The sequence below is a fragment of the Pseudomonas agarici genome (assembly GCF_001543125.1).
Lineage (GTDB): Bacteria > Pseudomonadota > Gammaproteobacteria > Pseudomonadales > Pseudomonadaceae > Aquipseudomonas > Aquipseudomonas agarici.
The window spans coordinates 2,838,912-2,896,582 of the sequence record NZ_CP014135.1 but is presented as its reverse complement, the minus strand read 5'-3'; the positions used below and the strand labels follow the sequence as shown (position 1 = coordinate 2,896,582).

Genomic DNA, 57,671 nt, shown 5'->3' with positions numbered 1-57,671 from the left:
ATGCCGAGTTTGTCGAATTTGTGGCCTCGGCTGAAGCCTTTCCAGTCGCGTTCGACGATAAATGCGGTGATGCCGTGCGCGCCTTTCTCCAGGTCGGTCTTGGCGTAGATCACGTAGGTGTGGGCGTCGGGGCCGTTGGTGATCCAGGTCTTGCTGCCGTTGAGCACATAGTGATCGCCGCGTTTGTCGGCGCGTAACTTCATCGAGACCACGTCGGAGCCGGCGTTGGGTTCGCTCATGGCCAGGGCGCCGATATGTTCGCCACTGATCAGCTTGGGCAGGTAACGGTTTTTCTGCTGGTGATTGCCGTTGCGGTTGATCTGGTTGACGCAGAGATTGGAGTGCGCACCGTAGGAGAGGGCCACCGAGGCAGAGCCGCGACTGATTTCTTCCATCGCCAGCACATGGGCCAGGTAACCGAGGCCGGCGCCGCCATATTCTTCCGGCACAGTGATGCCCAGCAGACCCATGTCGCCGAGCTTGCGCCACATGTCGGCGGGGAACAGGTTGTCCACGTCGATTTGCGCCGCCCGTGGCGCCAGCTCCCGGGCAACGAAGCCCTGCACCTGGTCGCGGAGCATGTCGAGGGTTTCGCCGAGGTCGAAGTTCAGGGTCGGATAGCTCATGGGGCACCTTTTGTTATGGGATGAGCAAGGCAAGGGTATGCGTGATGATTTACCTTTACGTTAACGTAAATACGATGAGGCCCGCTGTCAATTGAACATTTTCCATGGGTCTGTTTGGGCCGCTTCAGGGAGAGACTGCGAGAGCCGGGCAAGCCCGGCTCTCGCGCAAACCGCGTTGTTCACTACTGTGACGCGAAATCAGCTCGTCAGCCCATGCTCCTGCAACGCTTGTGCGGTCAGGCGCACCATTTCGTCGTTGTGCTCACGTCCGATGGCTTCGTAGAGAGCCTGGTATTCAGCGTCGTTCATGGGCCGGGCAAACACCTCCTGCTCGGACTTGCCCAAGGTGCGGGCCGAAGCTTTTATAACGGCTTGTAGCCGGGCCTTTTCCTCCTCGGACAGATTCCCATTGTTGAACCAGCGCTCCTGTGCCGATTGCAGGTCCAGCAGCGCGTCGCTCTTCGTATCGCGCAGCACCTCTTTCTCGCTGAGTTCCTGCAAATACTGGATCTCCAAGTATTCCTTCCAGAACGTTTGCTTGACGAGCTGTACAACTCCATCCAACGGCTGCCGTTCCTGTTCGAGGATGGCCTGGTAAGCGGTCTCTATCTGGGTCGGATCGACCCCGGCAATTCTTCCGTAATGCATCTTGGTGGCCTGCCAAGGCAGTTCCAGGCGCTCCCCCAGACCGACGCGAAAGGCCAGGTAGATTTCCGCTTCATCGGGATTTCGACCCTTGCTCCGGCGTTCATTGATCACGGCCCGGGCCTGGGCGTTGACGCGATCAAGGCGCGACTTACCCTTTGCCAGTTGCAGCAGTTTCAACTCGGTCTTGCTGGCGTCTGGCTCGGTGTAGGCTTCATGCAGCAATACGTCGAGACCCATGTCGCTGAATGCCACGGTGACTCCATCGACACAGGCGTCCGATTGCGGCGCGTTGGCCTTGGCGAAGAGCTTCTCCCGCAGGGCGGTGTCATCGACCGCGGCGTTGACCATGCGCCGGACCTTGTCCATAAGTCCTGGACGCGTGGCCTCCTCGGCATAGTCGGCCGATTCACTCAGGTCGCCGATAACGTGGAAAAACGCTTCGGACTGCTCGACCGGCTCCTCGCCGGCCAGACGCATCCAGGTGTCGCGAAAAGCCTCCTGTTCCTGGCTGTCGAGCCCTTGCAACCAGGCACTTTCATCCCGTGAGGCGGGCTGGCGCGATCCCTGAGGGCTATGCACCGGCGAGTCATCGTCGCTGATGCTGGCGTCCGAATCCGATTCGACGGGTATGTCCAGCCCCAGGTCGATCCCGGTTTCCGCGTGGTAGTCTAAGGCATCATCGAAATAAGCCGTTTCGATGGGGTTGTTGTAGAGGTTGATAGCCCTGGTGATGCGTTGTCCTTCCTCACTGGTGTCCAGGACCGATTCCGGGATCGTGGTTAGCTGGTTCTCGCTCAGGTCCAGCCGGATCAATTCCGGCAGGTCCTGGTAGCCGGTCGGCCACTGGGTAAGCCCGGTGTTGCTCAGCTCGATACGCTTCAGTTCGAGCATCGTGCTGAAGTCGGGCGAACGCCCCAGGGTTCGGTTGTAGGCCAGGTTCAGATCGCTCAGTCGAGTCAGTCCGGAGAGCAGGGTGGCCGTTTCCTCGGTCAGGGCAATACGGTGGCCGCTCAGGTTGAGGTGGGTTAGTCCGGACATCGAGCTCAGCGCCGGCGGGATCTCGGTCAGGGAGCCACCGCTGATCGACAGGCGTTTTAGCTGGGGGAAGCCCTCGAGAAAACTGTTCAGTCCCTGGATGATGTCCGGATGGGACAGGTTCAGGACCAGTTCGCCGACATGGCTGAAGTTGGCCGACAGGGCCGGCAGCCGGGTGCCCTGCTCGAAAATCATGAGGTCGAGTCGGTAACCTTCTTGGGAAGTGCTTTGGACGGGGCCTCGGCGCCAGCATTGCTTGATTCTGCTGGCAATATAGCTCCGGAGAATCACTCCCTCTCGGGGAGCGACTGGGGTATCGATCCAGGCGTCGAGTTCCGAGCACAAGGTGTTGTACTCGATCTCCAGTTCTTCGAGGCGGTGTACTGCGGCGACGTCGTTCAGGCCGCGCATGCCGAGAAATGTCTCGACCTCTCGCCAGGCATGTTCGGGGTAGAGACGTTGCGCCAGTGTGGTGAAGGCCAGCGAGCGGGTCCCCGGGATTCTTTCTGCCGCTTCTGGCCCGGCCACGGCGGTGCTGGGACGACGGGCGGCCAGGCGCATCGGGGGCGTCTCGTTGGGTTTGGTGGGGGGCGCGCCGAGGAGTTTTTCCATCTCCTTGCGCGGTGGCAATGGCTGATCGAGCACGGCCTGCTTCAGGCTGGCCGCCTCATGGGGACTGGGAAAGCCCAAGGCCTTGCGCTCGCTGTCGGGCAGGGCGTGCAAGACGCTGCTGTACAGATTGTCCGGACCATGCAGTTCCTGGCCCAGGACGTCATAGGCCTCGTACTGGCCGTCATTCTTGACCAGTACCTTGCGAATCGGTGCCTGCTCCGTGCCAAGGCTGTCGAGCAGTGATCCGCTGAAATGAGGCTCGCGTATTTCCAGGCGAACCTGGTCCGACCAGCCCGGCAGCTTGCCGATCTGGCTGAGGATCAGCTTGTCGGTATCGGGGTTGTTCGCCGCGTCGAGGTACAGGCCTTCCCGGGTTCGCGCCAGACGCAGATTGCGGCTGTAGTACCGGGCCTCTTCGGCCAGTCGCAGGGGGACGCGTTTAGCGTCGAGCAGGATCCGCCGCTCGGCCGGATTGGCGTTTCGGGACAATTCATCGGCGATTGGCGTAGACAGATCCGCAAACGCCTGGCGGATCACCGCGACGGCGGGGTCGTTGCTCTGGGTGCGGTAGCTGTAGTGGGAGTCGAACAGGGCCGTCCGACGGTTCACGGCTTGGGTCGCGAGTTTCTTCCTGAGGGCGACGGTACGTGCATCCAGGCTGATAGGGCCGGCGCCGAAGTCCTCGCCCAGCAAGTTGCGGATTTCGCTTTCGTCGAGGTTTTCCAGGACCTTTTGCAGCAACTGGTTGGCGTTGAGCCCGGGCCAGCGCAGGTCGATGCGCTGTAAGGCTTGCGCCTGACCGGCGGGATATTCCTTCAGTGCGGCGCCATGGCGGTCCAGCAGGCGTAACACTTTCGAGGATGGCCAGACCGGTTCGCTGGTCAGCAATTGCAGTTCCATGTGCAGTTCGTCCAATGAACTGTTGGCCGCGCCACCGCTTTGCAGGCGTTGGACCAGGTGCTTGAGGTCCTGGTCGAGCTTGAAGCGCGTCAGGTTGTCTTCGAGCAGGGCTGGGACGGGTTCTTGGTCCAGGTGTACTCGGCGCAGGATAGCGTCGTCGACCTCGCTCAGTTGCATGACTTTTTTTGCCGACGCCGAGTCCAGGCTCGCCGCGTCGGGTCCTAGCCGGGTAAATAGCTGCGGTTGTTGCCACTTTAGGGGCTCTTCGAATTCATGGAGCCAGGCACCCTTGCCGTTGTGCTGGACCAGCGGGGCGTAGGCGTTGGGGTTGCTCGGGTGTTGCAGGCGCAAGCGCCTGGAGGATGCGCCGGGGCTGAGCTGGTAATGGCGGCCGTTGAGGCCCAGGTAGGTTTTATTCTGATGGCGATAGAGTCCCGCAGTATCGGCTTTGAGCTGCGGCGTGTCGGGCAGTTTGTGTTCATAGGGTGTCAGGTCAGGTTTCCACAGTGCCGGCTCGCCTTGGGGGGACTTGATCGGCTTGAGTCCCTCGATAAACGCCGCTCCTTCGACATCCCGCGCCAGGGCGGACCCCGCCCCTAGCAGTTCGACGTTCAGCAGCACGCCGATAAAACCGAGCACCGCCTGCATTTTCTCCTCATGGCGCCATTCTTCGATGCCGTTGTAGATCTGCACGATCATTTGCGCGGCGGCCACCGCAAGCATGGCTTCGCCGAGTCCGGGCACCAGGAACAACAGGTTGATGCCCCAGTTCAGCAACGAGTGCAGGCGCGTGGTACGGGTCTTCTTATCTTCGTCGTCGGTGGGTACCGCGCTGACACGAGCGTCGTCGAGTTTCTTGACCGTTTGCAAGGTGCAGAACTCGTTGACCGGGTTATCGCCCAGCGAGCTTTTCTCCAGGTGCAGGTCGGCTTGCGGGGCCGGCTTGCGCCGCCCATCCACCGGGTCGAGCGGGTTCAGGCATGCGTCGAGGGCGTGGAAGCATGCCGGTTGAGTGCGCAAGTGAACATAGCGCTTGAAGAACGCCTGGAAGGTTTTATCCCGAAGCCGTTCACGCAGCTCATCGTGGAATGCGCTGAAGGACGGGTAGCGCTTGACGGCCTGTTGCGGGTCGCCCGACAGGTAGGCCACGCAGGGCAGCTCGCCAGTGCTGGAAGGGACGCTGTGTTCGATCAGCAGCATGCCCTTGAGCAATGCGCCCCAAGCGCCGCTATCGACGTTCGGGAAGTCGAGCAGGGTCAGGGAGTAGCAGTGCGCCGGGCGATTGTCCCAGTGGGGTTCCTGCGTGGTGTCCAGCAGGCTTTGCAGCATCTGGTAGGCCGATTGATCCACATGGCCTTTGATCAGGGCGATTTGCGCCTGCACCGCCAGTTCATCGCGTGCCTGTTGCTCGAAGAGCACCTTGTAGAGGGGGCTTGAATGACCTCGCTGGGTGGGCAGGAGAAAGTGTTCGACGTGTCGCTTGTACTGGCCACCGAGGTCGAGTTGGCGGCAGACGGCGGCGAAGTCTGCGGGCGTGATGGGCTTGTTCAGGACCGCGGTACTTTTACGCAGGATGGCCGAGCCGCTGTCAAAACCGAATCGGCCGGTTTCGCCGCTTTCGAAATTCTGCAGAGCGGCTTGCAGCAGGCTCTGTACGAGGGTGCTCTCCTGGCGTGGGGTGCCAAGGGTGGCGGCGGCCAGGATATGGACGTGGCGAAGTTGGTCGCGATGAATGTCCAGGCCCGTGCCGTAGTGCTCGTCCAGGGCCTTGGACAGTAGCGGGGCGGCAAAGTCCCTGACGCTTTTGAAACCTCGCAGATAGTGCGCCAGGGCGGCTTTGGAGGCTTGGCTGAGCTTGAGTCGTGTGGCGAATACCTGGCGTCGCTCAAGGGACGCCTGGGTTAGCCAGGATGGCAGTTGCCTGAGGATCAGGCGATGGTTGCGGGTCGATTCTACCAGTGCAACGGGGGTGGCAGGTGTGGTTTGCTGGGTACTCATAAAGATCAACTTCTTCCGTGAATAGGACTTTCAGCTTATGCCTAATACGCCTGGGTAAAAGTTGAAAAAGTTGAACTTAATCAGTTAGTTAATATGAACAATTTGAACCTGTAAAATAGCCCGTTATGGCCCTCTGGCAGGCATCTGGTGCTAACGCGCCCTGAGGTATCGAAGCCTTTGAGGCCAGAAGTTTGGCCCTCCAACTGCGCGCCTTGGAGCGAAAGGCACGCCGGTTGGAGATGAAGCGGGTAACTGCGAACTGACTTTTAAAACAAAAACAACGGATTATTTCATGAGTGATAAGAGCTGGCGCGTGCGAAGGCGGTTCGCTCGTTGCCGAAGATCAACTGCTCAGTCCGTGTTCACGTAGCGCTTCCTGGGTTAGCCGATACACCCGTCAGCAAGCGTGCCAGTGCGGTCTTGGAGGTCTGGCTCAGTCTGACCCGCGCGGCGAGTTCCCGGCGCTGTTCGAGAGAGGCCTGGGTCAGCCAGGGAGGCAGTCGGCTGATGATTACACGATCGTTTCTGGTCGATCGCGGCGGTAATGAAGGGGAGTGAAGCGGGCGTTGCTCGGTGCTCATGATGGGTGTTTTTTTCTGTGAATGGGCCCTTCAGCTTAGCCGCGATATCTTCCGATAAAAGCTAAAAAAGTTGAGCTTTATCAAATGGTTGGAATCATCAATTCGAATGTCGAAAACAGCCGGCTATGGACCGCCGGCAGTGTCTTTGTGTTAGCGCCCAGCGGATGTTTGGGCTGGCTCCTGCGCGATCCATCGCTGCAGGCGTTGCTCGGTCAATTGTTCCAGCGTATCGGTGTACTGCCTGGCGATGTCGGCTGACAGACTCAGGTAGGTGCTGTCCGTCAGGGCGCTGGCGAAGACTTCGGTTTCTGTCAGCCCCAGTGTCCGCGCCGACTGCCTGATCGTGGCGGCCAGCTCGGTTTTCTGCTCAGTATCCAGCGCTTTGCCGCCGAACCACTCGCGCTGTGCACTCAGCAAGTCGTCGAGCGCGCCGATCATGTTGTCGCGCTGCTCCCGTGACGCCTTGAGCGGCTCCTCGGCAAAGCGCTTTTCCAGATAGTCCTTCCAGAAAGGCAGCTTGGCCAAACTCCTGGACATCTCACCTGGTTGAGCCTCCTGCTCCAGGATTGCTTGATAGGCTTCGTCCAGTGTTTCGCTCTTCACCCCGGCAATGTCGGCGTGGTTCATTTTCCTGGCTTGCCAGGGCAGCTCGAGCCTCTGCGCCAGGCCGATGCGAAAGGCCAGGTAAACCTCTGCTTCATCCGGGGTCAAACCGCTGGCCTTGCGGGTGTCGATCAGGCGCCGCGCCTGCCGATTCACTTGGTCCAGGCGCGACTTGCCGCGAGCCAGTTGCAGCAGCGGGCCTTCACGTGCGTCGAGGGGCAGGGACCTGGCCTCGTACAGCAGGACATCCAAGCCCATGTCGCTGAAGACCACGGTGATGCCGTCCTCGCAGGCATCGGGCTCTGGGGCGTTGGCGCGGTTGAACAGGCCCTCGCGCAGTTCGGTATTTTCGCTGGCTGCCCTGATCATGCGCCAGACACGCTCGGACAATTCCAGACGATGCTCGAGGCTGCGATAGTCGGCGGAGTACTTGAGGTCTTCCAACACTTTGAAAAAGGCCTCGGAATCCTCGATATCATCGCTGGCCAACCGCAGCCACAGGTCGCGTCGGGCTTGCTGTTCGGACCTGGTCAGCCCTTCGAGCCAGGGTGTGCTGTCGCGCGGGACGGGCGAGGGTGTGCCCCAGCGACTGTGCCGTGAGCTGGCTCGCGATTGCGGGCGCGAACTGCCGCTCCACTCCGACGGCTCGTCGCTCTCCACCAGCACGTCGAGTCCCAGGTCAAGACCGGTCTGTTGCCGGTAGCTTTCCACCCGTTGGCGTAGCGCCGGGGGGATCGGATTGCCTTCCAGATTGATCGCCCGGTTGAGGCGTTGGCGTTGCTCGTCGACGGCGAAGACTTCGTCGGGAATGCTGCTGATCCGATTATCGCTGAGGTCGAAGGTGCGCAGACCAGGCAGTTGCTCGTAACCCCGTGGCCATTGGCGCAGGCCGGTGTTGCGTAGGTGCAAGTGGGACAATCGGGTCAGCGGACTGAGGTCGGGTAACATGGACAGGGTGCTGTTGTTTTCCAGGATGAGGACTTCCAACTGGGTCAGATGGGTCAACGGAGCACCGGTAACGGGCGTGATGACGATCTGGTTGGCCTTGAGGTCCAGGTGCTTGAGCGCCGTCAGCCGTGCCAGGGCGGAGGGCAAGCGAGTCAGGATATTGCGGCTCATGTCCAGGCGTTGCAGACGGGGAAAAGTATCGAGGAAGCTGTCCAGTTCAGCGGAGGGCAGCAGCGCCAGCCCCCGCAGGTGCATTTCGGTGACATGATTGAAGTTGGCCGAGAGCCTTGGCAGGTTTTCCAGCGGATAGCCGGTCAGACTCAGTTGGCGACCGCCGATGGGCAGGCCGCTGGCGTCGGTCGCCAGATCGGTTTCATGGCGCCAGCAGCGTCTGATCTGCAGGGCCAGGCGCAGCCTGCCACGGGCATCGACAGAGGTTTGGGGGTCGCCGACCCAGGCATCGAGTTCATCTTCGAGGGTGGCGTATTCCAGTTCCAGCCTCCGCAGTTTTTCGATACCCGCGCCCAGACTCATGTCTCGCAGGCCGTGCAGGGTTTCCACTTCCGAGAGTCGCAGGGTCGGATACAGCGCCTGGGCGAGACGGTTGAATTCGAACGAACGTACTGCCCGGCCCGCGCCGCGACCGCTGAGTCCATAGGCCAACTGATCATTGGCCAGGCGCATTGGTGAGATGAAGTCCGGCCTGATGGGGGGCATGCCCAAACGCTGACGTAACGTCTCGCGGGGCAGGGGCGGTAGGTCGAGCAGCGCCTGCCTGAACCGTGCACCCTGGCCTACATGGGGCAAGCCCAGAGCCGCCCGCTCGGCGTCCGGCAGCGCATGCAGTAGCGCCGCATATAGGTCGTCCGGGCCATGCAGTTCCTGGCCCAGGGCGTCGCGGGCCGCATAACGGTCGCCCTCCCTGATCAATACCTTGCGCGAAGCGGCCTGCTTGGGGCCGACGCTGTCCAGCAATGGCCCGTTGAAGGCACCGTCGCGGATTTCGATGCGCACGTCGCTCGACCAGCTCGGCAGTCTCTCCAGCATCGGCAGGACGACCCGATAGGCCTCGGCCTGACTGATCGAGTCGAGATAAACCTGTTCATAAGCGCGGGCCAGGCGGATGTTTTGCACGTAGAGGCGAGCTTCCTCGGCTAGCCGCAGCGGCACCGTCCCCGCAGCCAGTCGCTGTAATTCGACATTGTTGGCCTGGCTCACCAATTCCCTGGCCACCAGGCTGGGCAGCGAGGAGAAGTCTCGTTGGATCACCGCCACGGCTGGCGACGGGTCGCCGGAGTGGGTGCGATACTCATAGTGAGAGGCAAACAGGCTTTCGCGCCGCTGGACGGCTTCCCTGGCCAGTATCCGGCGCAGTTGGCCGGTACGCGCCTCCAGGCTGATCGGCCCTTGCCCGAACTCTTCGTCGAGCAGGGTACGGATCTCGCGTTCCGAGAGGCGGGTGAGCACGGTCCTGAGCAGATCATGGGTGCGCAGATCGTCCCAGGTGGCGTCTATGCGCGTCACCTGGGGGGGCAGGTTGGGGGGATATTCGGTCAGTGTGGTTTTTTGTCTGTCCAGCAGGCGCAGTACTTTCGAGGCGGGCCAGACCGGTCGGTGAGTTAACAGTTGCAGTGTCATATGCAATTCATCGCGTGAATACCCCAGCGCTTCTCCGCTCCGCAGGCGGCTGGCAAGGCGGCGGATGTCCTGGTCGAGCCTGAAACGCAGCAGGGTGTCTTGTAGCAGCGCTGGCGGCGGCAGGTGGTTGACATGCAGTTGGCGCAGCACGTCGCCGTTGATTGCGCTGATATGCATGACACGCCGTGCGGAACTCGCATCGAGGGCGGCGGCATCTGGCCCCAGGCGTGAAAATGCGTGCAGGTCGTCCCAGGCCAACGGCTGCTCGAATTCGTGGGCCCAGCCGCCGCTGCCGTTGTGTCTGAAGGTCGGTGTATAGGCATCGGGGTTATGCGGATGCCGGGCACGATAACGCCAGGACGATGGGTCCGGCTTGAGCTCGTAGTATTTGTCGTCGATCGGCAGGTAGGTGCGACCTTGATGGTGATACAGGCCGGTGGCATCGGGTTCCAGCGTCCTGGGCAGAACAATCCTGTGCTCGAAGGGCGCTATATCCGGATTGAACAGGCGTATATCGCCATTGGGCAGCTTCACCGGGCGCAGCCCATCGGCAAAACTGGCGCTGGCGATTGCGGCGTTCTCGGCGGCGGCGGCAGACGCCCCGGCGGCTCCCAGCGCGGCGATCAGCGCGACGTTTTGCAATACGCCGGTCAGGTAGGCCCAGGCGTGTTGTTTGTCCCCCACGGCGAAGCTGTCAATCGTGTGGAAAATACTGTTGCCCAGTTGTACCGCGACCACCCCCAGCATCATTTCCCCCAGCCCCGGCACAATGAACGCCGCGACGTTGAGGACATTGAGGGCAATATTGAGGTAGTGCTGCAGGTGCGCCGTGAGGCTTTGCCGGTCTTTGTCCGCCGTGGGTACCGCGATAAATAGCGCATCGTCGAAGAAGATCTCGACCTTCTGCTGATAGCGTTGGCGAAATAGATAGCTGCCGATCAATTCACCGGCCAGGTTGAGGTTGGCTCGTGGGTCGGGCGTCGGCTGATAGAAGTAGCCGTTCCAACGCTTGGGATCGAGGCGCGCGTACAACCTGTCGATGAATCTTGCCCGCTCGCGCTGAGGAATGAAGCGGACAAAGAACTTCAGGTAATCGAGTGTTCGTAGCTTCTCTCTCAGGTGATCTTCGAAAGCGGCGCGGGACGGGTATTGCCTGACCGGATGGAAAGGATCGCCCGGTATATAGACGACCCAGCTGCGGGCGTGGTCATCGGTACGTACAATCAGAATGTCGATGAGCGGAATCCTGAGCAAACTCAAGCTGAAACAGCGTTGCGGGTGCCCGGCGGGCACCGGCACTTCTTTGCCTTTGGCTATCTCAAGCATCAAGCGATAGGCCGTCGGGTCCAGATGGGAGCGCAGGAAGGCGATATGGACCTGAGTTTCCAGCGCATAGGCGTCATGAAGTGAAAAATGGCTGCGAACACGGTGCTGTGCTTCCAGGGGCGACTGTCCCGCCTTGGCGCCTGGAAAGAACACCTCATCGAGGTGTTTCTGGTACTGCCTGCCCAGGTCGAGCCGGCGACTCAGGGCGGCAAACCTGGTTGGTGAGATGGCCAGGAGTGTCGGGTTCGGCTGATTGACCGGGTTTTCGCTGTAGATCCCCGCTGCGGTTCCCGGTTCGTCCAGCCCGCCTTCCCGGGTTTGCGCAACCTCGTAGTTATGCAGGGCCGCGTGCAGCAGATTGGAGACGTATGAGCGGATATTGCTCGCAATGCCATGGGTGGGGTGATAAAGGAATGTCTGCTTGGCATCTAGCGTGAGCCCGAACTCATCCTTGAGCGCCTGCTCCAGCAGCGGCTTGGCGAAGGACTCGACCGTGCTCAGAGTGCGTAGCACGGTCTGGACCTTGCGCTGGTAATGCAGGCAGGCGGTGTAGCTTTGATGCAGGTGTGTGAGGACATCGGGTGCGGTTTTCAGGGCGGGCAGCTCGCCCAGCGCCCGTTGGCCCAGCGCCCGGTGCGTCGAGGCATCAGCCTGGACCAGCCACTCGGGGAACTGCTTCCTGATGAAGTCGTAGTGGATCCCCCGATGCCCTCGTAGCATGGGGGGAAGAGTGGAGACCGTGGGCAACCCGGTGCCGGCTAGAGTGGTCGACGTCATTGTATGAAACCCGATTCGTTATTCGAATGGGCCAGCGTATGTGCTGCCTTACCTGGAATTGCGGTAGCTATTCATGCGAGCAAGCCGTGTACTCAGCGGGTCACAGATGGCCAGATAACGTCATCGGAAAAGATTTTTTTATCGGTTGGCCAATTCAGAACCGCCTCTCCGGAGTCGGCCACCTGGTCGATCAACTGGTCATAGACATGGCCGTTATCGACACCCTCCCAGGTCGCGCTCTCGATGCTGGCTGCGAACTCTCCCGCAGCATCTCGTATCGCCTGGACCTTGGCGGCACGGGTGAGACTGGAGTTGACCAGCCATATCCGATCGGCGTTTATTCCCCGGCGCGATACGGAGATGTGACCCTCGATATCGTCATAGGGAAAGAAGACATTTTCGGCCTCATAGTTAAAAAAATAATTCTCCTGGCCCGGTACCACTTCAACGTTTCGCGTATCGATCATATAAATGAGACGGGTAGTCTGGCGGTGCCTTAAGGTGGTATAGCCGCGTTCGCTGTCCAGCGAAATCGGTGTGCCGGAGCTCGATACGGTCGATGCCGCGTCGCTCTTTTGGCTAGCGGCGGTCGACGCGGTTGACTGAGAGGTATCCGATGAGCCCGTGGCAGAGTCACTGCCGGTGTCCGACGTGGGGCGCTTGCCGGGGTATTTGTTGGTCTGGGTGTTGTAGCGCAATTGGCCGATGCCGGGACCGCCGCCCACACCGTAGCCCTGGGCGTCGCTCAGGCTGAAGGTGGCACTCAAGGCTTTTTTTGTGGTCGAGCCGGGCGGATGGCCTTCGCGGGCGAGCATGCAGCCATCCCTTGCCAGCTCGAACGGCGTGCGATCTTCGCTTCGGAACATGGCGGGGATATCTGTGCGGTACAGGCAGCCATGGATATTTTTCCGGTAGCCGATCTTAAGCAGAAAGGCTTCAAGGAATGGCCGGGTGTAATAAGCGTCGAAATCCCGGTCAAGCGAGTAGGGTTCGAAGTTTCTGATAGGGCGGATATGCGGTAGTACTTCCTGTTCCAGCAAGTCAAAGCGATGCGGGTTGGTCTCGGCCATCGACTGGAGCTTATGCGCTTCAGCCCATTCCGGGGTTTTGCCGTTTTCCAGCAGTGCCTGTTTCAGGCGAGGCAGCATGCTCGGCAACAGGTTGTATCTTCGCAGTATCTGTCCGCGTTCTTCGGCGCTCTTGTCCGGGTAAGCCCACTTCAGTGCCTGGATCAATTGGTCCCTGGCGCTACCTTCCTGGTTGGCGTGGGCCCATCGAGGTGGCCTGCCTATCGCCTCGGCCTCGGAACGAAAGCGGTTGATCTCGTTGCCATGAAGGCCGTAGAGCGCCCAGATCTCCCGGTCCGTCCAGGTCGGGAGTTGTTCGGGGGGGATCGGCTGACCGGCCAGGTCCATTCGGCCCTCTGGCGGTTCGACCAGTACCCAATGGCTGTCGTCCCTGCTGAACGCGAATACGCTGTCCGCAACACCGGGTTGTTTATAGGCGTCGAGATTTTTCAATCGGTAGTAGCCCTGGCTGTCGGGGCCGAAGAGCGGTGTGTAGGGGCTTGGGGTGAAATAGCTGAACTTGGCGACGATCACACCTGGCGCCATCGGTATGTGGCTGGCTTCAGCCGCTGGTTTGGCTTCGGTGCCGGCTGCTGGACTTTCAGCCTGGCGTGGCCGCTTGAGTGGAGGCTGGCTGGCCGTGGGCAGATCGACACGCGATGCCATTGGCATCGGGCCCCAGGTGGTGCTCGTGCCTATCCGGTAGAGTGCGGGGCCGGAGGGCAGCAGTTCCTCGGAGCGTTTTGCCCGATAGGTGTCGAGTTGCGCGTCATACACGACCATGACCGTACCACCGTCTTCGAGGTCGACATAACGACGCTTCTTGGTGATCCGCAGGCCCTGCTTGCTGGGCGGCGGCAAGGCTTCACCGGTGGTGATCCGGTAGGTTTCCAGCGGGATGGCGGTGCCGGGCGGGTCGGCAACCACCGTCGCTGGCAGGTGCTGGTCGGTCGGCGTGGCGGTCGTCGGTCGAGGGTAGCTGGCGTGGGGCTGGTCGGAAGCAACCGCCGGGCCGTCCAGGTGTTGCGGTTGCAGACCGTCGGGCTGCGGTAAGCGGCTGGTGGATGGCGTCGCGGATGCGGGAAGGCCTGACGGTTGTAACTCGGGTCGCCTGATAGGCGGGGATTTTGGTTTGATCGGGATTTTCGGAGACATGGGGATACCTGCCAATCAAAGAAATAAACATCCTGTTCAGGATCTGTAATCAGTCGGGTATTAATACGGTTCCGAACGCGCTGGCGAGCCCGGGACCGTTCATGGAAGGGCTCTACAAAGCCGGCGCGAGGATCTGCAATTCATCCGTGCGGATACTGCGTGACCAGTCGGTGTCCACCGTCCAGTCGTCGTTTTCGGTGTCGTAGTAGAGGTTTGCGGTGCTCGCATCCTTCAGGCGGATGTGTCTGATCTCGAGCAGGTCGGCGATCAGTTCGCCTTTCTGTCGGTGCTGGCGAATATCCTTGAGGATCGCGTCGGGATCGGCGTAGGCCCTGGCATTGACTTCACCCAGGAGCACTTTGCCGAACTCGTATTGAATGTCGTAGCGATTGCCGGCGCGGGTGAACACCCGGACCTTTTCCAGCGGCTGGTCGCTCCCCTCGTCCTCGGGCAGCATGATGTTGACTGTACCGATGGCCAGACGGTTGCGATCGAGGCTGATGTGGCTGCGATCTATCGGTTCGTCAAGAAAGTCGGGGTAGATATTCCAGAGCGAAGCGTTGGTCTCTTGCGTGGCGGCGCCGGGGGTCGTCAGGCTGATGGACGTATTGGCGCGGGGGTAGAGGTCATAGGAGGATGCCTGGCCTTCCAGGATATAGAAGCTCACCTGGGGTTCGGCCGGGATATCGATACGCTGCCGGTGGGCCTGCAATACCGTCGCGGGTGCATGCCTGGGCCGGACGAACAGGTATTCGCCCTGGCGCTGACGCAACAGTGCCAGGTTCTTGACCCGTTTGAGCCCAGGTTCGCGATGATCGTCGAAATACGAGTGCCGGGGTGTTTGCAGGCGATACGACCGACCGTCGCGCATTACCAGGACAAAGGGCCGATTGAGCGACAGCCCGGAGGCGACCAGGCTGCCTCCCACATTGCTGCCGACCGCCGAGCGGTTCCGGTACGGTTGCAGGAGCTCCAGGCGCTTGCCATCGTTGAACGTCAGGGTCAGTTGGGTTTCACCATAACTCAGGTAGTCGAAGGCGCCCTGGCGTGTGGAGCTGACGGTATAGCACGCCTCCACGCTGGCTATTTCAGTACTGTCATAGTCGATATAGAGCGTACAGGTCGAGGTGGCGGCCAAGCTCACGATCTGCGCGCAGCTGTAGCGTGCGATAAAAAAGCCGGGGCTCTGTTCTGCGCTAACGTGCTTTTGAGCACCGGTGACAATGATCGGGTCGGATGGGCGCCGACCTACGGTCGTTACCACGGCCTTGAGGTCGTGAGGTGTCACGCCGCTCAAGCGTGCCGGCAGGTCTGGCCTGAGGCGATAGCCGTCCAGGGTGATGAATTCCAGCAGGTCGTTCTGCAACCGCCGTTCGTCGCCAAGCGTCTTGTAGACGTGGGTGACGGTGATGTTCTTTTCCGCAAGCTCGCCATCCTCGTCGCTCCGTGATGAGACGACCAGTGAAGTGCCTTGCACGGACCAGCGCAGGATACGTCCGAATTCCCAACCCATTTCGATGAGACTGGGGGCCTGGCCGTCTTCGTCGATCGTCGCGGTGTTGCTGTTCGCGCCGACGAAGTAGTGATCCTTGCCCGGCCCTCCTGCTGCCTGGGCATTGTTTCCCAGGAGCAGGATCGTGTCATCTCCCGCGCCTGCCTCGATCAGGTCGCCCTCGCCATGGGCGACAATCCGGTTGGCCTGGTCTGTGCCTTGCACGTGGTTGCTGGCGCCGGCCAGGGTTTCGACGTTTTCGATCGAGTCGAAGGTCGTGTGGAGGGTTGCGGGAGAGTGTGGTCTGGCGGTGCGCAGGCCCAGCCTGCCGTGCTTGAGGTCGATGCTGTAGCCAATGTAGCGCGAGGGCCTGGCCGGTGTTCCCAGCAATGCCAGCGTGTCGGTTCCCGAACCGCCCCGCAGGGCATGGTATCGGGCAAGGAGGGGGGTACTCTTGAGGCGCTCGCCGGCGGCGGTGAACTGGAACAGATCGTCCTTGTCCCCACCGGTCAGTGTCTTGAGGCCTTCGCCATAGCTAAAGTAGTTCGGTTTGTTCCGTACACCGATGATGCTGTCGTCCCCGCCGCCGAGTTGCCAGAGGATACCTTTCGCTTCACCTGCGCTGCCCTCGACAACTCCTGGCGTTGACGACGGCACGCCGTCGCTGGCGTCCACTGTATCGTTTCCTTCGCGCAGCGTCGTTTCATTGACCTGACGATAAGGTGTCTGCGCGCGACGAGCGTCCCATTGATGCTTCCAGTGTTTGACCGATATCAGTTCGATCTGGAACTTGCCGGTGACGATGGTTTGCACACTGTCCTTCAGTTCCCCATCGAGCAGCGCGCGGGCGGCCTTTTCCTGGGCACTGACCTGGTTATCGGTGGCTACCGCGATCTGATACCGGTCGAGGATGCCCTGGTCCAGGGACATGCCCCAGAATGCTTGCCAGCCGGAGCGCCAGCGTTCGCCCAGGCTCAGTTCGATATAGTCGTCGATGTCATCGACCTGGCGAGCCGCGCCATAGATTCTTGCGCCCAGGATCAGCACCATCCCGGCGACGATGCCGACCGGGCCGGCCGCACCGAAGCCAGCCAATGCACCGGTGCCCAGCGCCAGGGACAGGCCCGCACTGGTCAGGCTCAACGCCGCGCTGACGTAATGATCCTGGGCTTGCTTGCCTTGGGCCGCCGCCGCGTCGTTGAAGGATCTGATCGCGTTGTACAGATCGAACGGCAGGGTGAGTGCCGAGCCCAGAAGGCCCGCGCTACGAGCCAGCCCCTTGGCGACACTGGTGGCGCTGAAACCGTTGAACACCAGACCGCCATGGCGAATCATGGCCTGCGCGGTCTTGGCCAGGCCGAGCTCGGCGGTCACCGAGCCGACTTCCGCGACGATCCCTCCGACATTGATGGCCGCTTCTGCTCGATCACCCTTTTTCAACGCCTCGAAAGTGCCTGTGATACCGCAGTACAGGCCATAGGCTTGCATGCCGACACCGGCACTGGTCATGCTCCGGCTTTTGGCTTTATCGACCCAGCTCGGCTGGATGTCGGGGAGTGGCGGGGCACGCAGGTCCAACTGCTGGACCGCGTCGAGCAGCCTGCCGAGCTTGTGCAGGCTCGACTGTGGATCGCGCCCTTCGGGCTCGCTAAGCAGTGCCGGGGCGTCGATCGAGCGCTGGGCGGCAATCTCGAACAGCATGTGGGGAACGCTTTGCTGGTGGGCTTGAGCGCTCGCGGTGATGGCTTGTCCAACCTTGATGGCGTCTAGCTGCAGTCCATCGATAAACCACTGGTCGGCGTGCCGGACATACTGCTCGCTGAGCGGTCGACCGGCGAGCGTGGCGCCCATGGCATGAAGTTGCATTCGGCTGAGGTTGAGTTCGCCGATGCGCAGGGGGCCGAAGCGCTCGTCCTGTTTCGCCAGGCGTGACAGCCGCACCTGCTGGTTGTTGCCGCCAGGTGCGGCGGCTCCTGGCGCAGGGACAATGTCGGAAACGCGTAAGGTGTGGGCGAGTGCTCCAGGGTGAGCCGTGGCATCTGTTGAAATCGACATAGGTAAAATCCATTTTTCCTGAATGTTGAATGTGCTGGACTGCTCGCTGCTGCTGGCGCGCAGGCAAGGTTAACGAAGGCAGACTCAGTATCCGTCCCGTGGAATCAGGCGTGCTTTACATAGATATGGAACAGCCAGGAGAGTTGTCGAATGACAGAGAGGCAGAAACACGAAGGGGAGCCGAAGCTCCCCTTGAATGCGTTGTTGTAGGCTCTTTTTTATTATTGAGGGGCGGTCTGTTGTTGTTTTTGTCAACCGTGGCCCTTTACCGCTGTTTTGGCTGATCCCCATCCGGGATCAAGAGCAAACGTATTTTTTTGAGCGCTGATCTGCCTTATCAGGTGATCCAACCAGTTCGGTAGCTACCTTGAGGTAGTTTTATTGTTCTCTGCCCGGTTGCGGGTAACGGTTAAGTCCCCTGAAAGCACACCTTCTCCAAAAAAATCTGTTAGCTGCGTCTCTGCCGTGTTGTTTTTGTTATGTCAGAGTCGGTACGTCTTATTTTTATGGGTTTGCTGCTTTTTATTTTTGTTATGCAGGAGATATAGCAGGTGGCGTGCCAACTTTTGCAAACTCTTTAAAATCAATGACTTGATAATTTTATCCAGCCACCGTCGCAGAAAAATAGCTAAATTTGTTTCCGTGTTACTCGTTTTTGTTTCCAAACGGTAACACTTGGATGCATTCATTCCCCCTGGCGTGCCTTGGCGACGCGCGATCCTGTGGCGCGGCCCAGTACCGTGCAGATTTCCTGGCCGGCGAGCAGCAGTTGGTCCAGATCGACACCCGTATCGATGCCCAGGCCATTGAGCATGTAGAGCACGTCCTCGGTGGCGATGTTACCGCTGGCACCCTTGGCATACGGGCAACCGCCCAGGCCGGCAATGGAACTGTCGAAGACCTGGATGCCCTCCAGCAGGCTGGCGTAGAGATTGGCCATGGCCTGGCCGTAGGTGTCATGGAAGTGTCCGGCGAGTTTTTCTCGCGGCACCTGCGCCGAGACTGCCTCGAACATTCTCCGGGTGGCCCCTGGCGTACCGGTACCGATGGTGTCGCCCAGGGACACTTCGTAGCAACCCAGTGTATAGAGTTCGCGGGCCACCACGGCGACCTGCTCGGCGGCGACCGGACCCTCATAGGGACAGCCGAGCACACAGGACACATAGCCGCGCACGGTCACGCCGTGCTGGCGGGCCGCGTCCATGATGGGTACGAAGCGCGCGAGGCTTTCGCTGATGGAGCAATTGATATTGCGTTGGGAAAACGCTTCGGAAGCGGCGGCGAATACCGCCACCTCCTTGACTCCGGCGGTCATGGCATCTTCGAAGCCGCGGAGGTTGGGGGCCAGGGCGCCGTAGGTGACGCCGGGCTTGCGCCGGATGCGAGCGAAGACTTCGGCGGAGCCGGCCATCTGTGGGACCCATTTGGGCGAAACGAAGCTGCCGACTTCGATGTAGCCCAGACCCGCATCGGTCAGGCGATCCACCAGGCGCACCTTGTCGTCGACGCTAATGAGCCGGGCTTCGTTCTGCAAGCCGTCGCGGGGGCCGACTTCGATCAGGCGGACGTGGCTGGGTAATGACATGGGAAGACACCTTTGTGGGTGACTTGCTGTGGGACAGGCTTGCCAGCCCGCTGCCACAAGTGCAGTCAGGGGGTTATGGCTTGGCTGTCGAGGGTGTGTGCCAACGCCTGGATGCAGCGCTCCTCGGCAGTATCGAGTTCCAGTTGCATCTGCTCGATATCCAGCAGTTGCTGTTCGAGTTGGCTACGGCGCTCGGTGATTTTCGCCAGCATGCTGTTGAGCTGTTTCTGGTTGCCGCTGGTGGGATCGTAGAGTTCGATCAGTTCGCGGCATTCGGCCAGGGAAAAACCGATGCGCTTGCCCCGTAGAATCAATTTCAGGGTCACCTTGTCCCGAGCCGAATAGATGCGTTCCAGGCCGCGTCGTTCGGGACTGAGCAGGCCTTGTTCTTCATAGAAGCGAATAGCCCGTGTGGTGATATCGAGCTCGCGGGCGAGGTCGGAGATACTGTAGGTCTGGCTGCTCATGAAAGCGCTCTGGAAAGGTTCTGACGCTAAGCTAAGGGCTGCTTGACGTATACGTCAAGCATGCTCACCACAAGGTCGGCAGTGTTTTCAGGCCTTGTCGGGTTTGTTCTCATGGGCGGCGAGCTGCTGGCATAACTCGATCATCTGTTCGCGCATCCAGCGGTTGGCCGGGTCCTGGTCGGTACTTTCATGCCAGTAGAGGTGGGTTTGCACCGGCGGTACGTCGTTGACCGGCAGTGCCCAGTAATGCAGTTCATGCCGATAGGCGAAGCGTTCTGGCACCGTCATCACCATGTCGGTCTGTTGCAGCACCTGTGAAGCCATCAGGTAATGCTGGGAGCGTAGGGCGATCTTGCGCTGGATGCCCATTTTGCCCAAGGCCAGGTCCACGTGGCCGAGACCGTTGCGGCGGCTGGAGATATGGATATGGGTCTGTCCCAGGTAATCGTCCAGGGTCAGTTGGCCTTTGCCCACCAAGGGATGACCCTTGCGCATGGCGCACACATAGCGGTCTTCCATTAGCTTGACATGGCGCACTTGCAGGTCGGTGTTGAGCGGGGCGTCGACGGCAAAGTCGATACGCCCGGCGGCCAGCTCCTTGGTGGTTTCGCGACGCCTGGTGAGAAAACTCTCGATTGCCACGCTCGGCGCCAGGCGGCGCAAACGCTGGAACAGAGACGGTAGGATCACTGCCTCGGTGAGGTCGGTCATGCTGATGCGGTAGGTTTTGTTCGTTTGCAAAGGGTTGAAGAGACGGCTTTCCTGGACCGAAATACGCAGCAACGCGAGGGCGTTGCGCACCGCACCGATGATGTTCTGCGCCATCGGCGTCGGCACCATGCCCTGAGCAGTACGCACGAACAGCGGGTCGTTGAAGGTTTCGCGCAGGCGTGCCAGGGCGTTGGAGACCGCCGGCTGGGTGATACCAATGATTTGCCCGGCGCGGGTCAGGTTGGTCTCGGTATAGATGGCGTCGAAGACGATGAAAAGATTGAGATCGACCTTGCTCAGATTCATTTCGCGGCGCTCTTATTATCCAGGCTTGATCAGCCGATCATATATTGGTGATGAATGTTAATACACGCCGAGAATAGCTTTGGTAGATTTCAGTGGCTGAACTAGCATCGATTCCATCACCCCGACCACCTGTTCAAGAAGGTAGCTGCCCATGGATTTCGCCTATTCGCCCAAGGTTCAGCAGTTGCGTGAACGTGTGACTGCGTTCATGGACGTTTATGTCTATCCGGCCGAACCGGTGTTCGAGCGTGAGGTCGCCGCGGGTGATCGCTGGCAGCCCACCGCGATCATGGAAGTGCTCAAGGCACGGGCCAAGGCTGAAGGTCTGTGGAATCTATTTCTGCCGCAATCCGAGCTGGGCGCTGGCCTGACCAACCTGGAATATGCGCCCCTGGCGGAAATCATGGGCCGATCCTTGCTGGGGTCGGAGCCGTTCAACTGCTCGGCGCCGGACACCGGCAACATGGAAGTGTTGGTGCGTTATGCCAGTGCAGAGCAGAAACGGCGCTGGCTCGAACCGCTGCTGCGCGGCGAGATCCGTTCGGCGTTCGCCATGACCGAACCCGATGTGGCGTCGTCGGACGCCACCAACATGGCCGCCCGTGCCATGCGCGATGGCGACGAGTGGGTGATCAACGGCAAGAAGTGGTGGACCTCGGGCGCTTGCGATCCGCGCTGCAAAATTCTGATTTTCATGGGCCTGAGCGACCCGGACGCGCCGCGTCACCTGCAGCACTCGATGATCCTGGTGCCGCTGGACACGCCGGGGGTCAAGATCGTCCGTCCGTTGCCGGTGTTCGGCTACGACGATGCGCCCCACGGCCACGCCGAAGTGTTGTTCGAGAACGTGCGGGTGCCTTATGAGAATGTCCTGCTGGGCGAGGGCCGGGGCTTCGAGATTGCCCAGGGGCGCCTTGGCCCAGGGCGGATCCACCACTGCATGCGGTCCATCGGCATGGCCGAGCGAGCGCTGGAACTGATGTGCCAGCGCTCGCTCAACCGCAGCGCTTTTGGCAAGCCGCTGGCGCAACTGGGTGGCAATATCGACAAGATCGCCGATTCGCGGATGGAGATCGACATGGCCCGCCTGTTGACCCTCAAGGCGGCCTACATGATGGACACCGTCGGTAACAAGGTGGCAAAAAGCGAAATCGCCCAGATCAAGGTAGTGGCGCCCAACGTGGCTTTGAAAGTAATCGACCGGGCGATCCAGATCCATGGTGGGGCCGGGGTCTCGAACGATTTTCCGCTGGCCTACATGTATGCCATGCAGCGCACCCTGCGCCTGGCCGATGGTCCGGACGAAGTGCATCGGGCGGCGATTGGCCAGTTCGAGATCGGCAAGTATGTGCCACGGTAGATAGCGGGCCTCAGTCAATCACCCAGCTGACCCACTCAGCTCAGCTCCAGCCAGATCGGCGCGTGATCCGAGGGCTTTTCCATGGCGCGCAGTTCGTAATCGACACCGCCAGCCTTGACCCGCGACAGCAGGCCGTTGGACGCCATGATCACGTCGATGCGTAGGCCGCGCTTGGGCTCGTCCTCAAAACCACGGCTGCGATAATCGAACCAACTGAAGCGGTCGTTCACTTCGGGGTGCAGGTGGCGAAAGCTGTCCACCAGGCCCCAGTTCTTCAGGCGCGCCAGCCATTCGCGCTCTTCCGGCAGGAAGCTGCACTTGCCGGTTTTCAACCAGCGCTTGGCATTCTCGGCACCGATGCCGATATCGCTGTCTTGCGGGGAGATATTGATGTCGCCCATTACCACCAGCGGCGTCTCGTTGCTGAAACGGCTCTCCAGCAAGTGCTGCAGATCTTCGTAGAACTTCGCCTTGGCCGGGAACTTGGTCGGGTGGTCGCGGTTTTCGCCTTGGGGGAAGTAACCATTCATGATGGTTACCGGGGTGCCGTTCCGATCGGCAAAGGTGCCCCAGATAAAGCGCTTCTGCGACTCTTGGTCGTCGCTCTCGAAGCCTTTGTGCAGGCTCAGCGGCGCTTGGCGCGAGAGCAGGGCGACGCCGTAATGGCCTTTCTGGCCATGAAAGTGTACGTGGTAACCGAGGGCTTCGACTTCGGCCAGGGGGAACTGCTCGTCGGAAACCTTGGTTTCCTGCAGGCCGATCACGTCCGGCTGATGTTTTTCGATCAGCGCCGCCAACTGATGAGGGCGGGCGCGCAGGCCGTTGATGTTGAACGAGACGATCTTCATGGGCGACAGTCCTGGCAAAACAGCGATGCTAGCCGACAAGTCGGATCTCGACCAGCATGGCGGTAGGACAAATGCACTGCTAACGTCTTTTATCAAGATGTTACTGGCGGTCGCTTTGAACGGTCGCCGGCATCAAGCGTTCGTACATAACAACAAGCTGTGTTTACGCAGCGTCCAGAGAGACTGACCGTCATGCCCGACACTCCAGACACCGTCGCCCAGATTCACCTGCTGGGCAGCGGTTATTCACGCGAAGCGCGTTCGTTGCTGTATCACGCGTATCGTCACGAACCCACCTTCGGCTACCTGTTCGAGTCCGAACGCCCAGGTTACGAACAACGGGTCCGGGCCACGGTACGGGAACTGGTCAAGCAGCACTTTTTCCAGGAACTGCCAGCCATCGGGCTGCTGGTCAACGACCGCCTGATCGGTATCGCCCTGATCGCGCCACCGCAACGCCGCCTGGGGATTACCGAGAGCTGGGCCTGGCGCCTGCGCATGCTGCTCTGCACGGGGTTCAAGTGCACTCGGCGCTATCTGGATTATCATCAAGCGGTGATGGCTTGCGTGCCTTCCACCGCAGTCCACGTGTTGCCGCTGCTGGGGATTCATCCGCAGTTCCAGGGCCGGCATTACGGCGAGCAACTGCTGACCGCAGTGCATAACTGGTGTGCCGAGGACGAACATTCCGAAGGTGTTGTCCTCGATACCGGTAACCTGCGTCACCTGGCGTTCTACAAGCGTCAGGGCTATGAGGAGATCGGCGAAGTGGCGGTAGGACCGATCCTGGAGCATGTGTTCTATCACGCCAACCCGAAGGTGTTACAAACAGCAATGGCTTGAGGGTCGAACTTTTAACGTCCACCGAGGTTCTATGACGGTCTCCAGCCCGTGGTAGCATCCGCGCTTATGACGTTTTCAGGAAGATTCACCAGCGGCCTGCTTGCGCTTTTGTGCAGCATGGCGGCGCTGGCACAAAGTGAACTCGATGTTCGGGTCAAACCGGCCAACGATGAGTTGAAGTCCAATGTGCAAGGTTATATCGGTAGCCTCGGCAATCGCGGCGAGCGCGGGCTCGAACGCTTCAGCCGGGGGGCCGAGGAGCAGGCGCGAAAAGCCGCTCAGGCGCTGGGTTACTACCAGCCGCAAATAGAAAGCGAGGTCGAGGGAGGCAAGACGCCGCGCCTGATCCTCACCATCGACCCCGGAGAACCGGTGCGCCTGCGTAATGTGACCGTGCGCATCGAGGGGCCGGCCGCCAGGCTGAAGACCTTCCGGGTGCCCAAGAGCGATACGCTCAAGCCCGGTGCCGTGCTCAATCATGGTCATTACGAAGACGCCAAGCGCCTGATCCAGAACCAGGCTTCGCGCTACGGCTTCTTCAGCGGGCGCTTTACCGCGCAGAAACTCTCGGTTGACCCGCAGGCCGGTGTCGCCGATATCGAACTGGTTTACGACAGCGGCCCGCGCTATGCCCTGGGCAAGGTACATTTTGCCGGTGACACGCCGTTCGACGATGACCTGCTGCAACGCATGGTGCCGTTCAAGCCCGATACCCCATACGACTCCGAACTGATCGCCGAACTCAACCAGGCCCTGCAATCGAGCGGTTATTTCGAAGGGGTGCGGGTGGATGCCGCGCCGACTGCCGCTACGGCCCAAGTGATTCCGGTGGACGTCCAGTTGCTGACCCGCAAGCCGCGTACCATGGGCCTGGGCCTTGGCTATTCGACCGACGTCGGACCACGGGGCAAGGCCAACTGGACCCGGCACTGGGTCAATGGCGAGGGCGACAGCTACGGGATCGAAAGCGAAATCTCCGCGCCGCGGCAGAACGTCGGCATTTGGTATGATCATCCGCTGGACCCGCCGCTGACCGACAAGCTGCGTTGGGCCGCCGGTTATCAGTATGAAGAACTGGCCAACACCGACAGTCTGAGCAAGCTGCTCACGGTCGGCCCGGAATGGCACAGCATGCTACCCAGCGGTTGGCAGCGGGTGATCTCGCTGAAATGGCAGCGCGAGGAATATCGCCTGGGCGATGACTCGGGCCTGAGTACTTTGCTAATGCCGGGTGTCAGCTACTCGTACCTGCGCAGTGATAACCGTATCGATCCACACAACGGCTATCGCTTGCAGTTCGATGCCAAAGTCGCCAAGGAGGGCCTGGGGTCGGACAACAACCTGCTGTATAGCACCGCCTTGGTCAAGGGGCTGACGACCGTCTGGGACAAGCACCGCTTCCTCGGACGTGTGCAAGTGGGCGGCAGCGCCACTAACGGCTACAAGTCGGTGCCGCCGTCCTTACGCTTCTTTGCCGGTGGCGACCAGAGCGTGCGCGGTTATGACTACCAGACCTTGTCCCCGGAAAACTCCGATGGCGACCGGATCGGTGGTCGCTACATGGTGGCTGGTAGCCTTGAGTACCAATACTCCGTGGCCGACAAGTGGCGGGTCGCGACCTTTGTCGACCAGGGCAATTCGTTCAACAGCCTGGACTTTCCCAGCCTGACGACCGGCGTCGGTATTGGCGTGCGTTGGGTATCGCCGGTCGGACCGATCCGTCTCGACCTGGCCCATGCGTTGGATGATCCCGGCGGTATTCGTTTGCATTTTTCAATGGGGCCTGAGTTGTGAAGCGTGGTTTGAAAATCTCGGGTCTGGTGATCCTCGCGGTAGTGCTGTTCGTGGCGGCGGTGCTGGGAGCGGTGCTGGGCACCCAGGCTGGCAGCCGCTGGGCGCTGGCGCAAATACCGGGCTTGAGCGTGGAGAATTTTCAGGGTCGTCTCGGCGGGCAATGGCGGGCCGATCATCTGCTCTGGCAGCAAAACGGCAGCAAGGTCGAGCTGCTTGAGCCGCGCTTCGACTGGTCGTTGTCATGCCTGGCACGTTTGAACCTGTGCATCGAGCAACTGGATGTCGAACGGGTCGAGCTGCATATTGCGCCGAGCGCTGAGGCCAGCAGCGGGCCGATGACCTTGCCAGAGCTGAAGTTGCCCGTGGCGATTCGCCTGGAGCAGGTGCGTATCGGCAGTTTCCTGTTGGACGGCAGCGAGCAGTTCAGGGCGCTGCAACTGGCGGCGCACTGGACGCACGCCGGTTTGCAGATCGACAGTGTGCATCTGCAACGCGATGACCTGAGCTTGGAACTGTCCGGGCTGTTGCAACCCACTGGCGACTGGCCGTTAGCGGTACGCGGCAAGCTGCTGCTGCCGGCGCCCGGTGGCGCGCCGTGGTCGCTGGCGTTGGATGTGCAGGGCGACTTGCTCAAGACCCTGCAGCTCAAGGCCGACAGCAGCGGTTATCTGCAAGGTCAACTGACGGGAGAAGTGCAGGCCCTTGCGCAGAACCTGCCGGCACGGGTGAAGATCGCCGCCGACGGCTTCAAGGTCAGCGCCGATCTGCCGGACACCCTGCAACTCAATCAACTTGAGTTGACCGGCAATGGCGACCTGAAAAACGGTTACCAGTTGCGGGGCGGGGCGACCCTGCCGGCCGAGCAGGGGCCGATCGACCTCGCGCTGCAAGGCCGGGTCGATGCCAATGGGGCGCAGATCAGCGCCCTGGACCTGACGGCCAGTGCCGACCAGCGCCTGAAAGTCAGCGGGCAACTGGACTGGCGCCAGGGCTTAAGGGCCGACGCCACTGTCGACTGGCTGGATTTTCCCTGGCATCGGCTGTACCCGCAGATCGACGAGCCGGCGGTCAAGGCGCGGACCTTTATCGGTGAAGTGCACTACACCGACGGCAACTACCTGGGCAATTTCAAGGCCGATCTCGACGGCCCGGCAGGCCGCTTCAGCCTGCTCAGCCCGTTCAGCGGCGACCTGCGGCAGATCGCCCTGCCGCAATTTGAACTGACGGCGGGGCAGGGTAAGGCCAGCGGTTACCTTAAATTACAGTTTGCCGACGGTGTGGCCTGGGATACCGCGCTGGATCTGAGTGCGATCAACCCGGCATACTGGGTCGCGGAGCTGCCCGGCACCCTGGCCGGACCGTTGCGCAGCAAGGGGCAGTTCAAGAACGAGCAACTCAACCTGGACGCCCATCTCGATCTCAAGGGCAGGCTGCGTGGGCAACCGGCGGTGTTCCAGGCCAAAGCGGCGGGGACCGGCGAGCAGTGGGATCTCAGTGCCCTGGAGGTTCGCCTGGGTGACAACCGCATCAGCGGCAATGGCAGCCTGCGCCAACGCCTGGCTGGACAGCTCGAACTGAATATGCCGCGTCTCGGCCAGCTCTGGCCGCAATTGCGCGGACAACTCAAGGGCCGGGCCGATCTCTCCGGCAGCCTCAAGGCCCCTCAGGGCAAGGTCAGTCTACAAGGGCAGCAACTGGCGTTTGCGGATAATCATCTGCAGAGTCTGGGTCTTGAGGCGAACCTCGACAACGCCCAGCGCGCCCGCATCGAACTGAAAGGCAGAGTGATCAAACTCGGCGAAACCGATCTGGGCGACCTGTTGGTCAACGGCCAGGGCGATCTCCAGCGCCAACAGGTGCAACTGGATCTGCAAGGACCCCTGTTGACATTGGCCCTGGGCCTGGATGGTACGTTGGACCGGGGCAACTGGCGCGGTCGCCTGGCCTCGGGCGATGTACGCACCGGCGGCCAGGATTGGAAACTGCAGAGCCCGGCGAAGCTGGAGCGGCTGGCGGATGGCCGGCTGACCTTCGGTGCCCATTGTTGGTTGTCCGGCGACGCCAGCCTGTGCGGCGAGGACCAGCGCTTGATACCCGAGCCCAAGTTGCGCTACCACCTCAAGCAATTTCCGCTGGAAAGCCTTGCGCAGTGGATGCCTCGGGATTTCGCCTGGCAGGGCCGGCTCAATGCCGATCTGCAACTGGACCTGCCGAGCAGTGGGCCAAAAGGCCAGATCGTGATCGACGCCAGCGGTGGCACCTTGCGTATCCGCGAGAAGCGCCGCCAGTGGCTGGACTTCCCCTATCAAACCCTCAGGTTGACCAGCGACCTGACGCCCCGGCGCGTCGATACCCGCCTGGACTTTCGCGGCGGCAAGCTGGGTGAGCTGACCCTCCAGGCGCAGATCAATCCACTGGCGAAGAGTAAACCCCTGAGCGGCGATTTCCGCCTCAGCGGTCTCGACCTCACCGTGATCCGACCATTCGTGCCGATGGTCGAGAAGCTGGCCGGGCGCCTGGACGGCAGTGGCCGCCTGTCCGGTGGTCTGCTGGCGCCGCAGGTCAACGGTAACTTGAGCCTCAATGGTGGCGAGATTTCGGGGCCGGAACTGCCGACCACCATCAGCGACCTGCAGATTCAGGCGCAGATTGCCGGTGAGAACGTGCAGCTTAACGGCACCTGGAAGGGGGGCGAATCGGGGCAGGGCAGTCTGGCCGGGCATATCGGCTGGGCTGACGCGCTGCAGGTGGATATCGCGGTCAAAGGCGCGCAATTGCCTGTGACCGTCGAGCCCTACGCGGCACTGGAAGTTGCCCCGGACCTGAAAATTTCGATGCAGGGCGATAAGTTGGCGATCGCCGGCAAGGTCATGGTGCCCAAGGGCCAGATCACCGTGCGCGAGTTGCCGCCTTCGACGGTAAAGGTCTCGGATGACACCGTGATCGTCGGGCACCAAACCGAGGAGGGCAAGGCGCCGTTGGCCATCGCTATGGATGTCGATGTCGTGGTCGGCCAGGACACCCTGAGCTTCAGTGGCTTTGGCCTCACTGCGAATCTGCAGGGACAGGTGCATATCGGCGACAATCTCGACACCCGTGGCGAACTGCGACTCAACGATGGGCGTTATCGGGCCTACGGCCAGCGCCTGACCATTCGCCGCGCGCGCCTGCTGTTTACCGGCCCGGTGGACCAGCCGTATCTGGATATCGAGGCGATTCGCCAGACCGACGATGTGGTGGCCGGGATTCGCCTGAGTGGCAGCGCCGAACAACCGACCACGCAGATTTTCTCGGAACCGGCAATGAGCCAGGAACAGGCGTTGTCTTACCTGGTGCTGGGACGGCCATTGAGCACTACCGGGGAAGACAACAATATGCTGGCCCAGGCCGCGTTAGGGTTGGGCCTGATGGGCAGTTCGTCGGTGACCTCCGATCTGGCGAAAAACCTCGGTATCCAGGATTTCGAGCTGGATAGCCAGGGCAGCGGCGTCAATACAGCGGTGGTGGCCAGCGGCAAGATCACCGAGAAACTGAGCCTGCGCTACGGGGTGGGAGTGTTCGAGCCGGCCAACACGATTGCCTTGCGCTACCTGCTGAGCAAGCGGGTGTACCTGGAGGCGGCGAGTGGCGTGGCGAGTTCGCTGGATATCTTCTACAAGCGCGATTTCTAGAACGGGTGAGCCGAACGGCTCACCCGTGGATATCAGCGACGGTAGTAACCTGGGCCGCCTCCATAATGCCGATGGTCATGCCAGCCACCGCCGCCGTGGGGAAATATGATGCAACCGCTCATGGACAACATGAGTAACACAGGAATCAGCAGTGTGATTCGACGAAACATGGATACATCCTCATGGTTAGAGCCAGGAAGCAGAAACCCTCGCTGGTTGTATCATAAGACTGCGTTTGGCGCGGCCTATTCGGCGAGCGCTGTAAGCGCTTGGCATGAATGCCGATACAAACCCGATACATTTCTCCGTTCCAGGCTTTTTTCAGGATGTATGCAATGACCCAGGCACAACGTTTGAAGTACTCGATTCTGATCGTCCTAGTGGTATTGGGGATCATGTTCGGCCTCACTTACCTGCAGAACACGGGGGTGATCAGCGAGAAGCTGTTTCAGTACATCGCCATCGGCGTGGCGGTGGTCGTGGTGATCATCAACGGCGTGATGCGGCGCAAGGTCAAGCCCTGACCGGTCAATCCTGCCGTTGCAGCGCCGTCAGCGCATCGGGGTGCAGGCTGTAGCTCTTGTCCGCGTTGAGCACCACGACACCGTCGCTGCACAAGCGCTTGAGCACTTCGCGCACGCTGAGGAAGGACAACGGAATGTCCAGCTCCAGCAGGTGACTGTGGACGCCACGCACGCCCAGGCGACACGGGGGGGCGCTGGCGTCGAGCAGGGCATCGATTACCTTCAGGCGGACCAGGCTGGTGCGCAAGCCGAAGTGCTTGAGTAGTTGGCGAATACGCTCGTTGCCATTGCGCTCGGCAGGTTTGGCAAACATGGCGCCCGAGCTGTAGGTAGGATCGCGTTGCAAGGAAATACCGTCCGTTGGCCTGTGCTGGTCGTACATGCAAAAACTCCTTTTCAGAGCCTGATCAGGAAAGTGATGTCTGCTCTCGCCTATTAATACGAACGAGACGGATAAATCATGAAGCCCAGCATGTAGAAAATTTGTCGATATCAGGTCGCAGACATGTCAAGAGGCTGGTCTTGAGCCGTGCGAGCGACTAAATTCCGGGGGTGACATTCGTCTGTATGGGCAGGCATCGGCTGCTTTTTTTCGTAGGCGCCGGTTTTTGCCGGGCGCCCGTTCGCTGCCATGTCCCGCGCCGCCTGGTATTGGATTATTTTATCAGGAGTGCGCGTGATCACTTTTCAGCCATTTTCCAGGTGCTGCCTGGCAGCGTTGTTAATCGGCCTGAGCCTGGGCGTCCATGCGCGACCCTTAAACGGCGAGCTGAGTGCCGATATCCGTCGGACCACCTTCGGTGTCCCGCACATTCTGGCGAGCGACGAGCGTAGCTTGGGTTATGGCATCGGCTATGCCTATGCCCAGGACAACCTGTGTCTGTTGGCCAACGAGATTGTCACGGTCAATGGCGAGCGCTCGAAGTATTTCGGCCCCCAGGCGTTGACGGTGGAGCAAACGGAAAACCTCACCAGCGACCTATTTTTCAACTGGCTCAACACGCCGGCGGCGGTCTTGGCGTTCTGGCAGGCACAGACCCCGCAGATCAAGCAGCGGGTCGAGGGGTATGTGGCCGGTTATAATCGTCAGTTACGTGAGCGCCGGGCTCAAGGCTTGCCGACGCAGTGCCAAGGGGCCTGGATGCGGCCGATCACCGTGCTGGACTCAGTCAAGCTGACCCGACGCTTGCTGGTCGAGGGCGGTATTGGCCAATTCGCCGAAGCCCTAGTGGCGGCGGCACCGCCCGAGCAGACCGCCCAACTTCCGTCGGCGCCGTTCCGATTGGCCGCCGAGCGTATGCAGCGGTTCGCCCTGGATCGCGGCAGCAACGGCGTGGCAATCGGGCGCGAGCGCTCATTCAACGGCCGTGGCCTGTTGCTCGGCAACCCGCATTTTCCGTGGATTGGCGGCATGCGTTTCTATCAGATGCACCTGACCATTCCCGGCGAACTCGATGTGATGGGTGCCGCGTTGCCAGGGCTGCCGCTGATCAATATCGGTTTCAGCCAGCACTTGGCCTGGACCCACACGGTCGACACCTCCAAGCACTTCACCCTGTATCGGCTGCAACTCGATCCCAAGGACCCGACCCGTTATCTGTTGGATGGGCAATCCACACCCATGGAAAAGCACTCGGTGACCGTCCAGATCACGCAGCCGGATGGCCACCGCAAGGCCGTCTCCCGAGTGGTCTACAGCTCAGTATTCGGGCCGGTGGTGCAATGGCCCGGTAAACTCGACTGGAACCATCAGGTCGCCTTCAGCCTGCGTGACGCCAACCAGGACAACGATCGCGTGCTGCAGCAGTGGTACGCGATGAACCGGGCCGACAGTCTCAAGGCGTTGCAGACTGCAGTGCATGAGATCCAGGGAATTCCCTGGGTCAATACCCTGGCGGTGGATGACCAGGGTCTGGCGCTGTACATGAACCTGTCGGTGGTGCCATATGTGGATGCCGGCAAGTTGCGCGAGTGCAGTGATCCTAAGGCCGGCACCGAACTGATCGTGCTCGATGGTTCGCGCCGTGGCTGTGCCTGGAGCGTGGCCGCGACTGCCGCACAGAAGGGGATTTTTCCGGCGGACCAGTTACCGCAACTTGAGCGCGGTGATTATGTGCAGAACTCCAATGACTCGGCCTGGCTGGTCAACCCGGCAGCGCCGCTCAAGGGCTTTTCGCCGGTGATCAGCCGCGACGGCCAGCCTCTGGGTCTGCGTGCCCGATTTGCCCTTGAGCAACTGGCGCGTCTGAACCAGCCCGGTTCGGTCAAGGTCGAGGATCTGCAACGGATGGTGATGGATGACCAGGTTTACCTCGCCGGCCAGGTGCTACCGGATCTGCTGCAATTCTGTACTGCCGAGCTGGGCGCGGACGCGGCGGCATTGGCGCCGCTGTGCGCCAGCCTGAAGAGCTGGGACCAGCATGCCAATCTGCACAGTGGCCTGGGTTTTGTGCATTTCCAAAATATCATGGGGCAGTTGTTCGAGGGGGGCGATATCTGGCGGGTCAAGTTCGATCCGACCGATCCGCAGCGCACCCCGCGCGGGCTGGACATCGACCGGAGCGAAGTGGCCAAGGCCGTGCGCGCGGCGATGTTGGCGTCGGTCGAGAGTGTGAACCAGGCGGGGCTGAAGGCCGATATGCAATGGGGCGATATCCAGCAGGTCAGTCAGGGCGGGCAGCCAGTGCCGGTGCACGGTGGGCCGGCCACGCTGGGGGTATACAACGCGATCCAGAGTGTTCCAGGCGAAGGCGGCAAGCGCGAGGTGGTCAGCGGCACTAGCTACCTGCAAGTGGTCAGCTTCGATGAAAATGGCCCGCAAGCCCAGGGATTGCTGGCGTTCTCATTGTCCAGCGACCCGGCTTCGGCACATTTTCGCGATCAGACCGAAGCGTTCTCGAAGAAGGCCTGGAGCGTCTTGCCGTTTACCGAGCAGCAGATCAAAGCCGACAAGCAGTATCGGTTGCAGGTGATCAGCGAGATGCATACTGGCGTGCCGCAGGACGGAAAGCTGGCGCGGGAATAGCGTGACGCGGTCTGTGGCGAGTGGGCAAGCCCGACTTCAGATCGTTCTTAAGTGAGCGGCATTGCAATCAGCTCCGGGGCTTGTCCCGGGGAATCGAATTGACGACTGGATTGCCGTCCTTGTTCTGGGTCAGGTAGACCGGCAGGACCTTGGGCAGTGAGGTGACCAGCTTCTCGACTTCCCCGGTGCTGTAGATCCCGCCAATGCGGATCGCGCCGGTGGCCGGGTCCGCCAGCAATACCGGGCTGCTCAGGTAACGATTGATCAGCGGCAGGGCATCGCTCAGGCTCAGGTTATCGAGGATCAGCTTGCCGTTGCGCCAGGCCAGGGAAGCGTCGTTGGCGTAGGTCTGGTTGATCTGCGGCTCGTAGTCGCCGGCTTTGTAGTGAGCCTGCATACCGGGATCGAGGAGATAGCCGCCGGGCTGGCGGGTATCGCTACTGACCAATACCGAGCCCTGAAGCAGGGTTACACGTACCTGGTTGTCGTACATCCAGACGTTGAATTGGGTCCCGGTGACACTGATCTGGCCGTTGGCGGCCTTCACTACGAAGGGATGTTCGATGTTATGGCTGACCTCGAAAAAGGCTTCGCCCTTTTTCAGCGTGACCCGTCGTTGATCCTTGTAATTGCTGTAGGTAAGCTGGGTATCGAGGTTCAATTCCACATGGCTGCCATCGGCCAGCGTGACGTGCTTGAGCTGGTCGCCGGTCTCGAAGCTCTGATAGCTACTGGGCAGCCAACCGAGATTCCAGCCGATATAGCCAGCCAGCGGAATCGCCAACAGGCTGACGGCAGCGACAGCATAACGCGACCCACCACGGCGCCTGGCAGGCAAGGGGATAACTTCGGCCTTGGGGTGAGGTGGCAGGTGATCGGCGAGGTCCCAGATCTCCACCATCGCCTCGTATTCGACGGCATGCAGCGGATCAGCCTTGAGCCAAGCCTCGAAATGCATGCGCTCGGCCGCCGTGCAATCCTGCTCATGCAGCCGCATACACCAATGCGCGGCGGCATCGGTGATCGCATCGTACTCGGCTTCGGAGAGGATAGGTTCTGTCATTGACTCTTTCCTATTTGCTCCATTCTAACCTTCCCTGGTGCTTGCCGAGAACAGCAGATGGCAAATGCATATCAGTTCGGCTGCGGTTTTTCGCCGAACGGTTCGCTAAAATCGTTGATCTCACCCGGGGCGGCGGCTCACCAGGTGCCGGCGTTGGGGCCCGCCAGGTTCAGCTGACCGCGCTCGACGAAACGCATCGTGCCGAACAGCCCGCCGGCTAGCTTGCCGCGCAGGACGTAGGGCAGGTTGTCGAGGTTCTGTGTCTGGCTCAGGCCGAGGGTCTGGCGCAGCACGGAAAACGCCGAGACACTGATCGGCACCGTCAGCGTCGCTTCGGAGAAACGCTGGATCGAGCCCTGCTGATTGCTGACACCGGAGGCCAGCGGGCGGCCGTTGACCTCAAGGTCGAGGGCCACGCCGTTGTAGTCGATGGCGTTTTCATTGGGGTTCTGCAGGCGCAGAGTCACGGCGAAGCGTACCTCCATGTCCTGACTGGGCAGCGGTTCGATGCCGACCACATTGATATTCAGCGGGTCGCGGTCAGGGAACAGCGCGCAGGCACCGAGGGTCAGGAACAGCAGGCCGAGGCCGAGGAGTTTGCGCATGACGAAGGCCTCTCGAAAGTCAGGCAGTACGGTCAAGCATAGACGCTGTGACCTTCAGGGAGTTCGCCCGGCTTTTGCTGCTGAGCGTCGCGGGCTGGCTGATGTCGGGGGGAGCATAAGGGCGTCGACCAGGACAATCTGGCATACTGCACGGCCCTGATTGCGAGCTCGCAAGATGCCATGACGGCCGATTCCCCCCTGAATGCCTACCGCGCCGCCGTCGAACGGGACGGTTTTGTCCATGACCCGTCCCAATGGCGAGCGGTGCAGGCCCTGGAGCGTTGCCATGCGGCGTTGCATGAGAGGCAGTTTCCCCTGGGGGTCTATCTCTGGGGGCCGGTCGGGCGCGGCAAGACCTGGCTGATGGATCGGTTCTACCAGACCCTGCGCGTGCCGTCGCGGCGCCAACACTTTCATCACTTTATGAGCTGGGTTCACCAGCGTTCGTTCCAGCTCAGCGGTATCGCCGATCCGTTGCGGGCCCTGGCCCGTGAGCTGGCCGGAGAGGTCCGGGTGCTGTGTTTCGATGAGCTGTTCGTCAGCGATATTGGCGATGCGATTATCCTCGGGCGTCTGTTCCAGGGGATGTTCGATGAGGGCGTGGTCATCGTCGCTACCTCCAACCAGCCGCCGCAACAGCTCTATGCCGATGGTTTCAATCGCGAGCGCTTTGTGCCGGCAATTGCCGCCATCGAACGGCACATGGAGGTGGTGGATGTCGATGGTGGCGAGGATCATCGTTTGCATCCGGGTACCGGGGTACAGCGCTATTGGGTCGTACCCAAGGGGCAATCGACCGAGCTGATCGAAACGTTCAAGAGGTTAACGGTTGGGCAGCCAGTCAGCGGTGCATCGGTTGCCATCGGCCATCGGACCCTGACGGTGGTGCGAGCCTCGCCTACCGTGCTGTGCTGCCGCTATGGCGAGTTGTGCGAGCAGCCCCTGGCGGCCATGGATTTCATGGCGTTGTGTGATCGTTACACGGCGATTTTCCTGATCGAGGTGCCGGTGCTCAGTGCCCGTCAGCGTCCCGGACGTATCGCCCGTGGCACCGAGGACGCAGCACAGCGCGTCGCTACTGGGGATCGCGAGCTGCCGCCGCTGTCGATGCACGACGATAGCGTGCGACGCTTCATTGCCCTGGTGGACGAGTGTTACGACCGCAAGGTGCCACTCTATATCGGTGCCCAGGTAGCGCTGAATGAGCTGTACACCGAAGGTTATCTGGCCTTCCCGTTTCGCCGAGCACTCAGTCGTTTGCATGAGATGCAATGGCAGCGCTTCGGTCAGTGAAACGTATGTTTTTCTGCCGTTACGGATATCGCCCATCCATCCGAGCTTGAACTAACGAACTCACCGTACAGGCCACTAGCCCGCGTATAGCCCGGTACCGCTACAGGGATTATCGGGCTACCGCACACGATTTCTGTCGCCAGGGTTGAATCCTTGGGGAGTCGTGGCCGGCGAACCGATGCGCCAGGTAACGACTCGTTCCCATCATTCGAACGAGGACGCCAACCATGTCAACGCAGTCGCCAGTCGCGGATAGTCAATCAATGGACCCGACTTCAGTCGCCAAAGCACTGTTCGCCGACCCTCCTACTTTGCTCGCAGTCGCGACACCGCTGGTTCAGGAGGTGTTGGACGAGCACTATGGTGCATTCGACTTGTCAGCCGAGCGGGTTCGTCTGGCGGTACCCTATTGGGTATTGGCCCAAGGCATCGACGGTGCCCCGGCCGGGCATAGTTACTATAGCCTCAGTGAGGTCATGCTTGAGCGTTTTGCCCTACGGGCCCCCGTTTGGGGGGCTTCCAGGAGCTTGCGTGGGGATGCCCACAATCTGCTTTGGCGCGACCCGCCACCGGTGGCGCGAAAGCCCCTGGCGATTGATCTCGACGGCCTGCTCAAGCGCCTGGACCAGGCGGCTGCGCGGTCACTGCTGGAGAATCTGAAGCAGCAACTCATCGAGTACTGGAATCAATCGCCACAAGGGCACGGGCCAAGTCGGTGGGCGCGGCTCGCGGTAGCGATCGGGCGCTTGCTCGTGGCCGGGCAGACGCCAGGCCGGCGAGGGCTTCCCGACCTGAGCCGCCTGCCATTTTACATGGGGCATTCGCCCACGGATGCCAACGGCGAAAGCCGCCCCCTGGATATTCGTGCCTTCGAGACACGGGTCTTCAGCGTGGATGCCCAGGGACGGCGCTACCCGGAGTTGTTCCCGGTAATCGACTTCCTGCGGTATGACGAGAATTTACAGCCATTGGCCTATCCACTGTATTTTCAGCCGGCCGAAGGTGGCCTGCGTCCGGGCAAGCTGGACACTGCCGAGCTGGTTGCGATGCTGATCGGTAACCGGACGGTCGGGCGTAGCCTGGAAATCAGGCAGTCGCTGGTCTGGCGCTGGAACGAGCCCGCCGAGGTGATCGGCGACAGCCTGACCAAAGGCTTGCTGGAATATCAACTACAGGCATTGAGCGCACTGCCTGCGGGGGACTTGCAGAGCAGAAGCCATCTTCAGCGCTGGGTGGACGACATCACCGATCCGGGTCGTTGGTTCGCCCTGCCCGCGAGGTCCTACGATGCCGGGCGTTTCCAGGTGCTCAGACAGGAGCGCTGCGGCCCGGCTGCGCTTGGAGTGACCAGTGCATCGCTGCCGGGCTGGTTGTTGGATGCCTCCATTGCCGATCGTGCAAGCTACAGTCAGTTGCTCGCTGGACTGGCGCGCCAGCAGTGTGAGTCCGCCGGCCGGTACTTCCTCGAAGACATCGGCACCCTCAACGAGTTTGCCGCTCGGCGATTGCAGGAGCTGATGCACGAGGACCATCCGGCCGTCGCCATCGATCCGAATACGGTCAGACTCAATATCGACAAGCTCGATTATTCCGCCACCCAGACCCTCGACCCGCAGCAGGCACAGGTGACGGTCGCGGTCGACATGACCTTGGTGGAACTGGCGTTGGCCAACCTGGGTGGCATGCGCCATACCGGCATGCGTATTCGCCTCCAAGCGCGTGGCTTGGCGCAGCCCGTACCGGACTGGATGAATCCAGATTACCTGCGTGGCCTGGTGACGCGGGCCGATATCGGCCAAGCCTATCCAGACCTGCTCAAGGCGAAGTTGATCAGCGACGTCGACGAGGCCAAGCGCCAGGAAGCCCTGTTCGCCGCGCAGTGGCGGGCTCGCTTGCCTCTACAGGCCATGGAATTGAAGATCAGGGGCGAATTGGGGTTTAGCCTCGACGGCTTTCGTTACGTGCAGGCCGTGGTTCAACCGGCAGGTCCCGGCCGGTGGGTCGATGGTGCGGAAACCGTCCTGCGGCCCCTGGCATTCAAGGCCAAGGCCGACTGGCAGGCTGACCGGGTACAGGCGATGTTTCTCATCGGCCCACGGGATATGAGCCGTGGGCCGTTGATTCTGTACCGCCCGTTATTCCTGCAACAACCGTTGCGCCAATTCGAAACCAGCCAAGCGTTGCTCGCCGCGATCCGCGAGCCTGGCGATTTACAGCGCAGTGTCTTGACCTGGATGAGCGAAACGGCACGTCCGCGTTATGATCATAATGGTTTCGAGGCACCGCATATCCAGCAGTTTCTGGGCGGTGACGAGTTTGCCCCGCCACCGCCCAAGCCCGCTCCCGCGACCCTTGCGGTAGACACCGTCGAGGGGGAGTACCTGTCGGCGATCTTCATTTCCATGATCAAGGCCCAGGTCGAGCAGGCCGACCGCCAGTCGGTGTCCAATGCCGAGCAGCGCTGGGCGGACTGGAAGGCAGGCGCCTGGCAAGTGCTGTTGAGCACCACTCAACTGCCGTTTGCCGGGCTCCTGCCCTATATTGGGCGCCTAGTAGAAGTGCTTGCCTGGCTGGTGACTCTGGAGATCGGTCATGACGATCTGCGGGCGCTGGACAGCGACAATCGGCTGGAACGGTCGGCGGGGGCGGCGGACCTGTTGTTCAATCTCGCGGCCCTGCTACTGCACTATCGCGCCACGGCTTCCGCGAGCGACATTGAGGTCCCGCCGTTGCGCCCGTTGGAACCGCATTCCGTGGCGGTGTTGCCCGCGCCAACCATCGCCCGCGTGCCCGACCTGCCCCGTGCCGAACTGAGTGCGTGGTCCCTGTCGGGGTGGCCCGTCCCGGAGGCACTGATGAGGCGCGTTCGCCCTTATCGTCTGCGGGCGTTCGACCAGCCGGTATCGGCGCTGGCCGAACTGGGGCGGGTGGCGGACTCGGGAGTGGCGCGGGGGTTGGTCCATATCGAGGACGCCGGCAAGGGCAAATGGTGTGCATTGATCCTCGGTGATCTTTACGAGGTGGCCTGGGAAGCCGAGGCGGACGGCGTCAGAATCGTCGACGTTCACGGCAACGCCGGTCCCTGGGTGCGTAGCGATGAGCAAGGACGCTGGAGCCTGGACATGCGTTTGCGCGGAGGCAGCCCGCCTAAGCGGGCCCCGGCTGGCGGCTCGCAAACTGTCATCGAGGAGCGTGCGGAACTGGTGGAACTCAATCGGCAGATCAAGCTGAGCGAACCGTCGATCAAAAGGAGTGTCGCGCGTTGGAAACTGGCGACTGAAGGCGAGACGGCCAAGCGGGTGACCTATGAGCGGCGTACCGAACTGCTCGGCGAGATGACCACCTCGCTGGAGGCCAATTTGCAGAACTATGGCCGACAACTGGAGTTGAGCCGGAGGCTGATGGCCGATCACCGGCTGACCAAGGTGGTGCGGCCCTTTCAGATCAATGCCCTGGAAAATGGGGTGATTGAACTGCAGACCTTGCTCCATGCCCACCAGACCTGGTTGATGGAAAGATTTGAGCAGCCACACTCGGTCATTTCCCATCAACCTGAAGAGCAACTGGACCCCGTGTCGATACAGGCCGAATGGGAGCGCGATGCCGCCGCCACGGACCAATCGCTCGGCTGGGCCTTGCAGCAACGGGATTGGCTCAATCAATTGAGGCAGATACGCGACGGTCGCGAGAATTACCAGAAAGTGATTGCCACCGTTGGCTGGGGCTCTATCGAGGTGGAAGTCCGTGCCTGCAAGATTGCGCAGTTGAAGAACCGTTTTGCCCTGGGCGAAATGTCGCCCGAGGTGCTCGGCCAAGAGATGTTCGACGCGATCTGGGATCAGTTCGAGCGCTTGCATGTGTCTTATTACTCTTCTCTCGATGCCATAGTGGAGGGCAATCTATCGTCCGGCGAGCGTATCGAGCTGCTGGAGTCGGTGGTCGAACAATCCGCCGATCTGCGGGAAAAGTTCGAATTCTATTTGGCGACGCTGGTCAGTCGTGGTCTGCCCACGGAGAAACTGGATCGGGTGATCGCGTCGCTGACCGCCATTGCGCAGGACACCGGCGAGGATCTGCGTCGGTTGCTGGGTATCGACGACTGGGAGCTGCCGCCCGAGTCGGTTGCCGGTCCATCGACCGCAAAGAGCCGCAGAAAAGTCATCCGCACGCGCCACCAGCAGTTGTTGTCCGGTGAGGTCAAGGCGCCGGCCTCGGCGGATGGCGAGGAGACCGTGGAGGTCAGCGATGCCTATGGGCGGGTGATCGAGACCTTCCGGCAAAATACCACCGATGGACTCTGGGAAGCGGTCGTCGCTCCGGCAGTACCCGGCAAGCCGGTGCTGGTCAAACCTCGGGTCGGCTTGGAAACGCGAGTGTCCAGCGCGCGCCAGTTGCTCAACGACGAATCCTCGGCGATCGAGCGGGTCATGAAGCAGGCCGTGCGTTCCAATGCGCCCCGGGCTCAGGAGGACATCCTGCGTCTGCAAGCCGAGGCGATGGAACAGCAGGCCAGCGAGATCGACAAGCTCCTGGCCGTGGCGCAAACGCCGCCGCGCAACCCGGATCGGGTCAGAAATGCCCAGGCGGTGGTGCGCCAGTTGCGCGAGGCCGCACCGCGGTTGCTGGCGGCCGGGCAACGCGCCCGTATCGCCGCGATCAAGGCTAACCCACCGGAAATGCCGCGTATCGACTACCTGTTGGTGTTGGGCGAGGTGAGCGTTCGTAAGGAGGGTGCGCGGACCCTGCTTGGCAAGCATGACTTCCTGCAGGAGTATGCGCTGCTCGATAAGGACGATAAGCCGCTGTGGTACGCGCACTTTCACTATGCGAGTGTGAAGGCACTGGACACGGCCTTCGAGGCCGCCCATCTGAAAACTGCCGAGCAGCGTAAGCTCGGCGGCAAGTATCAGTCACTGGAGCAGGAGAGGGCCTTCAAGAAGATCCAGACGGGGCAGGGCGGCAGTGCCAGCCTGGCGTTGCAGATCTATCGCAGTCGAATCGATCTGGCCGAGGCGCAACAGCATTTTTTCCCGGCTGATCGCCTCGGCTGACGCGATACTCCACTACCGCCCGAGAGTTGGCGGGGTCTTGTCAACTGGCCGCTTTCCCTCTTTTAAAGGATTGTGGCCCCATGACCTCGCTGGAGACTTCACTGCAACAGTACCGCAACACTGCCCGCGCCTTGTTCGCCGCGCGACCGACTTTGTCGTCGGTGGTGCAATCGCTGGTTCAGGCGGCATTGGACCAGCATGTTCCCAACCTGCGGGTCCAGGGACAGCGGACCCTGGCTGACACCCTCTGGCTGGGGGAGCGGCAGTTGGACTCCAGCTACCGCTATAGCGCGTTGTCCGAGGTGTTGTTGCGGCGCTTCAGCGAGGGCTGGAGCCCGCGCTATGACGGTCCCGGTTTGCTGTTGGTGAGCCGGACACCCGGCTCGTCGGCGGATGTTCCCGTTGCTGCGGTGAACCTGCAGCGGCTGGGCGCGACGATCAACAGTTGGGGCGATGCCTTGCTCGAAGTGTTCAAGACACGACTGGTCGCGTTCTGGAATGAGCCGGTGCCCGAATGGGCGGGCAAGGTGCCAGGATCGGACGCCTGGGTGCCCGGTTGGGATCGGCACTCGCCGCAGATTCCCAGCCGTTGCGCGGCGCTGTCGAACCTGTTGTTTGTGTCAATGTACGGTGCCGGACGCCTGCCCAATAGCCAGGCGTTCCAGGCTAACCAGTTGCTACCCAAGGCGCTGGTCAGCGAAGACCAGCCGACACGCGACAGTTTGCTGGGCAAGCAAGCCCTGGTTGCCTATCTGCTCTATGCCAGGGGACGGCGAGAACCATTCGGTGTCACGCCGGTCGCGGTGGTTTTCGCCCGCCAGTTGTCGACGCAAACCTTTGCCTATTTCCTGCTGCGCCCAGGTCAGGATGTGCGACGCCTGGGGCACATCGATGAGCTTTGGACGCTATTGCGTGGCCAACTGGCGGATCCCGGTCGACTGGAGCTGATCCCTTCACAAATGAATGTTTTCGACAACCTGGCCGGCGCCTTGCTGGAAAATCAGTTGCAGTCGCTGGAACGGCTACCGAGTGGCGTGAGTGACGGCGCTGGCCAGTCCTGGCTGGCGCGCATCGAGCATGTCACCGATCCGCAATACTGGTTCGTCATGCCTGAGCCCGCGCCACTCACTCGTCTGCAAAGGCGGGTGCGCGAGGCCGCGCCGCTGTGGTTGTTGAACGCGGCGGATAGCGACCGGCGCGACTATGCCGGGCTGCTGTCGACTCTGGTCACGGCGCTGGGCAAGTCGTCATCGCACTCTCTTTTCGACGACATCAGTTCGTTGTCGAGCTTCAGCCGCCAGGCGCTCAGGGAGGCCATGGTGCGACGGCATCCGCAGATGCCCGAGATCCGCATGCAGGATATCCAGCTCAGGCTGGAGAAATATCGGCGCAAGCCGATGCTGCCGGATGTGCTGGGCGAGTTCGAGGAAGTCCAGCTAACGCTGCCCGAACTGGCCCTGGAAAATCTCGACGATTTTCGTTTCGGCGCCACCCGGATGCATATCCGGCTCGCGGATGATAGCCTGCCGCCGGACTGGATGACGGCCGACTATCTGGTGGAACTGGTCAACGCCGTGGATATTGGTGCTCGTTACCCGGCTTACTTGCGCCAGCGGCTATTGGCCGATAACCGTTATGCGCTGGAGCGCCAGCAGCGCTTTTTTCGTCAGATTCGTGCCCAGTTGCCCCTGACGGCACTGGAACTCAAGCTCCGTGGCGAGCAGGGAGTCACCGAGCGGGGCTACCGGTGGGTCAAGGCGATATTGGCGTTCGATGCCCATGAACGCGAGGTCGACGGTTTGCCGATCGTGCTCCGGCCCCTGGCCTTCCGGGCCAGTCCCGAGGCGAGCCCGGACAAAGTGACAGGGATGTTTCTTATCGAACCCAGGGACTTTGCCCAGGGGCCGCATGTGCTGTACCGGCCACTGTTCGATCCGCCCCTGAGCGAATATGCCAGCCGGTCGGCGCTGCTGGCGGCGATCGCAAAGCCCGGAGCCTTGCAGGACAGCGTGCTGGCTTGGCTCGATAGCCATAGAGTCGCCGTGTATGCCAACGGCGGTTTCCGCCAACCTCATATCGGTGCGCTATTGCCAGGCGATGAAGCCGCGCCGGTGCCGGCACTACCGGCCCCGGCCACCTTGGGCGGCGAGGAAGCGACAGAGGGCTATATCCATCATCTGTTTCATGCCTGCATCAATGCCGTCATTCAACAGGCCGATGTACAGTTGTTATCGAACGCGGAAAAACGCTGGGCGCGCTTGAAGGACAGCGGTTGGCAACTGTTCAGTTCATGGTTGATGTTCGCCAGCGGTCCCTTGACCCAGGCCGGCTGGCTGATTCTGCTCTACCGAGGGGTTCGCCAGGATCTGCCGGGGTTGTTGGGCGACGACGAGGAAGCCCGGGCCCAGGCCTGGGCCGATATGCTGAGCAACCTGGCGGCACTGCTGTTACACGAGGTGATAGCGGGCGGGCGTGAAGCACCGCCGGAGCGGGCGGATAAGCGGGTGCCGCTGGCGACCGAGGGCGAGGTGCGGCTGGAGCGGATCACCTCGCCTTTGACCGCCGATGATTGGCCCCAGATGCCTTTCGACCTGTCCTGGTCGAATCCGCGTCGTGCCCTGTCGGCGGCCTCGCGTCTAGCGTTGGAAAAGTTCAGCGTCAAGGTCTTCGAGACGCCTGTGCGGCTGGAGAGTCTCGGTGCGGTCTCTGCAAGTGGTCCGAATAAGGGCCTGGTGCATCTTGGCGATGCTCAGGACAAGGGTTGGCACGTACTGATCGAGAACGTTCTGTATCGGGTTGCATGGAGCGACGACGGTCCCCGTGTGGTCGATGCCATGGGAGCTCCAGGACCCTTTCTGGACCGGGACGGACAAGATCGCTGGCGCCTGGACCTGCGCTTGCGCCTGCGTGGAGGCAGCGGTCGCGAAACCGTGCAGGCGCGCCTGCAACGCAAACTGCGCGACCGCGCCACCGCGTTGCATGGGCAAATCAGCCAAGCGTCGGCACGTATCGGTAGTCTGATCGGCGAAGCTGAAACGCTGCGCAAGCGCCTGGAAACCATGAGCGAGGGCAAGACCGCGAAAAACTTCAGCGATCGCCAACGCAGTGACAAACGCCGCGAATACCTGGGCAAGCTGGAGGATTTGCAGGTGGTCCTCGAAGAGAAAGTCGGCCTTGTCAAAGAACTCAATGACAATCGCCAGGTGGTGCCCAAGCCGCAGATGCTGGTGGCGGCCTTGGCGGACAGCGTGCGCAATTGCCGGACGTTGTTGAACGTATCCCTGACGGTGGGCCGCGAAGGCAGCCTGAGTGCTCAAGAGATCGGCGAAATGATTGCCGGCAACACCGATGCCCGCTATGCCCAGGTCGTTGCCAACCTGAAGAACAATGTCGAGATCACCGACAAGCAGATCCTCTGGAGTACCAAGGAATACGCCGCGCTCGATGAGTTGCGAGCGATTCCCGAAGGGGGGGCGGCGCAAGCCGATGCCCTGCAACAGGCAGTGATAGAGCCGTTTACACCGCTGGACTGGCAGGCAGTGCAACTACCGACCCTACTGGCTTTGACCCTGGACGAGTTGCCCTTGCAGATCACCTTGCAACTGGATGATCAGATATTCGCGGCCATCAAGCACAGTGCCGAGCAGACCCGATACGTAACCAACACTATCAATCGCCTGAGTGCCGAGGATCCGCGCCAGGACCGGATTGACGCCTTGCTGACGGCAATCGGTCGCTACGACGAGACCCGCGACCTGCTCGATTACCTCAAGACGCTGATGCCGGGCCAGCGTCTGCTTGAATATGCCCGCCGCTTATCCGAGCTGTTGGCGCAGCTGCGCGACGGTGCGTTGAGCAGTCTTTCCGGGTTATGGGACGAGGCCGAACCGGTTGAACCCGAACCCGCGCCCAGACCTGGTCCGGCGGTTGGTGGCAGGCGGAAGAAGTTTATCCGCACGCGCAATCGCGAGGTTTATGTTGGCCGGATACGCGAACGCACGCCCGAGCAGGAGGATGAAATCGTCGAGATCACCGATCCCAACGGCGCACTGGTGTCGGCCTTCAAGGAGAACAAGGAGCATGCCGGAGATACTTTTTGGGAGGAGGTCAAGCCCAAGCCGGCGCCCGCCCCAGCGAGCCGGCGTAACGTTGGCCTATCCCGACTGGTGACTCAGGCGCAAGCTGAACTCGATGGCGTCAAGGCCTTGATTCTCCAAGTCACCGCGTTGACCGGCACGTCCAAGGATCCCCGCGATCTGCAAGGTATCCTGGAACTCAAAGGGCAGACACTCAATACCCTGGCGAACGACATCCAACAGGTACTCAATGACGGCAGTGGGGCATCCGCGTCGGTGAAAACCGCCCAGGCACTCAAGGACTCCCTGCGCCAGGAAGCCACTCGCCTGGTTGCCGAAGGGCGTAAGGCGCGTATCGCCGCGATCAAGAGCAATGCGCCGCGGCTGGCACGTTTGCAGTATTTGCAAGAACAGGACCAGGTGGATATTCACCGCGCCGGCGGGCGACAGGCGCAGCGCCAGGGCGGCTTTCTGCAAGAGTATGTGATCAGTAATAAGGACGGCAGCCCCCTGTGGTATGCGCATTTTCATTATCCGGCGGCCACCACGGTCGATACGGAGTTTGTCAGCGCGCATCTGAAGACCCTCGCGCAACGTTACCTGGGTCGCAAGGCCCAGGCCACGGCTCGCCAGCAGGCGGCGGCGAAGATCGAGGCCGGGCAGGGTGGCCGAGCGCAATTGACACTGGATATCCACCGTGCCCGGATTCTCGATAAGGGCATGGCCCAGGCGTTGTTTTTCGATACCGACGAACCGGACAGGGCCGGCTGAAAAAAGTGGCTCGGTGTTCAATGCCTGTCAGTGAGGAACGATCTTAGGCCCGCTCGCCACATTGGTCGCAACTTTCGGCTCCCGGTCGAGGTCAGTGTTTCAAATGGTGCGACAGACTGGCTTTTGCGCCGCACAGGGGGGCCAACAAAGGTGCTGAGCCAGTGTGGCGAGCCCGTGCTCAAACGCACGTTGGCTTAACTGACAGATAGTAGCATCGGCGCTGGGTGTCGGCGTTTCAGCCGCTATCGAGACAGACATCCGCGTGTGGCTGGGCTAAGGTGTGTCAGAGTTTTTCATCGATATCGGGAGTACCCTGCATGCAACTTGGAATCATCGGACTGGGCCGCATGGGCGGCAATATTGCGCGGCGCCTGATGCTTGATGGCCATCAGACTGTGGTGTATGACCGCAATAGCGACTTTGTCGCCAACCTGGTCAAAGAAGGCGCCCGAGGTGTCGCCGACCTGCCGGCATTGGTGGCCGGCTTGGATAAACCCCGGGCAATCTGGGTGATGTTGCCGGCCGGTGCGCCGACCGAGGACACCATTGGCGAGTTGAGCACACTACTCGACACCGGCGATGTGATCATCGACGGCGGCAATACCTTCTACAAGGACGACATCCGTCGCGGTCAGGAGCTGGCGCAACAGGGTATCGACTATATCGATGTCGGCACCTCCGGCGGAGTCTGGGGCCTGGAGCGCGGCTACTGCATGATGATCGGCGGTGACGCCAAGGTGGTCGAACGCCTCGATCCGCTGTTCGCCACCCTGGCCCCCGGGGTCGGCAGCATTGCCCGCACCCGCGACCGGGTCAGCGCCGACGATCGCGCCGAGCGCGGCTATATCCATGCCGGGCCGCCGGGTTCCGGGCACTTCGTCAAGATGATCCACAACGGCATCGAGTACGGGATGATGCAGGCTTTCGCCGAAGGCTTCGATATCCTCAAGACCAAGAACTCGCCGAGCTTGCCCGAAGACCAGCGTTTCGACCTGAATCTGGCGGATATCGCTGAGGTCTGGCGGCGCGGTAGCGTGGTGTCCTCATGGTTGCTGGACCTCACCGCCGACGCCCTGGCCAGCGACCCGCAACTTGAGGGCTACAGCGGAGCGGTGGCCGACAGCGGCGAAGGGCGCTGGACTATCGAGGCGGCCATGGAGCAGGCGGTGCCGGTGCCGGTACTGGCCAACTCGCTGTTTGCCCGCTTCCGCTCCCGTCAGCAAAGCACCTACGGCGACAAACTGCTGTCGGCGATGCGCTTCGGCTTCGGCGGCCATGTGGAGACACCGAAAAAATGACTGCCATCCGTAGCAAACGCAAAGCCGAACCGGCGCCGCCGACCACGTTGTTTCTCTTCGGCGCCCATGGCGACCTGGTCAAACGCCTGCTGATGCCGGCGCTGTATAACCTCAGTCGCGATGGTCTGGTGGGCGATAACCTGCACATCGTCGGCGTCGATCACAACGCCATCAGCGATGCCGACTTCGCCCGGAAGCTGGAAGATTTCAGCCGTGCCGAGGTCGCCGCCAAGAGCAAAAAAAGCCCGGAGGAGGCGCTGGACGCGGCGCTCTGGAGCAAACTGGCGAAGAACATCAGCTACGTCCAGGGCGACTTTCTCGACGATTCGACCTACGCGGCGCTGGCCGACAAAATTGCCGCCAGCGGCACCGGCAATGCAGTGTTCTATCTTGCCACCGCCCCGCGCTTTTTCGGTGAAGTGGCGCGACGCCTGGGCGCGGCGGGCCTGCTTGAGGAAACCCCCGAGGCGTTTCGCCGGGTGGTGATCGAAAAACCCTTCGGTTGCGACCTGGCCACCGCCGAGACACTCAACGCCTGTCTGCTCAAGGTGATGAGCGAGAAGCAGATCTATCGCATCGACCATTACCTGGGCAAGGAAACCGTACAGAACATCTTGGTCAGCCGCTTCTCCAACGGCCTGTTCGAGGCGTTCTGGAACAACCATTACATCGACCATGTGCAGATCACCGCCGCCGAAACCGTCGGTGTCGAAACCCGTGGCAGTTTCTACGAGCATACCGGCGCGCTGCGTGACATGGTGCCCAATCACCTGTTCCAGTTGCTGGCGATGGTGGCGATGGAACCGCCAGCGGCGTTCGGTGCCGACGCGGTGCGCGGAGAAAAGGCCAAGGTGATTGGCGCGATCCGTCCCTGGAGTATCGAAGAGGCACGGGCCAACTCGGTGCGTGGCCAGTACCAGGCGGGTGAACTGGGCGGTAAGTCCCTGCCCGGTTACCGTGAGGAAGACCATGTGGCACCGGACAGCAACACCGAAACCTATGTGGCCCTCAAGGTGATGATCGACAACTGGCGCTGGGTCGGCGTGCCGTTCTACCTGCGCACCGGCAAGCGCATGAGCGTGCGCGATACGGAAATCGCCATCTGCTTCAAGCCGGCGCCGTATGCGCAGTTCCGCGACACCGAGGTCGAGCGCCTGCAACCGACCTACCTGAAGATCCAGATTCAGCCCAACGAAGGCATGTGGTTCGACCTGCTGGCCAAGCGTCCGGGGCCGGCGCTGGACATGGCCAATGTCGAGCTGGGTTTCGCCTACAAGGATTTCTTCGAGGTGCAGCCTTCCACTGGCTACGAAACGCTGATCTACGATTGTCTGACTGGCGATCAGACGCTGTTCCAGCGCGCCGACAATATCGAGAACGGCTGGCGGGCGGTGCAACCGTTCCTCGATGCCTGGCGTGAAGACAATCAGGTGCAGGGCTACAAGGCTGGCGAAAACGGTCCCGAAGCAGGCAACGAGTTATTGGCCCGTGATGGCCGTGTCTGGCATAGCCTTGGATGAGTGGCACGGCGCGGTATCCGATCCGGCTAGTGCTCAGCGATATGGACGGGACCCTGTTGCGTCCCGATCACAGCCTCAGTCGGCGTACCGTCGAGGCGGTGCGGGCTTTGCGGGCGGCGGGGGTGTTCTTCAGTCTCGCCACCGGGCGTCCACCGCGAGCGATGCGCGAGCAGATCGAGGCCCTGGGCGTCGACCTGCCGGTGGCGGCGTTCAATGGCGGCACGTTAATGCACCCCGATGGCCGCTATCTAGTCACCCACTACGTGCCACGGGACACAGCGATTTGCACCCTGGAGCTGCTCTCCCGACATGAGGAAGTCGAGGTCTGGGTATTTGCCGACAACCAGTGGCTGCTGCGTAATCCCCACGGCCCCCTGGTGCCTCGGGAACAGCATGCGCTGGGTTATCCGCCGACGGTGGTGGAGGATTTCGGTCCATACCTGGAGCGTATCGACAAGATCGTCGGCGCCAGCGGCAATGCACAGTTGCTGATCGACCTGGAGGCGCTGTTGCAGCCGTTGGTAGCGGATCAGGCGCTGGCCAGTCGTTCGCAGCGGGCCTACCTGGATATCACCGCGAGGCAGGCCAACAAGGGCGAGGCGCTTGTGACGCTGGCGAAGTGGCTCGGCGTGCCACTGGAACAGACGGCGGCCATCGGCGATGGCGGCAACGACCCGGCGATGTTTCACCGGGCCGGGCTGGCGATTGCCATGGGCCAGGCCGAAGAGGCGATCAAGCGCCAGGCGGATGCAGTGACCGGCAGCAATACCGAAGACGGCGCGGCGCGGGCCATCGAGGAGCTGATCCTGGCTCGGCGCTAGTGGCCTTGAGGGCGCCAAAGACGGCCATCCCCTCAAAGCCAATGACTCACCGCATACCAACCCAATAGTCCCATCACCACCGTATAGGGCAAGGCCATCCACACCATCCGCCCATACGAGAGGCGAATCAATGGCGCAATCGCCGACGTCAGCAGGAACAGGAACGCTGCCTGGCCATTGGGTGTCGCCACGCTCGGTAGGTTGGTGCCGGTGTTGATCGCGATCGCCAGGGTTTCGAAGTGCTCGCGGCTCATCTGGCCGCTGGCGAACGCTTGTTTTACCTCGGTGATGTAGATCGTGGCGACGAACACATTATCGCTGATGGCCGACAACAGACCGTTGGCAATAAACAGCATGCCCGGCTGCTGGTCGGCGGGCAGGCTCAGCACCCAGTGGATCAGCGGCACGAACAGTTGTTGATCGTGAATCACCGCCACCACCGCAAAAAACACCACCAGTAAGGCAGTGAACGGCATCGCGTCCTTGAAGGCGCTGCCTAGCCGGTGTTCGTCGGTGATGCCGGTAAAGGCGGTGATCAGCACGATCACCAGCAAGCCGATCAGGCCCACCTCGGCGACATGCAGGGCCAGTCCGGCAATCAGGATCAGCGCCGCCAGCCCTTGCACGATCAGGGCGGCGCGCTGGCGTGGGGTACGCTCGGCGTCGTCTTCACGGGCGTAGGCGGCCAAGATGGCGCGAACATTATCCGGCAGCAAGGTGCCGTAGCCGAACCAGCGCAGTTTCTCCAGTAACACGCAGGTCACCAGGCCCGCCGCCAGGACCGGCAACGAAGCCGGTGCGACTTTCTGGAAGAACTCGCTGAAATGCCAACCCATTTCATGGCCGATCAACAGGTTCTGCGGTTCGCCCACCAGGGTGCAGACACCGCCCAGGGCCGTGCCCACCGCACCATGCATCAGTAAGCTGCGCAGGAAGGCGCGGAACTGTTCGAGGTCGGCGTGGTGCAGGCTCGGTAACTGGTGGTCGCTACTGAAATCGCTGTCCTGGCGCGGGTCATTGCCCGAGGCCACGCGGTGATAGACCGAATAGAAACCCACGGCGGCGCTGATGATCACTGCGGTAACGGTCAAGGCATCGAGAAAGGCCGACAGGAACGCCGAGAGAAAGCAGAACAGCAGCCCCAACAGCGCCTTGGCGTGTACGCGCAGCAACAGCCGGGAAAACAGGAACAGCAGCAGATCTTTCATAAAGTAGATGCCGGCCACCATGAACATCAGCAGCAGGATCACCGGAAAGTTGTGCAGCAGTTCGTCGTACACCGCTTCGGGGCTGGTCATGCGTAGCAGCAGGGCTTCGACCAGCAGAAGGCCACCGGGCATCAGCGGGTAGCATTTGAGGGCCATGGCCAGGGTGAAGATGAACTCCAGCACCAGCAGCCAGCCGGCGGCGACCGGGCCGATGCACCACAGCACCAGTGCATTGAGAATCAGGAAGGCAAGGATGCAGGCCTTGTACCAGCGAGGGGAGTGCCCGAGGAAGTTGTGGGCGAAGGCTGAAGTCAGCGATGACATCGGCGAGTCCTTGTTTGTAAGAGTGCGGGCAAGGTGACGTAAGAATTCCTGAAGATCAAGGCATGGGTCCGGTTTTTGACCTGTCTGCTTCCTACAGACTGGTGCTTCCCCTTGCTATAGTCCCAGCCTGATCAATACCTTGCCAAGGATGCCTGTCATGTCCGAATACCAAACCTTTCGTGTCGAGTTGGCCGACAATATCGCCCACGTGCAGATCAACCGCCCGGAAAAGATCAACGCGATGAGCGCGGCATTCTGGAGCGAAATCGTTGAGATCTTCCGGTGGATCGATGACACCGATGCCGTGCGAGTGGTGGTCCTCAGCGGGGCGGGCAAGCATTTTTCCTCGGGCATCGACCTGATGTTGCTGGCCGCCGTCAGCAATGAGTTGGGCACGGATGTCGGTCGCAACGCCCGCCTGTTGCGACGCAAGATCCTGCACATGCAGGCGTGCTTCAATGCCGTCGATAAATGCCGCAAGCCGGTACTGGCGGCGATCCAGGGTTATTGCCTGGGCGGTGCCATCGACCTGATCGCCGCTTGCGACATGCGCTATTGCGCCGAGGATGTACAGTTCTCGATCAAGGAAGTGGATATCGGCATGGCCGCCGATGTCGGCACTTTGCAACGTCTGCCGCGTATCATCGGCGAGGGTATGTTGCGTGAGCTGGCCTACACCGGTCGCCAGTTCGGTGGTGACGAAGCGCTGCGTATCGGCCTGGTCAATCGTATCTATCCCAATCACGATGCTTTGTTCGCTGGCGTGATGGGGATTGCGCGCGAAATTGCCGGCAAATCGCCGATCGCCGTAAGTGGCACCAAGGAAATGCTCGGCTATATGCGCGATCACCGTATCGACGACGGTCTGGAATACGTTGCCACTTGGAATGCCGCCATGTTGCAATCGACGGACTTGCGTGTGGCCATCGCGGCCCACATGAGCAAGCAGAAACCTGAATTTCAGGACTGAGGGCCGTGTCCCGGTCCCTAAGGAACCGCAATGACTCAAGGTTGGACAACCGCAGTGCTGGATATCGAACAACCCGGCGGCTGGGCCGTAGCCCGAGGTCCCGAGGGTTTCCTGCTGGATGACAACGGTGTGCTGTTTCCCCGCGATTGGCTCAAACGCCAGCAATTGCCAGTGCTCTGCGAGCAGGGTATCGGTCATCGCGACGGTGAGCCGGTGTACCTGCTGGAACTCAAGTCCACGGTGGAGGTGCCGGGTTGCCGCTGGCAGGGTTTGCGCCGATTCATGCTCGAAGGCGATTTTACCACGTACAGCATGCTCGGCTATGCCGCCCAGATCGGCACCTGGGCTCGCGAGCACCGTTTCTGCGGGAGCTGCGGGCAGCCGGCGAAGCAGGTGCCGGGGGAGCGTGCGATGTATTGCCAGCCTTGCGAGCTACGGGCCTATCCGCGGATCTCGCCGAGCATGATCGTGCTGATCACCCGTGGCGATGAGGTGCTTCTGGCCCGTTCACCGCGTTTCGTCAGTGGGATGTACAGCACCCTGGCTGGTTTCGCCGAGCCTGGCGAGTCGGCGGAGGAGTGTCTGATCCGTGAAGTGCGCGAGGAAGTACAGATCGAAGTCAGCAATATCCGGTACGTCGGTAGCCAGTGCTGGCCGTTCCCGCATTCGATGATGCTCGGGTTCCATGCCGAATACGCCTCTGGCGATATTGTGCCTCAGGCCGACGAAATCGAGGACGCCCAGTGGTTCAATATCCACGACCTGCCACCGCTACCGGCGTCGCGCTCGATTGCCCGCCACCTGATCGACCTGTATGTGGCGCGCCGTCTAGGCCATGCTGAACCAGTGCTGCCAGGCTAGGCGCACGGTCAGGCCGAGGACCACGGTAATGAACACCGGGCGAATGAACTTCGCACCGCCGCTGATGGCGGTGCGGGCGCCGAAGAATGCGCCGATCATCACCGAGACGCCCATGCTCAGGCCGATGAGCCAATCCACCTGGCCGGAAAAGATGAACACCGACAGGGCTGCGATATTGCTGACGAAGTTCATGCTGCGGGCCACGCCGCTGGCCTTCACCAGGTCGATGGGGTAGAGCAGCAGGCTGCTGACGGTCCAGAAGGCGCCGGTACCGGGACCGGCCACACCGTCGTAGAAACCCAGGCTGAAACCCTGAGGCAATTGCCACTTTCTTTTGATCGGCGCATCGCTGTCCAGCGGCGCCTTGGGCGTGCCGCCGAACAGCAGGTATAGGCCGCAACCGAAGACAATCACCGGGAGCATCTTGTTCAGCCATTCGGCCGGGAGGAAATGCGCAGTCACCGCGCCGATCAGCGCGCCCGCGAGGGTGCCAAAGATCGCCAGTTTCCACTGGCGTGGATGGAACAGCTTGCGCCGGTAGAAGGTGAAGCTGGCGGTGGCCGAACCGAAGGTCGAGCTGAGTTTGTTGGTGCCCAACACCAGGTGCGGCGGCAGGCCGGCGGTGAGTAGCGCTGGGGTGGTCAACAGGCCGCCGCCGCCGGCGATGGCGTCGATGAATCCGGCGATAAAGGCAACGACGGCGAGAATGGCGAGGGTGGTCAGGTCTACGCTGAGATCGAAAGGCATGGAGTCCGCTTAGGTCGGCAGGGTACGCGGCAGGGTGGCGCGCAAAGGTCGCCATCTTACTCATTAGCGAATGTTGCCGCGACCTTATCGGATTCTATGATTGATAAGGGGTTTATATATTCTTTAAATGAATATATTTCAATTTTTGTAATTCTTTAAGGAATATTAGGCGCAATTTCCAAGGAGCGGTAAAAGCAATCGATAGCGACTATCGAGCAGGGTGATTTCTGCTTCGACGGGGTGCCGGGTAGCCTGTATCCATTGCCTTACACCAGGTTTTCGGGAGTTGCGTCATGAGACATTCACCTGCGGTTTTACTGCTCCTGCTGCTGTCGGTGTTGGCCGGTTGCGCCAGTCATCCCTCTCCCGAATTGCGTCCCTACAGCGCGCAAGAAAGTAAGCAACTGGCACTGGAAGCGCTGAATCGGCGCGGGCTATCCTTCGATGAATATCAGCAAAAGAAAGCCGAATTGCTCGGACAGCCATCCAAGGTCTATGGCTTCGATGAGCAAAGTGAAATCAGCGCCGACCGTGGCAGTCACCGATATACCCATCAGAGCTGAACGTGCGAATTGCGGCGATTCAGTTTTTTGCCAACTGTGCAAAGTCCCTCAAGTGCTTATAGGGTAGCTATCTGACTGGCGTTTTCGCCCAGATAGTTGCCATGACTGCCGTGCCCCCACAACATTAGCGTACCGGCGTTCGGCCTGAGCGTCGGATGCGGGTGTGCCATTGCTCATCTCCTTGGGATAACCATCCGCCTGGACGGTTGCCCCGTGGTGGTGACTGATCCATTATCGACACCGGATAACAATTAAATACGTGATTAGCAGGAGGCATGATGAGCACGCCGACCTTGAGTCAGGGAACCGTACCCCAGCGCCTGGCGCGTACCCGCGAGCTGATGAGCCGCGAGGGCGTCTACGCTTTGCTGGTGCCATCAGCCGATCCGCACCTGTCGGAATACTTGCCCGCCTACTGGCAGGGCAGGCAATGGCTATCGGGATTTCATGGCTCGGTCGGTACCTTGATCGTCACGGCGAAGTTTGCCGGGGTCTGGGCTGACAGCCGCTATTGGGAGCAGGCAACCAAGGAGCTGACCGGCAGTGGCATCGAACTGGTCAAGTTGCAACCGGGGCAATCCGGACCGCTGGAGTGGCTGGCCGAGCAAACGCCGGAAGGTGGCGTGGTAGCAGTCGATGGCGCGGTGATGGCACTGGCTTCGGCGCGTACTTTGGCAGACAAGCTGCAAAGCCGTGGTGCCCGCCTGCGCACCGACATCGATCTGTTACGGCAAGTCTGGGAAGACCGCCCGGTATTACCGAACCAGCCGATCTATCAGCACCTGCCACCACAGGCGACTGTCAGTCGCGGTGAGAAACTGGTGCAGTTGCGCGAGGACCTGAAGAGTCGCGGCGCCGACTGGCATTTCATCGCAACGCTGGACGATATCGCCTGGTTGTTCAATCTGCGTGGCGCCGATGTGTCGTTCAACCCGGTGTTCCTCTCCTTCGCCCTGGTCAGCCAGGACCAGGCCAGCCTGTTTGTCGCCCTCGATAAGGTCGGTGCCGAATTGCTGCAGATTCTGGAGCAGGATGGCGTGACCCTGCGTGACTACAGCGAGATGGCCGCGGCCCTGGCGAACGTGCCGGCTGGTTCGAGCCTGTTGGTGGATCCCGCCCGTGTCACCTGCGGCTTGCTGGACCATCTCGGTGCTGAGGTCAGGCTGGTGGAAGGCCTGAACCCGACCACCCTGGCGAAATCGCGCAAGAGCCTGGAGGATGCGGTGCATATCCGCCAGGCCATGGAGCAAGACGGTGCAGCCCTCTGTGAGTTCTTCGCCTGGCTGGAAACGGCGCTGGGACGTGAGCGGATCACCGAGCTGACCATCGACGAACAACTGACCGCTGCCAGGGCCCGCCGCCCTGGCTATGTGTCCCTGAGCTTCAACACCATTGCCGCGTTCAATGCCAATGGCGCGATGCCGCACTATCACGCTACCGAGCAGGAACACGCGGTGATCGAAGGCGACGGCCTGTTGCTGATCGACTCCGGGGGCCAATACCTGGGTGGCACCACTGATATTACCCGGATGGTTCCGGTGGGCACGCCGACCGCCGAGCAGAAGCGTGACTGCACGCGGGTGCTCAAGGGGGTAATTGCCTTGTCCCGCGCGCAATTCCCCCGTGGCATCCTGTCGCCGCTACTCGATGCCATCGCCCGCGCACCGATCTGGGCGGAGAGTGTCGACTATGGCCATGGTACCGGCCACGGCGTGGGTTACTTCCTCAATGTCCACGAAGGTCCACAAGTGATCGCCTACCAGGCGGTCGCGGCCCCGCAGACGGCGATGCAGCCAGGTATGATCACCTCAATCGAGCCGGGCACTTACCGACCCGGTCGTTGGGGCGTGCGTATCGAGAACCTGGCGATGAACCGCGAAGCGGGCAAGAGCGAGTTCGGCGAATTCCTGCGCTTCGAAACCCTGACCCTGTGCCCGATCGACACTCGCTGCCTGGAGCCATCGTTGCTGAGCCTGGAGGAGCGCGGGTGGTTAAACGACTATCATGCCCAAGTGCGTGAGCGCTTGAGCCCGTTGTTGAACGGTGCCGCATTGGACTGGTTGAATACCCGCACTGCGCCGATCTGATCGCTGACCGCGTCGTTGCCAGGGCGCGGTTTTCAGGTTTTTGTCGGGGGATGCGACAAAACTGGCCAGCGCATTGAGTCTATCCACAAGCCAGATCGCAGGGGCGTTCCTAACGCTTGCACATGATGATCATGCTGCGACTGGTATAGCCCGCGGGGTTCAGGCCGAAAGGGTAGTCGCCGGGGTCTTCGACGGCATCACCGGACTTGGCGATGACCTTGTAGCCATTTTCGCCGCAGGATTCGGTGGCTTTGGTGTAGCATTTTTCCCAGGAGGACGTCAGTCCCGAGCAGTTGATATGTACGCCTCGCTTGCCATGTTTTATTGGCTTGGAAGTGGCGCTACAGCCAGCGACGGCGAGTACTGCCAAGACGATCAAAAAGAGCTTCATTCCTGTCCTTAATCTCCAGCCCACGGATCAACGTGTCCGAGTTTGGCTTTTTTTTCGTGCCCGCTGCTGTCTTCCATGAATGCCTCGTCCGAAATTATCAAGGCTGGCATTGAGTTAGATGTAAACATCTCTTATTTGCGCGAGAAATACCAGAGCCGCGTCACCTGTTGTATCAATCGGCGGCCATGGCAGGCTTGGGTTCGTTGCGCATGGTCAGGGTTGCGCCGAAGCAAGCGCAGATAATACAGGCGATAGCCAGCCATTGCGCCAGGGATAGGTACTCGCTCAGGAACAGCAATCCCGAGAGGGCGCCGAAGGCCGGTTCGATGCTCATCAAGGTACCGAAGGTGCGCGCAGGGATTCGCGTCATCGCGACCATTTCAAGGCTGTAGGGCAGGGCAGTGGAGAGGACGGCGACGCCAAGGGCGACCGGGATAAGCGAGGGCGTCAGCAGTGCCGCACCGGCATGGACGATGCCGAACGGGGCCACGACGAAGGCGGCGATCATCACGCCCCAGGCAGCGGTCTGGATACCGTTGTCCGCACCGGCTTTCTGTCCGAACAGAATGTACAGGGCCCAGCAGGCACCCGCACCCAGCGCATAGAGTGTACCGACCAGGTCAATGCTGGCGCTGGTGTTTCCCGTTGGAATCAATAGCAGCAGGCCGCCAATCGCCAGACCGATCCATAAATAGTCGATGGCTCGGTGTGAGGCCAGGATCGCCACAACCAGTGGCCCGGTGAACTCCAGGGCGACCGCGATGCCCAGGGGCACACTGCGAAGAGCCATATAGAAAAGCAGGTTCATGCCACCCAGGGCGATGCCGTAGATGATCACGGTACGCAGGGGCCTGGCGGTGAACGTTGCCCGCCAGGGGCGCAGTATCAGCAGCATGATGACGCTGGCAAAGATCAGGCGCAGGGTAGTGGTGCCCTGGGCCCCGACAAGGGGGAACATGCTCTTGGCCAGGGAGGCACCGGATTGAATGGAAGCCATTGCGATAAGCAGCAGGCCGACGGGAAAGAGTGCCGTGGCCAGTCTGCGAGACTGCTGAGTCATGGGGTAGTGTCATCCAGAGCGGGCAATAAGTCATATGAAGAGGGGCTGTCAGCCTATGATGCTTAACAATGAATGATTGAGCAATATATTGCCCAATTTGGATGCCTTCTCGTCTATCAGAAGTGCCTGCGATAGAAAATTTGAATCAATGCTTGACGGCGAATTCCATAGGCCTATAATTCGCCCCACTTCCGACGCGGTCGAAACGAAAAACTCCTTTTCATTCAGTGAGTTAAGTAGATTTAGAACGATGTGGTCTTCAGTTCATCGAAGCCCGGAAGCGCTGTAAAAGAGGTGTTGACAGCAGCGTGTAACGCTGTAGAATTCGCCTCCCGCTGTCGATAGGTCGATAGGTCGACAGCGCAAG

Annotated in this window: 32 protein-coding genes (1 of these 32 only partly in view); 16 read left to right on the top strand and 16 right to left on the bottom strand. The window is 61.1% G+C overall.

All coding sequences use genetic code 11. From position 1 onward, the window contains the following. The 8 genes from AWM79_RS12740 to AWM79_RS12700 all read right to left on the bottom strand — a co-directional run. A protein-coding gene (locus AWM79_RS12740; RefSeq protein ID WP_060783007.1) for an isovaleryl-CoA dehydrogenase crosses the window boundary here: on the bottom strand, window positions 1-626 show its 5' portion. It extends 538 nt beyond the left edge of the window; 626 of the gene's 1,164 nt are visible here — the first part of the coding sequence; its start codon is at window positions 624-626; its stop codon lies beyond the left edge, outside the window. A 198-nt stretch (window positions 627-824) separates the two neighbouring features. Continuing rightward, entirely contained in the window at window positions 825-5,819 is a 4,995-nt protein-coding gene (locus tag AWM79_RS12735) for a dermonecrotic toxin domain-containing protein (RefSeq protein WP_060783006.1), read from the bottom strand. 731 nt (window positions 5,820-6,550) lie between these two features. After that, entirely contained in the window at window positions 6,551-11,692 is a 5,142-nt protein-coding gene (locus tag AWM79_RS12730) for a dermonecrotic toxin domain-containing protein (protein WP_082712616.1), read from the bottom strand. Between the two features lie 92 nt (window positions 11,693-11,784). Further along, the gene (locus tag AWM79_RS12725) at window positions 11,785-13,914 is read right to left on the bottom strand and encodes a hypothetical protein (RefSeq protein ID WP_060783004.1); all 2,130 of its coding nucleotides are present in this window, start codon (window positions 13,912-13,914) and stop codon (window positions 11,785-11,787) included. A gap of 112 nt (window positions 13,915-14,026) precedes the next feature. Then, on the bottom strand, window positions 14,027-17,461 hold the full coding sequence (locus tag AWM79_RS12720; protein ID WP_143063305.1) for a calcium-binding protein: 3,435 nt from the start codon (window positions 17,459-17,461) through the stop codon (window positions 14,027-14,029). 685 nt (window positions 17,462-18,146) lie between these two features. Next, window positions 18,147-19,046 (bottom strand): hydroxymethylglutaryl-CoA lyase, encoded by a 900-nt coding sequence (locus tag AWM79_RS12710; protein ID WP_017132058.1) that lies wholly within the window; start codon window positions 19,044-19,046, stop codon window positions 18,147-18,149. 65 nt (window positions 19,047-19,111) lie between these two features. Further along, window positions 19,112-19,513, bottom strand: coding sequence for a MerR family transcriptional regulator (locus AWM79_RS12705; protein WP_017132057.1), 402 nt, complete (start codon window positions 19,511-19,513; stop codon window positions 19,112-19,114). An 87-nt stretch (window positions 19,514-19,600) separates the two neighbouring features. Then, window positions 19,601-20,530, bottom strand: a complete 930-nt coding sequence (locus tag AWM79_RS12700; RefSeq protein ID WP_017132056.1) for a LysR family transcriptional regulator — start codon at window positions 20,528-20,530, stop codon at window positions 19,601-19,603. Window positions 20,531-20,681: 151 nt separating this feature from the next. Between AWM79_RS12700 and AWM79_RS12695 the strand changes: the two genes are divergently transcribed. Continuing rightward, window positions 20,682-21,890: an acyl-CoA dehydrogenase gene (locus tag AWM79_RS12695; RefSeq protein ID WP_060783003.1), complete on the top strand. Its 1,209-nt coding sequence runs from the start codon at window positions 20,682-20,684 to the stop codon at window positions 21,888-21,890. Between the two features lie 35 nt (window positions 21,891-21,925). Here the strand turns inward: AWM79_RS12695 and xthA are convergent, their stop codons facing one another. Beyond that, entirely contained in the window at window positions 21,926-22,738 is an 813-nt protein-coding gene (gene xthA, locus AWM79_RS12690; RefSeq protein WP_017132053.1) for an exodeoxyribonuclease III, read from the bottom strand. A 192-nt stretch (window positions 22,739-22,930) separates the two neighbouring features. Here xthA and AWM79_RS12680 point away from each other — a divergent pair, with 192 nt between their 5' ends. The 4 genes from AWM79_RS12680 to AWM79_RS12665 all read left to right on the top strand — a co-directional run bounded on the left by AWM79_RS12680 (window position 22,931) and on the right by AWM79_RS12665 (window position 29,570). Beyond that, the gene (locus tag AWM79_RS12680) at window positions 22,931-23,581 is read left to right on the top strand and encodes a GNAT family N-acetyltransferase (protein ID WP_017132051.1); all 651 of its coding nucleotides are present in this window, start codon (window positions 22,931-22,933) and stop codon (window positions 23,579-23,581) included. 66 nt (window positions 23,582-23,647) lie between these two features. After that, the gene (locus tag AWM79_RS12675; protein WP_060783002.1) at window positions 23,648-25,375 is read left to right on the top strand and encodes an autotransporter assembly complex protein TamA; all 1,728 of its coding nucleotides are present in this window, start codon (window positions 23,648-23,650) and stop codon (window positions 25,373-25,375) included. Further along, window positions 25,372-29,046 (top strand): translocation/assembly module TamB domain-containing protein, encoded by a 3,675-nt coding sequence (locus AWM79_RS12670; protein WP_060783001.1) that lies wholly within the window; start codon window positions 25,372-25,374, stop codon window positions 29,044-29,046. The genes AWM79_RS12675 and AWM79_RS12670 overlap by 4 nt, the downstream gene beginning before the upstream one ends. Window positions 29,047-29,381: 335 nt before the next feature. Beyond that, a complete protein-coding gene (locus AWM79_RS12665) occupies window positions 29,382-29,570 on the top strand; it encodes a hypothetical protein (RefSeq protein ID WP_017132048.1) in 189 nt (62 codons plus the stop codon). Between the two features lie 4 nt (window positions 29,571-29,574). Here AWM79_RS12665 and AWM79_RS12660 read toward each other — a convergent pair whose 3' ends face one another. Then, window positions 29,575-29,952: a fe2+ zn2+ uptake regulation protein gene (locus tag AWM79_RS12660; protein WP_017132047.1), complete on the bottom strand. Its 378-nt coding sequence runs from the start codon at window positions 29,950-29,952 to the stop codon at window positions 29,575-29,577. Window positions 29,953-30,246: 294 nt separating this feature from the next. Between AWM79_RS12660 and pvdQ the strand changes: the two genes are divergently transcribed. After that, window positions 30,247-32,595, top strand: coding sequence for a bifunctional acylase PvdQ (gene pvdQ / locus AWM79_RS12655; protein WP_244159555.1), 2,349 nt, complete (start codon window positions 30,247-30,249; stop codon window positions 32,593-32,595). A gap of 67 nt (window positions 32,596-32,662) precedes the next feature. Here pvdQ and AWM79_RS12650 read toward each other — a convergent pair whose 3' ends face one another. Both AWM79_RS12650 and AWM79_RS12645 read right to left on the bottom strand, forming a co-directional pair. Then, window positions 32,663-33,658 carry a FecR family protein gene (locus tag AWM79_RS12650; RefSeq protein WP_060783000.1) on the bottom strand — a complete coding sequence of 332 codons (996 nt, stop codon included), beginning with the start codon at window positions 33,656-33,658 and terminating at the stop codon, window positions 32,663-32,665. Between the two features lie 137 nt (window positions 33,659-33,795). Continuing rightward, the gene (locus tag AWM79_RS12645; protein WP_017132043.1) at window positions 33,796-34,263 is read right to left on the bottom strand and encodes an LEA/WHy family protein; all 468 of its coding nucleotides are present in this window, start codon (window positions 34,261-34,263) and stop codon (window positions 33,796-33,798) included. A 180-nt stretch (window positions 34,264-34,443) separates the two neighbouring features. Between AWM79_RS12645 and zapE the strand changes: the two genes are divergently transcribed. The 6 genes from zapE (at window position 34,444) to AWM79_RS12615 (ending at window position 49,093) form a co-directional block, all read left to right on the top strand. Next, a complete protein-coding gene (zapE, locus tag AWM79_RS12640; RefSeq protein ID WP_060782999.1) occupies window positions 34,444-35,556 on the top strand; it encodes a cell division protein ZapE in 1,113 nt (370 codons plus the stop codon). Window positions 35,557-35,819: 263 nt separating this feature from the next. Next, window positions 35,820-40,607, top strand: coding sequence for a hypothetical protein (locus tag AWM79_RS12635; protein WP_060782998.1), 4,788 nt, complete (start codon window positions 35,820-35,822; stop codon window positions 40,605-40,607). An 80-nt stretch (window positions 40,608-40,687) separates the two neighbouring features. Next, window positions 40,688-45,454, top strand: coding sequence for a dermonecrotic toxin domain-containing protein (locus AWM79_RS12630; protein WP_060782997.1), 4,767 nt, complete (start codon window positions 40,688-40,690; stop codon window positions 45,452-45,454). Window positions 45,455-45,771: 317 nt separating this feature from the next. Then, window positions 45,772-46,752 carry a phosphogluconate dehydrogenase (NAD(+)-dependent, decarboxylating) gene (gnd, locus tag AWM79_RS12625; protein ID WP_017132039.1) on the top strand — a complete coding sequence of 327 codons (981 nt, stop codon included), beginning with the start codon at window positions 45,772-45,774 and terminating at the stop codon, window positions 46,750-46,752. Further along, window positions 46,749-48,272: a glucose-6-phosphate dehydrogenase gene (gene zwf / locus AWM79_RS12620; protein ID WP_060782996.1), complete on the top strand. Its 1,524-nt coding sequence runs from the start codon at window positions 46,749-46,751 to the stop codon at window positions 48,270-48,272. The genes gnd and zwf overlap by 4 nt, the downstream gene beginning before the upstream one ends. Then, window positions 48,269-49,093, top strand: coding sequence for a Cof-type HAD-IIB family hydrolase (locus tag AWM79_RS12615; protein WP_060782995.1), 825 nt, complete (start codon window positions 48,269-48,271; stop codon window positions 49,091-49,093). Before zwf ends, AWM79_RS12615 begins: the two co-directional genes overlap by 4 nt. A gap of 32 nt (window positions 49,094-49,125) precedes the next feature. On the opposite strand, the gene nhaB is transcribed toward AWM79_RS12615, so the two are convergent. After that, window positions 49,126-50,625, bottom strand: coding sequence for a sodium/proton antiporter NhaB (nhaB, locus tag AWM79_RS12610; RefSeq protein ID WP_060782994.1), 1,500 nt, complete (start codon window positions 50,623-50,625; stop codon window positions 49,126-49,128). 157 nt (window positions 50,626-50,782) lie between these two features. Between nhaB and AWM79_RS12605 the strand changes: the two genes are divergently transcribed. Both AWM79_RS12605 and nudC read left to right on the top strand, forming a co-directional pair. Continuing rightward, entirely contained in the window at window positions 50,783-51,595 is an 813-nt protein-coding gene (locus AWM79_RS12605; protein WP_060782993.1) for a crotonase/enoyl-CoA hydratase family protein, read from the top strand. A 30-nt stretch (window positions 51,596-51,625) separates the two neighbouring features. Then, window positions 51,626-52,456 (top strand): NAD(+) diphosphatase, encoded by an 831-nt coding sequence (gene nudC, locus AWM79_RS12600; protein WP_060782992.1) that lies wholly within the window; start codon window positions 51,626-51,628, stop codon window positions 52,454-52,456. On the opposite strand, the gene AWM79_RS12595 is transcribed toward nudC, so the two are convergent. Next, a complete protein-coding gene (locus AWM79_RS12595) occupies window positions 52,424-53,203 on the bottom strand; it encodes a TSUP family transporter (protein ID WP_060782991.1) in 780 nt (259 codons plus the stop codon). The two genes, nudC and AWM79_RS12595, sit on opposite strands and share 33 nt — an antisense overlap. A 293-nt stretch (window positions 53,204-53,496) precedes the next feature. Between AWM79_RS12595 and AWM79_RS12590 the strand changes: the two genes are divergently transcribed. Together AWM79_RS12590 and AWM79_RS12585 are read left to right on the top strand one after the other, a co-directional pair. Then, on the top strand, window positions 53,497-53,766 hold the full coding sequence (locus AWM79_RS12590; protein WP_060782990.1) for a hypothetical protein: 270 nt from the start codon (window positions 53,497-53,499) through the stop codon (window positions 53,764-53,766). Window positions 53,767-54,044: 278 nt separating this feature from the next. After that, window positions 54,045-55,853 carry an aminopeptidase P family protein gene (locus AWM79_RS12585; protein WP_060782989.1) on the top strand — a complete coding sequence of 603 codons (1,809 nt, stop codon included), beginning with the start codon at window positions 54,045-54,047 and terminating at the stop codon, window positions 55,851-55,853. Between the two features lie 109 nt (window positions 55,854-55,962). Here the strand turns inward: AWM79_RS12585 and AWM79_RS12580 are convergent, their stop codons facing one another. Both AWM79_RS12580 and rhtA read right to left on the bottom strand, forming a co-directional pair. Next, window positions 55,963-56,244, bottom strand: a complete 282-nt coding sequence (locus tag AWM79_RS12580) for a hypothetical protein (RefSeq protein ID WP_017132030.1) — start codon at window positions 56,242-56,244, stop codon at window positions 55,963-55,965. 172 nt (window positions 56,245-56,416) lie between these two features. Beyond that, window positions 56,417-57,304 carry a threonine/homoserine exporter RhtA gene (gene rhtA / locus AWM79_RS12575; RefSeq protein ID WP_060782988.1) on the bottom strand — a complete coding sequence of 296 codons (888 nt, stop codon included), beginning with the start codon at window positions 57,302-57,304 and terminating at the stop codon, window positions 56,417-56,419. Window positions 57,305-57,671 lie beyond the last annotated feature (367 nt).

Excerpts from the sequence above, each read along its gene's own strand:
- AWM79_RS12735 (WP_060783006.1), bottom strand. The coding sequence starts at position 5,819 with ATGAGTACCCAGCAAACCACACCTGCCACCCCCGTTGCACTGGTAGAA.
- AWM79_RS12730 (WP_082712616.1), bottom strand. The coding sequence starts at position 11,692 with ATGACGTCGACCACTCTAGCCGGCACCGGGTTGCCCACGGTCTCCACT.
- AWM79_RS12725 (WP_060783004.1), bottom strand. The coding sequence starts at position 13,914 with ATGTCTCCGAAAATCCCGATCAAACCAAAATCCCCGCCTATCAGGCGA.
- AWM79_RS12720 (WP_143063305.1), bottom strand. The coding sequence starts at position 17,461 with ATGTCGATTTCAACAGATGCCACGGCTCACCCTGGAGCACTCGCCCAC.
- AWM79_RS12710 (WP_017132058.1), bottom strand. The coding sequence starts at position 19,046 with ATGTCATTACCCAGCCACGTCCGCCTGATCGAAGTCGGCCCCCGCGAC.
- AWM79_RS12705 (WP_017132057.1), bottom strand. The coding sequence starts at position 19,513 with ATGAGCAGCCAGACCTACAGTATCTCCGACCTCGCCCGCGAGCTCGAT.
- AWM79_RS12700 (WP_017132056.1), bottom strand. The coding sequence starts at position 20,530 with ATGAATCTGAGCAAGGTCGATCTCAATCTTTTCATCGTCTTCGACGCC.
- AWM79_RS12695 (WP_060783003.1), top strand. The coding sequence starts at position 20,682 with ATGGATTTCGCCTATTCGCCCAAGGTTCAGCAGTTGCGTGAACGTGTG.
- xthA (WP_017132053.1), bottom strand. The coding sequence starts at position 22,738 with ATGAAGATCGTCTCGTTCAACATCAACGGCCTGCGCGCCCGCCCTCAT.
- AWM79_RS12680 (WP_017132051.1), top strand. The coding sequence starts at position 22,931 with ATGCCCGACACTCCAGACACCGTCGCCCAGATTCACCTGCTGGGCAGC.
- AWM79_RS12675 (WP_060783002.1), top strand. The coding sequence starts at position 23,648 with ATGACGTTTTCAGGAAGATTCACCAGCGGCCTGCTTGCGCTTTTGTGC.
- AWM79_RS12665 (WP_017132048.1), top strand. The coding sequence starts at position 29,382 with ATGACCCAGGCACAACGTTTGAAGTACTCGATTCTGATCGTCCTAGTG.
- AWM79_RS12660 (WP_017132047.1), bottom strand. The coding sequence starts at position 29,952 with ATGTACGACCAGCACAGGCCAACGGACGGTATTTCCTTGCAACGCGAT.
- AWM79_RS12650 (WP_060783000.1), bottom strand. The coding sequence starts at position 33,658 with ATGACAGAACCTATCCTCTCCGAAGCCGAGTACGATGCGATCACCGAT.
- AWM79_RS12645 (WP_017132043.1), bottom strand. The coding sequence starts at position 34,263 with ATGCGCAAACTCCTCGGCCTCGGCCTGCTGTTCCTGACCCTCGGTGCC.
- zapE (WP_060782999.1), top strand. The coding sequence starts at position 34,444 with ATGACGGCCGATTCCCCCCTGAATGCCTACCGCGCCGCCGTCGAACGG.
- AWM79_RS12635 (WP_060782998.1), top strand. The coding sequence starts at position 35,820 with ATGGACCCGACTTCAGTCGCCAAAGCACTGTTCGCCGACCCTCCTACT.
- AWM79_RS12630 (WP_060782997.1), top strand. The coding sequence starts at position 40,688 with ATGACCTCGCTGGAGACTTCACTGCAACAGTACCGCAACACTGCCCGC.
- gnd (WP_017132039.1), top strand. The coding sequence starts at position 45,772 with ATGCAACTTGGAATCATCGGACTGGGCCGCATGGGCGGCAATATTGCG.
- zwf (WP_060782996.1), top strand. The coding sequence starts at position 46,749 with ATGACTGCCATCCGTAGCAAACGCAAAGCCGAACCGGCGCCGCCGACC.
- AWM79_RS12615 (WP_060782995.1), top strand. The coding sequence starts at position 48,269 with ATGAGTGGCACGGCGCGGTATCCGATCCGGCTAGTGCTCAGCGATATG.
- nhaB (WP_060782994.1), bottom strand. The coding sequence starts at position 50,625 with ATGTCATCGCTGACTTCAGCCTTCGCCCACAACTTCCTCGGGCACTCC.
- AWM79_RS12605 (WP_060782993.1), top strand. The coding sequence starts at position 50,783 with ATGTCCGAATACCAAACCTTTCGTGTCGAGTTGGCCGACAATATCGCC.
- nudC (WP_060782992.1), top strand. The coding sequence starts at position 51,626 with ATGACTCAAGGTTGGACAACCGCAGTGCTGGATATCGAACAACCCGGC.
- AWM79_RS12595 (WP_060782991.1), bottom strand. The coding sequence starts at position 53,203 with ATGCCTTTCGATCTCAGCGTAGACCTGACCACCCTCGCCATTCTCGCC.
- AWM79_RS12590 (WP_060782990.1), top strand. The coding sequence starts at position 53,497 with ATGAGACATTCACCTGCGGTTTTACTGCTCCTGCTGCTGTCGGTGTTG.
- AWM79_RS12585 (WP_060782989.1), top strand. The coding sequence starts at position 54,045 with ATGAGCACGCCGACCTTGAGTCAGGGAACCGTACCCCAGCGCCTGGCG.
- AWM79_RS12580 (WP_017132030.1), bottom strand. The coding sequence starts at position 56,244 with ATGAAGCTCTTTTTGATCGTCTTGGCAGTACTCGCCGTCGCTGGCTGT.
- rhtA (WP_060782988.1), bottom strand. The coding sequence starts at position 57,304 with ATGACTCAGCAGTCTCGCAGACTGGCCACGGCACTCTTTCCCGTCGGC.